Annotated in this window: 59 protein-coding genes and 2 pseudogenes (2 of these 61 only partly in view); 29 read left to right on the top strand and 32 right to left on the bottom strand. The window is 69.4% G+C overall.

All coding sequences use genetic code 11. The features are described 5' to 3' along the window. On the top strand, positions 1 to 736 hold the 3' end of the coding sequence (locus ACP2AD_RS04980; protein ID WP_425228983.1) for a beta-glucosidase family protein. The gene continues 1,280 nt to the left of window position 1, outside the view; the window shows 736 of its 2,016 coding nt (coding positions 1,281-2,016); its start codon lies off the left edge, out of view; it ends in the stop codon at positions 734 to 736. A gap of 24 nt (positions 737 to 760) precedes the next feature. Here ACP2AD_RS04980 and ACP2AD_RS04985 read toward each other — a convergent pair whose 3' ends face one another. After that, positions 761 to 1,732 carry a Gfo/Idh/MocA family protein gene (locus ACP2AD_RS04985; protein ID WP_425228984.1) on the bottom strand — a complete coding sequence of 324 codons (972 nt, stop codon included), beginning with the start codon at positions 1,730 to 1,732 and terminating at the stop codon, positions 761 to 763. Positions 1,733 to 1,864: 132 nt separating this feature from the next. Here ACP2AD_RS04985 and ACP2AD_RS04990 point away from each other — a divergent pair, with 132 nt between their 5' ends. From ACP2AD_RS04990 to ACP2AD_RS05015, 6 genes are all read left to right on the top strand, one after another. Further along, a complete protein-coding gene (locus ACP2AD_RS04990; RefSeq protein WP_425228985.1) occupies positions 1,865 to 2,902 on the top strand; it encodes an ester cyclase in 1,038 nt (345 codons plus the stop codon). 1 nt (position 2,903) lies between these two features. Beyond that, entirely contained in the window at positions 2,904 to 3,599 is a 696-nt protein-coding gene (locus ACP2AD_RS04995) for an alpha/beta fold hydrolase (RefSeq protein ID WP_425228986.1), read from the top strand. Continuing rightward, the gene (locus ACP2AD_RS05000) at positions 3,596 to 4,729 is read left to right on the top strand and encodes a cobalamin-independent methionine synthase II family protein (RefSeq protein WP_425228987.1); all 1,134 of its coding nucleotides are present in this window, start codon (positions 3,596 to 3,598) and stop codon (positions 4,727 to 4,729) included. The genes ACP2AD_RS04995 and ACP2AD_RS05000 overlap by 4 nt, the downstream gene beginning before the upstream one ends. Further along, positions 4,729 to 5,475: an HpcH/HpaI aldolase family protein gene (locus ACP2AD_RS05005; protein WP_425229216.1), complete on the top strand. Its 747-nt coding sequence runs from the start codon at positions 4,729 to 4,731 to the stop codon at positions 5,473 to 5,475. Before ACP2AD_RS05000 ends, ACP2AD_RS05005 begins: the two co-directional genes overlap by 1 nt. After that, complete coding sequence (locus ACP2AD_RS05010) at positions 5,472 to 6,224, top strand: SDR family NAD(P)-dependent oxidoreductase (RefSeq protein ID WP_425228988.1); 753 nt, start codon at positions 5,472 to 5,474, stop codon at positions 6,222 to 6,224. Before ACP2AD_RS05005 ends, ACP2AD_RS05010 begins: the two co-directional genes overlap by 4 nt. 91 nt (positions 6,225 to 6,315) lie before the next feature. Then, complete coding sequence (locus ACP2AD_RS05015) at positions 6,316 to 8,760, top strand: protein kinase domain-containing protein (RefSeq protein WP_425228989.1); 2,445 nt, start codon at positions 6,316 to 6,318, stop codon at positions 8,758 to 8,760. A 5-nt stretch (positions 8,761 to 8,765) separates the two neighbouring features. On the opposite strand, the gene ACP2AD_RS05020 is transcribed toward ACP2AD_RS05015, so the two are convergent. From ACP2AD_RS05020 to dnaN, 5 genes are all read right to left on the bottom strand, one after another. Then, entirely contained in the window at positions 8,766 to 9,314 is a 549-nt protein-coding gene (locus ACP2AD_RS05020; protein WP_425228990.1) for an ECF-type sigma factor, read from the bottom strand. Between the two features lie 104 nt (positions 9,315 to 9,418). After that, positions 9,419 to 9,796, bottom strand: a complete 378-nt coding sequence (locus tag ACP2AD_RS05025; protein ID WP_425228991.1) for an NrsF family protein — start codon at positions 9,794 to 9,796, stop codon at positions 9,419 to 9,421. Between the two features lie 219 nt (positions 9,797 to 10,015). Beyond that, complete coding sequence (locus ACP2AD_RS05030) at positions 10,016 to 10,330, bottom strand: sigma factor (RefSeq protein ID WP_425228992.1); 315 nt, start codon at positions 10,328 to 10,330, stop codon at positions 10,016 to 10,018. A gap of 216 nt (positions 10,331 to 10,546) precedes the next feature. Beyond that, positions 10,547 to 11,002 (bottom strand): hypothetical protein, encoded by a 456-nt coding sequence (locus ACP2AD_RS05035; protein ID WP_425228993.1) that lies wholly within the window; start codon positions 11,000 to 11,002, stop codon positions 10,547 to 10,549. A 118-nt stretch (positions 11,003 to 11,120) separates the two neighbouring features. After that, the gene (gene dnaN, locus ACP2AD_RS05040) at positions 11,121 to 12,236 is read right to left on the bottom strand and encodes a DNA polymerase III subunit beta (RefSeq protein ID WP_425229217.1); all 1,116 of its coding nucleotides are present in this window, start codon (positions 12,234 to 12,236) and stop codon (positions 11,121 to 11,123) included. Positions 12,237 to 12,364: 128 nt separating this feature from the next. On the opposite strand from dnaN, the gene ACP2AD_RS05045 reads away from it, so the two are divergent. Genes ACP2AD_RS05045 through rlmN form a run of 4 tightly spaced genes read left to right on the top strand, consistent with a single transcriptional unit; the run spans position 12,365 to position 15,290 of the window. Next, positions 12,365 to 12,991, top strand: a complete 627-nt coding sequence (locus ACP2AD_RS05045; protein ID WP_425228994.1) for a histidine phosphatase family protein — start codon at positions 12,365 to 12,367, stop codon at positions 12,989 to 12,991. A gap of 32 nt (positions 12,992 to 13,023) precedes the next feature. Continuing rightward, a complete protein-coding gene (locus tag ACP2AD_RS05050; protein ID WP_425229218.1) occupies positions 13,024 to 13,461 on the top strand; it encodes a hypothetical protein in 438 nt (145 codons plus the stop codon). A gap of 3 nt (positions 13,462 to 13,464) precedes the next feature. Further along, positions 13,465 to 14,037, top strand: a complete 573-nt coding sequence (locus ACP2AD_RS05055) for a septation protein IspZ (protein ID WP_425228995.1) — start codon at positions 13,465 to 13,467, stop codon at positions 14,035 to 14,037. Between the two features lie 44 nt (positions 14,038 to 14,081). Beyond that, positions 14,082 to 15,290 (top strand): 23S rRNA (adenine(2503)-C(2))-methyltransferase RlmN, encoded by a 1,209-nt coding sequence (rlmN, locus tag ACP2AD_RS05060; protein WP_425228996.1) that lies wholly within the window; start codon positions 14,082 to 14,084, stop codon positions 15,288 to 15,290. Here rlmN and ACP2AD_RS05065 read toward each other — a convergent pair. The 3 genes from ACP2AD_RS05065 to ACP2AD_RS05075 form a co-directional block, all read right to left on the bottom strand. Then, on the bottom strand, positions 15,214 to 15,528 hold the full coding sequence (locus ACP2AD_RS05065; protein WP_425228997.1) for a hypothetical protein: 315 nt from the start codon (positions 15,526 to 15,528) through the stop codon (positions 15,214 to 15,216). The two genes, rlmN and ACP2AD_RS05065, sit on opposite strands and share 77 nt — an antisense overlap. Before the next feature lie 68 nt (positions 15,529 to 15,596). After that, complete coding sequence (locus ACP2AD_RS05070) at positions 15,597 to 15,860, bottom strand: hypothetical protein (RefSeq protein ID WP_425228998.1); 264 nt, start codon at positions 15,858 to 15,860, stop codon at positions 15,597 to 15,599. A 99-nt stretch (positions 15,861 to 15,959) separates the two neighbouring features. Further along, entirely contained in the window at positions 15,960 to 16,109 is a 150-nt protein-coding gene (locus ACP2AD_RS05075; RefSeq protein ID WP_425228999.1) for a hypothetical protein, read from the bottom strand. Between the two features lie 139 nt (positions 16,110 to 16,248). On the opposite strand from ACP2AD_RS05075, the gene ACP2AD_RS05080 reads away from it, so the two are divergent. The 4 genes and pseudogenes from ACP2AD_RS05080 (at position 16,249) to gyrB (ending at position 21,996) form a co-directional block, all read left to right on the top strand. Continuing rightward, entirely contained in the window at positions 16,249 to 17,055 is an 807-nt protein-coding gene (locus ACP2AD_RS05080; protein ID WP_425229000.1) for a Coq4 family protein, read from the top strand. Positions 17,056 to 17,161: 106 nt separating this feature from the next. After that, positions 17,162 to 18,207: pseudogene (recF, locus tag ACP2AD_RS05085) on the top strand (DNA replication/repair protein RecF). A gap of 11 nt (positions 18,208 to 18,218) precedes the next feature. Beyond that, positions 18,219 to 19,484, top strand: a complete 1,266-nt coding sequence (locus ACP2AD_RS05090) for an MFS transporter (protein WP_425229001.1) — start codon at positions 18,219 to 18,221, stop codon at positions 19,482 to 19,484. Continuing rightward, entirely contained in the window at positions 19,468 to 21,996 is a 2,529-nt protein-coding gene (gyrB, locus tag ACP2AD_RS05095; RefSeq protein WP_425229002.1) for a DNA topoisomerase (ATP-hydrolyzing) subunit B, read from the top strand. The genes ACP2AD_RS05090 and gyrB overlap by 17 nt, the downstream gene beginning before the upstream one ends. 7 nt (positions 21,997 to 22,003) lie before the next feature. On the opposite strand, the gene ACP2AD_RS05100 is transcribed toward gyrB, so the two are convergent. The 9 genes from ACP2AD_RS05100 to ACP2AD_RS05140 all read right to left on the bottom strand — a co-directional run bounded on the left by ACP2AD_RS05100 (position 22,004) and on the right by ACP2AD_RS05140 (position 29,474). Beyond that, complete coding sequence (locus ACP2AD_RS05100) at positions 22,004 to 22,219, bottom strand: hypothetical protein (RefSeq protein WP_425229003.1); 216 nt, start codon at positions 22,217 to 22,219, stop codon at positions 22,004 to 22,006. Positions 22,220 to 22,609: 390 nt separating this feature from the next. Next, positions 22,610 to 23,638 carry a sensor histidine kinase gene (locus tag ACP2AD_RS05105; protein ID WP_425229004.1) on the bottom strand — a complete coding sequence of 343 codons (1,029 nt, stop codon included), beginning with the start codon at positions 23,636 to 23,638 and terminating at the stop codon, positions 22,610 to 22,612. 1 nt (position 23,639) lies between these two features. Beyond that, complete coding sequence (locus tag ACP2AD_RS05110; protein WP_425229005.1) at positions 23,640 to 24,083, bottom strand: response regulator; 444 nt, start codon at positions 24,081 to 24,083, stop codon at positions 23,640 to 23,642. Beyond that, positions 24,080 to 25,603 carry a sensor histidine kinase gene (locus ACP2AD_RS05115; protein ID WP_425229006.1) on the bottom strand — a complete coding sequence of 508 codons (1,524 nt, stop codon included), beginning with the start codon at positions 25,601 to 25,603 and terminating at the stop codon, positions 24,080 to 24,082. The genes ACP2AD_RS05110 and ACP2AD_RS05115 overlap by 4 nt, the downstream gene beginning before the upstream one ends. 72 nt (positions 25,604 to 25,675) lie before the next feature. Next, a complete protein-coding gene (locus tag ACP2AD_RS05120) occupies positions 25,676 to 26,437 on the bottom strand; it encodes a 3'-5' exonuclease (RefSeq protein WP_425229007.1) in 762 nt (253 codons plus the stop codon). Positions 26,438 to 26,467: 30 nt separating this feature from the next. Next, a complete protein-coding gene (locus tag ACP2AD_RS05125; RefSeq protein ID WP_425229008.1) occupies positions 26,468 to 26,977 on the bottom strand; it encodes a PH domain-containing protein in 510 nt (169 codons plus the stop codon). Positions 26,978 to 27,007: 30 nt separating this feature from the next. Continuing rightward, the gene (pgmG, locus tag ACP2AD_RS05130) at positions 27,008 to 28,399 is read right to left on the bottom strand and encodes a phosphoglucomutase/phosphomannomutase PgmG (protein WP_425229009.1); all 1,392 of its coding nucleotides are present in this window, start codon (positions 28,397 to 28,399) and stop codon (positions 27,008 to 27,010) included. After that, positions 28,396 to 28,653 (bottom strand): J domain-containing protein, encoded by a 258-nt coding sequence (locus ACP2AD_RS05135; protein WP_425229010.1) that lies wholly within the window; start codon positions 28,651 to 28,653, stop codon positions 28,396 to 28,398. The genes pgmG and ACP2AD_RS05135 overlap by 4 nt, the downstream gene beginning before the upstream one ends. Continuing rightward, on the bottom strand, positions 28,650 to 29,474 hold the full coding sequence (locus tag ACP2AD_RS05140) for a division plane positioning ATPase MipZ (RefSeq protein ID WP_425229011.1): 825 nt from the start codon (positions 29,472 to 29,474) through the stop codon (positions 28,650 to 28,652). Before ACP2AD_RS05140 ends, ACP2AD_RS05135 begins: the two co-directional genes overlap by 4 nt. Positions 29,475 to 29,561: 87 nt before the next feature. Here ACP2AD_RS05140 and panC point away from each other — a divergent pair, with 87 nt between their 5' ends. Both panC and ACP2AD_RS05150 read left to right on the top strand, forming a co-directional pair. Continuing rightward, complete coding sequence (panC, locus tag ACP2AD_RS05145) at positions 29,562 to 30,404, top strand: pantoate--beta-alanine ligase (protein ID WP_425229219.1); 843 nt, start codon at positions 29,562 to 29,564, stop codon at positions 30,402 to 30,404. 68 nt (positions 30,405 to 30,472) lie between these two features. Continuing rightward, complete coding sequence (locus tag ACP2AD_RS05150) at positions 30,473 to 30,769, top strand: hypothetical protein (RefSeq protein WP_425229012.1); 297 nt, start codon at positions 30,473 to 30,475, stop codon at positions 30,767 to 30,769. A gap of 12 nt (positions 30,770 to 30,781) precedes the next feature. On the opposite strand, the pseudogene ACP2AD_RS05155 reads toward ACP2AD_RS05150, so the two are convergent. The 3 genes and pseudogenes from ACP2AD_RS05155 to topA all read right to left on the bottom strand — a co-directional run bounded on the left by ACP2AD_RS05155 (position 30,782) and on the right by topA (position 34,309). Beyond that, a pseudogene (locus tag ACP2AD_RS05155) lies at positions 30,782 to 31,404 on the bottom strand (restriction endonuclease). Next, the gene (locus ACP2AD_RS05160; RefSeq protein WP_425229013.1) at positions 31,401 to 31,694 is read right to left on the bottom strand and encodes a winged helix-turn-helix domain-containing protein; all 294 of its coding nucleotides are present in this window, start codon (positions 31,692 to 31,694) and stop codon (positions 31,401 to 31,403) included. Before ACP2AD_RS05160 ends, ACP2AD_RS05155 begins: the two are co-directional and overlap by 4 nt. Before the next feature lie 20 nt (positions 31,695 to 31,714). Beyond that, a complete protein-coding gene (gene topA, locus ACP2AD_RS05165) occupies positions 31,715 to 34,309 on the bottom strand; it encodes a type I DNA topoisomerase (RefSeq protein ID WP_425229014.1) in 2,595 nt (864 codons plus the stop codon). A gap of 161 nt (positions 34,310 to 34,470) precedes the next feature. Between topA and ACP2AD_RS05170 the strand changes: the two genes are divergently transcribed. Both ACP2AD_RS05170 and ACP2AD_RS05175 read left to right on the top strand, forming a co-directional pair. Further along, positions 34,471 to 34,863, top strand: a complete 393-nt coding sequence (locus ACP2AD_RS05170; RefSeq protein WP_425229015.1) for a hypothetical protein — start codon at positions 34,471 to 34,473, stop codon at positions 34,861 to 34,863. Continuing rightward, a complete protein-coding gene (locus tag ACP2AD_RS05175; RefSeq protein WP_425229016.1) occupies positions 34,860 to 35,345 on the top strand; it encodes a hypothetical protein in 486 nt (161 codons plus the stop codon). Before ACP2AD_RS05170 ends, ACP2AD_RS05175 begins: the two co-directional genes overlap by 4 nt. Positions 35,346 to 35,531: 186 nt before the next feature. On the opposite strand, the gene ACP2AD_RS05180 is transcribed toward ACP2AD_RS05175, so the two are convergent. From ACP2AD_RS05180 to plsY, 3 genes are all read right to left on the bottom strand, one after another. Next, positions 35,532 to 37,055: a vWA domain-containing protein gene (locus tag ACP2AD_RS05180; RefSeq protein ID WP_425229017.1), complete on the bottom strand. Its 1,524-nt coding sequence runs from the start codon at positions 37,053 to 37,055 to the stop codon at positions 35,532 to 35,534. A 68-nt stretch (positions 37,056 to 37,123) separates the two neighbouring features. After that, positions 37,124 to 38,200, bottom strand: a complete 1,077-nt coding sequence (dprA, locus tag ACP2AD_RS05185) for a DNA-processing protein DprA (RefSeq protein WP_425229018.1) — start codon at positions 38,198 to 38,200, stop codon at positions 37,124 to 37,126. Between the two features lie 3 nt (positions 38,201 to 38,203). Beyond that, the gene (gene plsY, locus ACP2AD_RS05190; protein WP_425229019.1) at positions 38,204 to 38,803 is read right to left on the bottom strand and encodes a glycerol-3-phosphate 1-O-acyltransferase PlsY; all 600 of its coding nucleotides are present in this window, start codon (positions 38,801 to 38,803) and stop codon (positions 38,204 to 38,206) included. A gap of 196 nt (positions 38,804 to 38,999) precedes the next feature. Here plsY and ACP2AD_RS05195 point away from each other — a divergent pair, with 196 nt between their 5' ends. The 3 genes from ACP2AD_RS05195 to hemA are packed head-to-tail and all read left to right on the top strand — an operon-like array spanning position 39,000 to position 42,008. Then, positions 39,000 to 39,848: a sigma factor-like helix-turn-helix DNA-binding protein gene (locus ACP2AD_RS05195; RefSeq protein ID WP_425229020.1), complete on the top strand. Its 849-nt coding sequence runs from the start codon at positions 39,000 to 39,002 to the stop codon at positions 39,846 to 39,848. A gap of 47 nt (positions 39,849 to 39,895) precedes the next feature. Further along, positions 39,896 to 40,690, top strand: a complete 795-nt coding sequence (gene murI, locus ACP2AD_RS05200; RefSeq protein ID WP_425229021.1) for a glutamate racemase — start codon at positions 39,896 to 39,898, stop codon at positions 40,688 to 40,690. A 46-nt stretch (positions 40,691 to 40,736) separates the two neighbouring features. Further along, entirely contained in the window at positions 40,737 to 42,008 is a 1,272-nt protein-coding gene (gene hemA, locus ACP2AD_RS05205; RefSeq protein WP_425229022.1) for a 5-aminolevulinate synthase, read from the top strand. Here the strand turns inward: hemA and ACP2AD_RS05210 are convergent. Genes ACP2AD_RS05210 through ACP2AD_RS05220 form a run of 3 tightly spaced genes read right to left on the bottom strand, consistent with a single transcriptional unit; the run spans position 42,005 to position 43,043 of the window. Next, entirely contained in the window at positions 42,005 to 42,496 is a 492-nt protein-coding gene (locus ACP2AD_RS05210; RefSeq protein WP_425229023.1) for a DUF3429 domain-containing protein, read from the bottom strand. The two genes, hemA and ACP2AD_RS05210, sit on opposite strands and share 4 nt — an antisense overlap. Continuing rightward, positions 42,493 to 42,792 (bottom strand): Uma2 family endonuclease, encoded by a 300-nt coding sequence (locus ACP2AD_RS05215; RefSeq protein WP_425229024.1) that lies wholly within the window; start codon positions 42,790 to 42,792, stop codon positions 42,493 to 42,495. Before ACP2AD_RS05215 ends, ACP2AD_RS05210 begins: the two co-directional genes overlap by 4 nt. Beyond that, positions 42,774 to 43,043 (bottom strand): Uma2 family endonuclease, encoded by a 270-nt coding sequence (locus ACP2AD_RS05220; protein ID WP_425229025.1) that lies wholly within the window; start codon positions 43,041 to 43,043, stop codon positions 42,774 to 42,776. Before ACP2AD_RS05220 ends, ACP2AD_RS05215 begins: the two co-directional genes overlap by 19 nt. A 117-nt stretch (positions 43,044 to 43,160) precedes the next feature. Here ACP2AD_RS05220 and glyA point away from each other — a divergent pair, with 117 nt between their 5' ends. From glyA to ACP2AD_RS05235, 3 genes are read left to right on the top strand one after another with little or no spacing between them, the layout of a single operon-like run. Then, positions 43,161 to 44,471, top strand: coding sequence for a serine hydroxymethyltransferase (gene glyA, locus ACP2AD_RS05225; RefSeq protein WP_425229026.1), 1,311 nt, complete (start codon positions 43,161 to 43,163; stop codon positions 44,469 to 44,471). Positions 44,472 to 44,474: 3 nt separating this feature from the next. After that, on the top strand, positions 44,475 to 44,951 hold the full coding sequence (gene nrdR / locus ACP2AD_RS05230) for a transcriptional regulator NrdR (protein WP_425229027.1): 477 nt from the start codon (positions 44,475 to 44,477) through the stop codon (positions 44,949 to 44,951). A 20-nt stretch (positions 44,952 to 44,971) separates the two neighbouring features. Next, positions 44,972 to 45,676 carry an RNA methyltransferase gene (locus tag ACP2AD_RS05235; protein ID WP_425229220.1) on the top strand — a complete coding sequence of 235 codons (705 nt, stop codon included), beginning with the start codon at positions 44,972 to 44,974 and terminating at the stop codon, positions 45,674 to 45,676. Here ACP2AD_RS05235 and ACP2AD_RS05240 read toward each other — a convergent pair. From ACP2AD_RS05240 to ACP2AD_RS05260, 5 genes are all read right to left on the bottom strand, one after another. Continuing rightward, positions 45,673 to 46,683, bottom strand: a complete 1,011-nt coding sequence (locus ACP2AD_RS05240; RefSeq protein ID WP_425229028.1) for a histone deacetylase family protein — start codon at positions 46,681 to 46,683, stop codon at positions 45,673 to 45,675. The genes ACP2AD_RS05235 and ACP2AD_RS05240 overlap by 4 nt on opposite strands. Next, the gene (gene ribA / locus ACP2AD_RS05245; protein ID WP_425229029.1) at positions 46,683 to 47,726 is read right to left on the bottom strand and encodes a GTP cyclohydrolase II; all 1,044 of its coding nucleotides are present in this window, start codon (positions 47,724 to 47,726) and stop codon (positions 46,683 to 46,685) included. The genes ACP2AD_RS05240 and ribA overlap by 1 nt, the downstream gene beginning before the upstream one ends. Then, complete coding sequence (locus ACP2AD_RS05250; RefSeq protein ID WP_425229030.1) at positions 47,720 to 48,502, bottom strand: exodeoxyribonuclease III; 783 nt, start codon at positions 48,500 to 48,502, stop codon at positions 47,720 to 47,722. Before ACP2AD_RS05250 ends, ribA begins: the two co-directional genes overlap by 7 nt. A gap of 384 nt (positions 48,503 to 48,886) precedes the next feature. Then, on the bottom strand, positions 48,887 to 49,489 hold the full coding sequence (locus ACP2AD_RS05255; protein ID WP_425229031.1) for a LolA family protein: 603 nt from the start codon (positions 49,487 to 49,489) through the stop codon (positions 48,887 to 48,889). 219 nt (positions 49,490 to 49,708) lie between these two features. Beyond that, the gene (locus tag ACP2AD_RS05260) at positions 49,709 to 50,392 is read right to left on the bottom strand and encodes a hypothetical protein (RefSeq protein WP_425229032.1); all 684 of its coding nucleotides are present in this window, start codon (positions 50,390 to 50,392) and stop codon (positions 49,709 to 49,711) included. A gap of 212 nt (positions 50,393 to 50,604) precedes the next feature. Here ACP2AD_RS05260 and ACP2AD_RS05265 point away from each other — a divergent pair, with 212 nt between their 5' ends. The 4 genes in view from ACP2AD_RS05265 to holA are tightly spaced (at most 7 nt apart) and all read left to right on the top strand, a layout consistent with a single transcriptional unit that may run on beyond the window. Further along, a complete protein-coding gene (locus ACP2AD_RS05265) occupies positions 50,605 to 51,042 on the top strand; it encodes a DUF3576 domain-containing protein (protein WP_425229033.1) in 438 nt (145 codons plus the stop codon). A gap of 7 nt (positions 51,043 to 51,049) precedes the next feature. Further along, positions 51,050 to 53,617 carry a leucine--tRNA ligase gene (gene leuS / locus ACP2AD_RS05270; protein ID WP_425229034.1) on the top strand — a complete coding sequence of 856 codons (2,568 nt, stop codon included), beginning with the start codon at positions 51,050 to 51,052 and terminating at the stop codon, positions 53,615 to 53,617. Next, a complete protein-coding gene (gene lptE / locus ACP2AD_RS05275; protein ID WP_425229035.1) occupies positions 53,614 to 54,117 on the top strand; it encodes an LPS assembly lipoprotein LptE in 504 nt (167 codons plus the stop codon). Before leuS ends, lptE begins: the two co-directional genes overlap by 4 nt. Beyond that, positions 54,114 to 54,345, top strand: partial view of a DNA polymerase III subunit delta gene (gene holA, locus ACP2AD_RS05280; protein WP_425229036.1) — the 5' end (the start) only. It continues 770 nt past the right edge of the window; only the first 232 of its 1,002 coding nucleotides appear in the window; the start codon lies at positions 54,114 to 54,116; its stop codon lies off the right edge, out of view. Before lptE ends, holA begins: the two co-directional genes overlap by 4 nt.

Raw genomic sequence — 54,345 nt, forward strand, 5'->3', positions numbered from 1 at the left:
GGCCGTCTCGATCGGTGGCGACCGCCGCGATCTGGGCCTCCCCGCCGATCAGCGCGCGCTGATCGGCGCCGCCGCCGCGTCCGGCAAGCCCGTCGTCGTCGTGCTGATCGCGGGGTCGGCGGTGCTGGTCGAAGACTGGCGCGCGTCCGCCGGGGCCATTCTCCAGACCTTCTACAGCGGTATGGCCGGCGGCGCAGCGCTCGCCCGGTTGCTGTTCGGGGCGGTGGCGCCATCGGGCAAGCTGCCCTTCACCGTCGCGCGTCGAGCCGAGGACTACCCCTTTTTCGACATCGACGCCGCACGGATCGATTACGGCTATTGGCATGGCTACGCCAAGTTCGAGGCGGAGGGTCTCACGCCGCGCTACCCGTTCGGGCACGGCCTGTCCTATGCCCGCTTCGCCTATCGTGCCCTCACCGTCCGGCGGGAGGGCGAGCGGCTGGCGGTAAGCGTCGCCGTCCGCAACGATGGGACGATGGCGGCGGACGAAGTGGTGCAGGCCTATGTCCGCTACCCCGGCACGGTCGAACCCCGCGCCGCGAAGAACCTTCACGCCTTCGCGCGCATCACCCTCGCGCCCGGCGAGACGAAGCTTGTCCACCTCGCCGTCGATGTTGCCGACCTGCGCCATCGCGATCCGGCGACCCACGGCTGGCGCCTCGAAGCCGGTGCGTACCGCATCCTGGTCGGTCCGTCCTCGGCGGGGCCGTTCCTCGAAGCCGGCATTAGCCTCTAGCCGCAGCCCCGTGCACGCAGACACTCAGCCGCCCATCGCCGTCCGCACCGCGTCGATCGCCGCCATCGAACGGACGAAATCATCATGGGGTCGCGGCCACCGCGCCCTGTCCGCGAGCGCGTCGCGCACCGCCGCCATCTGCGCCGCGTAGGAAGAGGGGCCGTCGACCTGATCCGATCGGCTGCCCGCCGCCGTCTCCACCGTCACCCGGTTGCCGCGCTGCGGCGCCAGCGGATTGTCGACCAACAGGCGGCCACGCGCGCCGGTGACCAGCAGCGAGGCGCTGTGCCGCGGCGCGTCCATCGACGCCGTCACCCTGGCCGCAACCTCGCCCATGCGCAGCTCGGCCGAAAAGGCGGCGTCGACCCCGTCCCGCCGCCTCGCATCGGCGGTAATAACGGTCAGCCCTTCGCCGAGCAGGAACCGGCACCAGGCGAGCGGGTAGACGCCCAGATCCATCAGCGCCCCGCCACCCAGCCCGGCCCGCCACCGGAACTCGCCCGGCGCGGTGCCGACCGCCGCGTCGAACCGCGCCTCGACCGTCATGATCGCACCAAGCTCGGGCAGCAGCTGCTTCAACCGGGCGAACAGCGGATGGTGAAGCGAATGCATCGCCTCGAACACCTGCACGCCCGCCGCGTCCGCCGCCGCCAGCACAGCGCGCGCCTCGCCCGCGTTCATCGCGAACGGCTTCTCGACCAGCAGATGCTTGCCCGCGCCGACCGCGAGGAGCGCCTGCGCTCGATGCACCGATGGCGGGGTCCCGATATAGACCAGGTCGATGTCGGGCGAGGCGAGCAGCGCGGCATAGTCGTCATGCCACCGCGCAATCCCGTGCGTCGCGGCATAGGAACGCGCCCGTGCCGCCTCGCGCGCCGCCACCGCGACCACCTCCACGCCCCCAGCCGCCCGTGCCGCGTCGATCGCGGCATAGGTCGCCACCCGGCTTGCGCCGATCAGGCCGATGCGCAGCGGCGCCAGGGTGCGTTCGTCCATGTCGGCAGTCTCGCCCCCGTTCCGGCCGATCGCAAGCCATACCGGCGTTGCAAACGCAGTCAAAGCGACGGTATGACCGCGGGCGACAGGGGAGAGACGTGTGAGCCGAACCAGCAGCCGAGCGGCGGCCGCATGACCGCCCCCTTCCCGCTGCCGCCGCGTGCGCCCGTCACCCCGGTCGCGGGCCGCACCGCCGCCGCGATCCGGGCGCCCGACGGCCAGTCGACCCAGACGCTGCCCGGGTTCGAGCCGCAGTGGCGCGACATCGTCCACTACATTGTCGGCATCACCGAAGAGATCTGGACCGACATGGCGGTCGACCGCATCCGCGCGACCTATGCCGAGGACTGCGTGATCCATACCAGCATGGGCACGGTGCGCGGGGTGGCCGGAGTGATAAGCGGCACCGTCCAGTCGCTCTGGGCGTTCACCGGCTTCAGCACCGAGCATGTCAGCGTCACCTGGAACGAGCAGGCCGACGGCTTCTACACCAGCCACCTCGGTTTCGGCCGCTCGGTCAACACCGGCGCGACCGCCTATGGCCCTGCCACGAATGCGCCGCTCGCGCGCCATTTCTGCGCCGACTGCGTTACCGCGGACAACAAGATCCATACTGAATGGCTGTCGCGTGACACCGCAACCGGCATCATCCAGATGGGGTTGACCACGCAAGGTGTCGCGAAGACGCTGGCCGCGCACCCCGTTTCCGAGCCGCTGGCGCCTTACCCCGGAGACGCGCCTGCCCCGGTCGCAGGCGACCCGGCGACGATGGCCGGGTTTTTCGTGACGCTGTTCGCCCACTGGAACATGCGCGCCTTCGCCGCAGCAGGACGGGTCTATGCCGACGGCGCTGTCGCGCACTGGCCGGGTCTGCGCGAGGGCGCCGGACCGCGCGCGATCGCCCTCCTCTATATCGGCCTGTTCGCTTCGATTCCCGATGGCGTGTTCCGAATCGAGCACATCAGCTGGTCGGACGAAGGCCCGACCGTCGCCGTGCGCTGGCGGCTGGACGGCGCGTCGTCGCCGCTTGGCGCGATCGGCGAGATGCCGGGCGGCAAGCCGGTGGCATTGATCGGCTTTTCGCATTTCCGTTTCGGCGCAGGCGGCATCGTTGAGGAATGGACGGTGTTCGACGAGGTCGCCGTGATCGTCCAGGCGCTGCGCGGCTGACGTGACGCCCGTCCTTCTTCCCGGCAACATGTGCGATGCGCGGCTATGGACCAGCACGATCCGCGCCGCGCTGCCCGGCGCGGTCGACGCCGACACGACGCGGGACGATACGATCGAGGGCATGGCCGCCCGGGCGCTCGCCGCCGCCGACGGCCCGCTGCTCCCGGTCGGCTTTTCGATGGGCGCGATCGTCGCGCTGGCGATGGCGCGCCGCGCACCCGACCGGATCGCCGGGGCGGTGCTGATCGGCCTCAACGCCGGCGCCGACCTGCCCGAACGCAGCGCTCACCGCCCGGCCCAGCAGGCGGAGGTCCGCGCTGGCGAGCTGGAGCGCGTGCTGGTCGAGGAGCTGAAGCCCAATTATCTCTCCGCCGCCAATCGCGGCAACGCCGCGCTGCTGGCGCTGCTGCGCGATATGGGGCTGGCGCTCGGTCCAGGGGTCTTCGTCCGGCAGAGCGAGGCGCTGCGGACCCGCCCCGACCTGACGCCGGCGCTGGCTGCGCTCGACGTGCCGGTCGCGCTGCTGTGCGGCGCGGAAGACGCGCTGTGCCCGCCGGCTTGGCACGAACGCTGGCGACGCCTCACCGGCCGCGCGACGCTCACCGTCGTCCCCGGCTGCGGACACATGCTCCCGCTCGAAGCGCCCGCCGCGGTCGTCGCCGCCATCCAGTCGCTCCCGTTGAAGGTTTCTGCATGATCCGAACCACCCATGTCGGCTCGCTGCCGCGCTCGGCGGCCGTCACCGACCTCGTCTTCGCGGCCGAGCGCGGCGAGCCCGTCGACGCCGCGCAGTTTGACCGGGTAATCGGCGCGGCAGTTGACGAAGCCGTGCGCCGTCAGGTCGCCGCCGGGATCGACATCGTCTCCGACGGCGAGATGGCGAAGATCAGCTACGCGACCTATATCAAGGATCGCATCACCGGCTTCGACGGCGACAGCCCGCGCCGCGCGCCCGCCGACCTGGAAGCATTTCCCTCTTTCCTGGAGCGCCAGGCGAAGGGCGGCGGCACGCCCTCCTATCGCCGCCCGCGCTGCGTCGGCGAGGTCGCGCCGCTGACGCTCGAGCCGCTCCATGACGACCTCCGCCGCTTCGACGCCGCGCTGGCCCGGCACAGCCATCCGGCGGGATTCATGAACGCTGCCTCGCCCGGCGTCATCGCGCTGTTCCAGCCTAACGACTTCTACCCCGATGACGACGCCTATCTCGACGCGCTCGCGGAGGCGATGCGGCCCGAATACGAGGCGATCGCCGCCGCCGGGCTGATCCTCCAGCTCGACAGCCCCGATCTCGGGCTCGGCCGCCACATGATGTACAAGGACCGGCCCGAGAGCGAATATCTGGAGCGTATCGAGCGCCACGTCGCCGTCCTCAACCACGCGCTGCGCAACGTTCCCGTGGACCGCATCCGCATGCATGTCTGCTGGGGCAATTACGAGGGTCCGCACCATTGCGACGTCGAGATGGCGACGATCCTGCCCGTGCTGATGAAGGCCAAGCCCGCCGGCCTCTTGTTCGAAACGAGCAACCCGCGCCACCAGCATGACTGGGAGGCGTTCGCAGCAGCGGCGGCGGCCATCCCGGCGGACACGGTGCTCATCCCCGGCGTGATCGACTCGACCACCAACTTCATCGAACATCCACGCGTCGTTGCCAACCGCATCCGCCAGTTCACCAACATCGTCGGCGCCGAGCGGGTGATCGCGGGGACCGACTGCGGCTTCTCGACCTTTGCGGGGTTCGGCGCGGTCGACCCCGAGATCGTCTATGCGAAGCTCGCAACGCTGGCTGACGGCGCAGCGATCGCCTCGCAGCGGTTGGCGGCGTGATGCTCAAGGACCGCCTCGCCGCCGGCGATCATCTGCTCGGCACCTTTCTCAAGACCCCGGCGCCGATGCTGGTCGAGGTGCTCGCGACGTGCGGCCTCGATCTGCTCTGCCTCGATGCGGAGCACGCGCCGTTCGACCGCGCCGCGATCGACGCCTGCGTGTTCGCCGCGCGCGCCTGCGACTTGCCCGTCATCGTCCGCACCCCCACCGCCGCGCACGAGCACATCCTCAACGCGCTTGACTGCGGCGCGGACGGGGTGCTGCTGCCGCACATCCGCTCGGCGGCAGAGGCGGCGGCGGCGGTGGCGGCGGCGACCTATCGCCCCGGCGGGCGCGGCTATGCCGGCTCGTCGCGCTCTGCCCGCTACGGCCTCGCCACCATGTTCGATCACCGCGCCGCCAGCGCCATGCGCACCACGGTGATCGCGCAGATCGAGGATGTGGACGCGCTAAGTGAGCTCGACGCCATCGCCGCGACGCCGGGGCTCGATGCGCTGTTCGTCGGCCGCATCGACCTGACGGTTGCGCTTGACGCCGCCTCACCCGACGCGCCGGAGGTGATCGCCGCGGTCGACCGCGTCATCGCTGCGGGTCAGGCGGCGGGCGTGCCGGTCGGCATGTTCGTGCCGCGCAACGAGGATGTCGCGGGCTGGCGCGCCAAGGGGGCGACGTTGTTCCTGCAGGGGTCCGACCACGGCTTCCTGCGCGCCGGCGCGGCCGCACTGCGTCAGGCGGTCGCAGGATGACGCTCCCCGTCACGCCATCCTTTCGCCTCGACGGACGCCGGGCGCTCGTCACCGGCGCGGGGCGCGGGATCGGCCTGGCTGCCGCCGCAGCGCTGGCGGACGCGGGCGCGGCGGTGACGCTGGTCGCGCGGACGGCAGCGGAGATCGAGGCGGCGGCGGTTGAGATGCCGGGGGCCGACTGGGCCACGCTCGACGTACTCGACACCGCCGCGGTCGCAGCCTTCTTCGCGGGCCGCGCCGCCTATCAGGTGCTCGTCAACAACGCCGGCACCAACCGCCCCAAGCCACTTTGGGAAGTGACACCCGACGATTACGACGCGGTGCTCGACCTCAACCTCCGCGCCGCCTTTTTCGTCGCCCAAGCCGCGGCGAAGGCGATGCTGCGTGACGGGACACCGGGCAGCCTGATTCATATCGGCTCGCAGATGGGGCATGTCGGCGGCCCAGGCCGCTCGCTCTACTGCGCCTCAAAATGGGGACTGGAGGGGATGAGCAAGGCGTTCGCGCTCGATCTCGCCGCACATGGCGTCCGCTCCAACACGATCGCACCGACCTTCATTGAGACGCCGCTGACCCGCCCGTTCTTAGACGACGCCGCGTTCAAGGCGAGCGTGCTGGCCAAGATCAAGCTCGGGCGGCTCGGCACGGTCGAGGACCTGATGGGCGCGGTCGTGTTCCTCGCCGCCGATGCATCGGCGCTGATGACCGGGACCAGCCTCGTGGTCGATGGCGGCTGGACCGCCGACTGACGCTCACCGCTGACCGTTCCTGCCGGCATTCGCCGTTAAGCTCGTCGGGCGCGGCATGCTATGCCGCGACGGCGGACGGGGGGATCGGCGGGTGAGTGGGCCGGACACGGGCGAATGGGAGCTGATCTGGCGACAGTTCGACCGGCTGGTCGACCGCGCCCGGGCCGACCAGGCCAAACTGCTCCGCCACAGCGCGCTGCCGCCAGCACTCCAGCGGAAGGTCGAGCGGCTGCTCGCGGCGCATGGCCATGACGGCGTCCTCGATCGCCCGCTCACCGCGGATGCGAAAGCCGCGCACGCCGCCGAGCCCGCCGAACTCACGCCGGGCGCGACCCTCGGTCACTTTCAGGTCGAGCAGCTGATCGGCCGCGGCGGCGCGGGCGAGGTCTATCGTGCACACCGCGTCGCCGGGGGCTTCGGACAGACCGTCGCGCTCAAGCTCATGCGTGCGGAGGCCGCCCCCCATCTCGCCGCGTTCGAGGCCGAACGCGCGCTGCAAGCGAGTTTCGAGCACCCCGGCATCGCCCGGCTGATCGACGGCGGCGCGGGGCCGCACGACCGGCCGTGGATGGCGCTGGAGCTGGTCGAGGGCGTGCCGATCACGCGCTGGTGCGCCGATCATGCCGCGCCGTTGGCGACGCGGCTCGACCTGTTCCTGCAGGTCTGCGACGCCGTTGCCTATGCCCATGCGCGTCTCGTTGTCCATTGCGACCTGAAGCCCGGCAACATCCTCGTCACCCCCGACGCACGGGTAAAGCTGCTGGATTTCGGCATTGCCCAGGTGATCAGCCAGCGCGAACGCGCGGGCGACGCCGCACCTATGCGGCTGACCCCCGATTATGCCGCCCCCGAACAGCTGGCCGCCGAGCCGCTGACGGTTGCTACCGATGTCTGGGGGCTGGGCTGCATCCTTGCGGAACTTCTGACCGGCACGCCGCCGTGGCAGCCCCGGCCGGGCAGCCTGCCCGTCGTCATCCGCCGCCTGCAAGGCGGCGCGCCGCGGCTGCCGAGCGACCTCGCCCGCGCGCTCGCCAACCCGCCGATCGCGCCGGCGCGATTGACCGGCGACCTTGACGCGATCGTCGCGCGCGCGACACAGCCGCGCGCAGAGGACCGCTATCCCGGCGTGCTCGCGCTCGCCGAAGATGTTCGCCGTCATTGCGATCGGCGGCCGGTCGCCGCCCGGTCCGCCTCCCTGCTCTACCGCGCGCGGCTGTTCACGCGGCGTCACTATATGGGCGTCACCGCCGCGGCGCTGGCCATCGTGGCGACGATCGGCGGCGTGATCGGCACCGTCTGGCAGGCGCATGAGGCGACGCTGCAGCGCGATGTCGCGCGCGACCGCGTCGCGCAGTTGCAGGCGACCAATCAGGTGCTCTTGCTGATGTTCCGCGACATCGGCGACAGCGATCAGATGCGCGGCGTGACTGTCCGCGACATGCTGGGCAGCACGTCGGCAAGGCTATTGCGTGCGCTGCCGCCCGACTCACCCGACGCCGCGCCGGCCGTCGCGGCGCTGGCCGATATCTACCTCATCACGGAAAGCAACCGCGACGCACGCGCGCTGCTCACCCAGGCGCTCGCTCGCGGCGTCGGCGGCACCGACCCGGCGGCGCGCGCACAGCTTCAGCTCAAGCTCGGCACGGTGCTGACGCTCGACGGCGATTTCGCGCCCGCCACCCGGCTGATCGCCGCAGCGGATGCCGTCTTCGCCGCCGCCCCCAATCGCTACCGCGCCGAGCGCGTAGAGGCTACGGGCGCCCACGCCCTGCTGCTGCGCGGGCAGGGGCATGCCGACCAGGCGATCGCGCTGCTGCAGCGCACCATGCCCGAGGCGGAGGTCGCATGGCGCGATGCCGATCGCGATCTGGCGACCCGGTACGCCAGCCTGGCGACGATGCTGGCCGATCGCGGCGATTATCGGGATGCCGATCGGCTGCTCGATCGCGCGGCCGTTCACCTTGGCGGCGGCGCTGCGCCACCCGGTAATGCGCTGCTCAACCTGCAGCGGCTGGCGGGCGATCTGGCGGCGCGATCGGGCGACGCCGCGCGGGGCGGTGACCTTTTGAGCCGCACGGTGGCGGCGCGACGGCGCTGGTACGGGTCCTCGCTGGCGCTGTCGGTCGACCTGCTCCACCGCGGCCGGCTGGAGGCGCAACAGGGCCGGTTCGCGGCGGCGCTGCGCGATCTGGACGAGGCGGGGCCGATGATGGCGGACCATTTCGGCGCCGCCAGCGCGCCGATGACCCAGATCAAGGTCGCGCAGGCCTATGCACTGGCCATGTCCGGCGATGCGCCCCGCGCCGCGGCGTTGCTGCCGGCGGCCAACCCCGCCCCGCCGGTCGACGGCCGCCCGCCGCTGCCCGCGGTGCGGCTGCTCTACACGCGGGCCGCGGTGGCGCTGGCGCGGGGCAGGGCCGCCGACGCGCGGGTGCTGTTCGATGCGGCGGAAACCGCGGCAGCGCAGATCGGGACGGCGGCGACGGGGGTGCAGGCAGAGGCGGCGGTGCTACGCGCGCGGTTCGGCCGGCGCTGAGGGCGTCAGTCCGCCGCCATCTCCGCATGGATCCAGGCCCGCGCGCGTGTCCATTTGCGCCGCACGGTGCGGTCGGAGATGCCTAGGATCGCCGCCGTCTCTTCGTCGTCGTAACCGGCAAAGAAGCGACAATCGACGATCCGCGCCAGCTCGGGATCAACGTCGGTCAGCTGCTTCAGCGCATCGTTGAGCTTGACGATCTGCAGGTCCGACGCCGGCCCCGCGACCGCCGTTGCGGCCCAGTCGTCGGGCTGCGTCCGCTTGCCGCGCAGCCGCGCCCGCGCCGCATCGACCAGCACGTGCCGCATCGCCGTCGCGGCGCAGGCGAGGAAGTGCGTCCGGTCATGCCACGCGTCGCGGCGCCGCAGCTTCAGATACGCTTCGCCGATCAGCGCTGTGGTCTGCAGCGTCATCGGCGATCCGGCGCGGTAATGTTCACGCCGCGCGATGCCGCGAAGTTCACTGTACAGTTCGGCGACCAGCACATCGGTGCCACCCGGTGGTCCGTCCGGCCAGTCACCCGGCTCGGCCGCCGCCGGATCGTCGCTCGCCATCCGCCCGCGGTCTCCTCACGCGCGCCCCTATCGGGGCGGCGGACCCGAAACAAGCCGCAGCGGCCAGCGTAAGTGCCGCTAATGCGTCATGAAAACGCGTGTGATCACCAGCGGAGCAGGAGCTGTCCGAGCATCGCGCCGACGCCGGTCACCAGCGCGCTGGCCGGCGAGTACCAGATCAGGACAAACGCCGGTGCGTTCTCGGTACAGGCCAACGCGTAGACAGCCGCCGCGGCCGCTCCGGACGCGAGCCCCAGAGTGGCCCCGGCGCGGCGCAGGTTGGTCGGCGCCTCCCGGCGGATTGCCCGAAACAGCGCTGCGAGAATCGGCGCGGACACCGCCGCGATCCGGATAGGGCAGCGGTCCCGGCTGCCGCCGAGCAGCCTCTGCGCGGCCGTCCCGTGCGCACCGCCATCAGCCAGATCGCCGTCGCCGCCGCCAGCCCCGCCAGTCCCGCCAGCGGCCAAGCGAACACGCGCCACCCGCCGAATGCGCCCCCGGGCCGCGCCAGCCGTTGGGCGGCGGCCGGCGCGAGCGCGCCAAGCGCCGAGCGCGCCGACCTATAGACAGCTTTCATCGCGAACGGCGCCATCCGCGCCGGCGTCAGCGCCCCGGCTGAACGCCATAGATGACCATCCGGATCACCGTCGCCTGCGCGGGCCTGAGCCCCTGCAGCAGGCGGTGGAGCACCGATGCGCTGGTCACCGCCGCTTCGTGATTGCCGGCCGCGACCTCCGCCTCGCCCAGTTCGCCGGTAGCGTACGCTTCATCGCACGCAGCCGGTCGATCCACTTGTACCGCGCAATCGCCGCCAGCCAGGGCCGAAACGGCCGCCCCCACGCATTGGTGTGCCGTTTGGCGTGGATCGCAGTCAGCGCATCCTGCGCCGCGTCCTCCACCATCGCGGGCTGCAGCCGGCGCGCATAGAAGCGCCGCAGCCACGGATCGATCTGCTGCGGCAACCGGCGGTAGGCGCCCCCATTGCCGCCCTGCGCCGTGACCATCAGGTCGCCCAATAAATCCGACGCTCGACAAGCTGTGGCCGGGCCCGCCGGAGCGCCGCAGGCGGCTGGTGGCTGGCGCCGGTGACTTTCTCGGCGCGGGCCCCGGGAGAGCGGGAGCCGGTGGACAAGCAAACCGGGACGGACGCGCGGAACCTAGGCCGCGGCCGACCCCTGGCGGGGTAGGCGTGCCGGAAGGGCGTCGGGCAGGCCGCCGTGCCGTCGTCTCGATTAGGGCCGCTGCCGGGCCTCGAACCGGTCCCCGACCAGGTCGAGGCGAATGAGGCGGGTCGTGATCGCGGCCTCGCTGCGTCCGATCTGCGCTGCGAGCAGCGCGAGGCCTTCGCCGCCATACCAGCCGCGGATCAGCGCCTCATCCTCCGACTCCATCCATGCTCTTCGGCCCCGGGCGGCAACCTCCGCGTCATTGCCGTTGGACCGCCGAGGCGGCGGGGGCGGATGAAGCGTGGCGAGAGCAGAAGCGACCCCCTGCCATTCGTGCAGGTGGAGCGAAAGACGGCCGTCGCTGCAATCGAGGATCAGCTGCTCGCCCGCCCGGGTCAGCCGAAATTGACGTCCTTTGACTCCCCACAGGAGTGAACGGCTGGTCGGCATGCCGTGAAAGAACATGGCGTCGTTGTCGTGCGAGTCGAGACCAGGGTCAAGCGCGAGTGCGACAGGCTGCATCTGATTGTTTCAGAGGGGACGTGCCGCGGATCGCGCGCGCGACATCGAGCAAGCCAGCCGAATCCGGCAGGCCGGCATTCCGCGCACACGCACTGACGCTTTGTTGCGTGGTGCCCGGCTAAACGCGCATCGGCATAAGCACGTAAAGCGCCGCCGCCTTGTCATTCTCGCGAATCAAGGTCGGCGCGGCGGCGTCGGCGAGATGGACCTCAACCAGGTCGCCGTCGATCTGGCCGAGAATGTCGAGCAGGTAACGCGAGTTGAAGCCGATCTCGAACCCCTGCGCGGCGTATTCGCCGGGCACTTCCTCCGCCGCCGTACCGTTCTCGGGACTGGTCACCGACAGCGTCACCTTGTCGCGATCGAGCGCCATCTTGACCGCGCGGGTTTTCTCGGTTGCGATCGTAGCGACGCGATCGACCCCTTCCTTGAAGCTCGCCGGGTCAATCTTGAGGATTTTGTCGTTTCCGGTCGGGATGACCCGGCTGTAGTCGGGAAAGGTGCCGTCGATCAGCTTCGAGGTCAGGATCGCCTGACCGAGGTCGAAGCGGATCTTCGACCCCGACAGCGATACGCCGACCGAACCATCGATCTCGTCGAGCAGCTTGCGCAGTTCGCCGACGCATTTGCGCGGCACGATAACGTCGGGCATCCCGCTCGCACCATCGGGCAGCGGCACGGTGACCCGCGCCAGCCGGTGGCCGTCGGTCGCCGCCGCCTTCAAGACCGGGCCGCTGCCGTCCTCACTCGAATGCAGGAAAATGCCGTTGAGATAGTAGCGCGTCTCCTCCGTTGAGATGGCGAAGCGCGTCTTATCGATGATCTGCTTCAGCGTTTCGGCGGGCAGCTCGAACTTGGTCGGCAGCTCGCCTTCGGCGATCACCGGGAAATCGTCGCGCGGCAACGTCGCCAGGCTGAAACGCGCGCGTCCCGCGACGATCGTCATGCGGCCCTCCGCGGCGGCAAGCGAGACCTGCGACCCTTCGGGCAGTTTGCGGGCGATGTCGAACAGCGTGTGGGCGGAGACGGTGATCGCGCCCGGCTGATCTACCGCGGCGGCGACCTGTTCGTTGATCTGGAGATCGAGGTCGGTCGCCATCAGCCGCAGCGCGCCTTCGCCGGTCGCCTCCAGCAGCACGTTGGAGAGGATCGGGATGGTGTTGCGCCGCTCCACCACCGACTGCACGTGGCTCAGCCCCTTCAGCAGCGTCGCGCGTTCGATCGTCGCCTTCATCACCTTGTCCCCCGCCCCGCCCTGCGGGGTCACCTTCGCTGCAACCTAGCGGAGGGGCAGGGCGACGGGCAAGCGGGGGTTCGCGCCAAAAGCGTGGACAAGATGAACGGCCGGGCTAAGCGCGGATCATGCGTAAGGGTCGGGACTTCATCGCGCGGCACGGCGAGACAGTATTCAACGCCGCGGGGCGGCTGCAGGGCGACTTCCCGCACACACCGTTGACCCGCGCCGGGTTCGCCCAGGCGGACGAGATGGGTCGTGCGCTGCGCGACCTGCTGGGTGCAAAACCAGCGCTTACGCTGTGGTCGTCGCCCTCGGGACGCGCGCTGCAGACGCTGGCAGTCATAGCCGAGCATCTCGCGCTGGACTGGCACGGCGCGCGGATCGACGAGCGGCTGGTCGAAATCGGCATGGGCGGCTGGGGCGGGCGCTATTATGCCGATGTGGTCGGAGAGGTTGGGCCGGTGATCACCGCGGAGGGGCTGCTGCGCCCGGCGCCCGACGGTGAACGCTACGACGCGATCGCGAGGCGGACCGGCAGCTGGCTGGCGGACACCGATGACGACGTGGGCGATCGGCTGGTGATCATGCACGGCATCTCCAGCCGCGTGCTGCGCGGGCTGATGACCGGGGTGAATGCCCATGCCGAGTTCGCCGCGCCGATCGCGCCGGGGCTGCCGCAGGGATCGGTGGTGCTCATCGCGCAGGGTCGCGAGAGCGTGCCGCATCTGGGCGCCGGACGCGCGCCCGCGTGAATGCCGTGCTGGCCCTGTTGCTGGCGGGCACGATGCCGGCCGGACGCGAAGCGCTGGGGGTCTGGCACGGGTGGGGCGCGTTCCGCGATCGCACGCCCGTCAGGTGCTTCGCGATCGCCCGGCCGGCCGGAGCGGCGCGACGAAGCGCGGGGTTCATCAGTGTCGGCGACTGGCCGGGGCAGGGGCTGCGCAGCTCGCTTCACCTCCGCCTCAGCCGGGCGCGGGATCGGTCCGCGCCGGTCACCCTGACGATCGGAGAGCGCCGCTTCGCGCTCGCCGCCAACACCGCCGACGCCTGGGCAGGCGACGCGCCGAGCGACCGCGCCATCGTGGCGGCCATGCGCGGCGCCCGCTCGCTTAGCATCGAAGGCGTCGGCGAGGGGGGGCAGCCCTTTGCCGACACCTATGCGCTGGCGGGTGCGGCAACCGCCATCGACGCCGCGGCGCTGGGATGCGCCCGCGGCGGCTGAAACATGCGTTACCTGCTCCAGACGATTCGCCCGGTGGTCGAGGATCTGGCGGGCACGGCGACCTTCTACCTCCTGTTCCTTGCGACCGGCTCGGCCCCGCTGGCGGCGGCGGTCGGGCTCGGCATCGGGCTGATGCAGATCGCGGTTCACCTGCGCCGGAGGACGCCGGTGCCGGCGCTGCTCGCGGTCGGCGTCGTGCTGACGGTGGCGCTCGGCGCGGTGACGCTGGTCACTGCCGATCCGCGCTTCCTGCTGGTCAAGCCTAGCATCGTCTATGCCGCAGTCGGGCTGACCATGCTGCCGCGCGGCTGGGTGCGGCGCTATGTGCCGCCGATCGCGCTACCGCTGCTGCCCGCGCGCACCTTTGACCTGGTCGGCTGGGGCTGGGCGGCGCTCATCCTCGGTACGGCACTGCTGAACCTGGTGCTGGTAGCCATGCTGCCGCCGGTCCGCGCTGCGGCGGCGTTCGTGCTATGGGGCGTCGCCTCCAAACTGGCGCTGTTCGGCGGCCAATACGCGCTGCTCTACCCCCGCGCCCGGCGGGCCGCGATCGACCAGCATGGGCGCCGGCGCTAGCGTCCGCGCTGGCGAAATGACGCCATCCGCGCTATATTGCCCTCATGCTGACAGACGTAGCGCCCCCTATGCCCATCCCCGGGCACATTGACCCCGTGCCCGTCGCGCGGACGCTTGCGCCGCGGCCGGACGGGCGCGTCGACCTGATCGGCCTGTCAAAGGATCAGCTGCGGGCAGCGCTCGCCGACACGGGCATGGACCCGCGACAGGCGAAACTGCGCGGCAAGCAAATCTGGCACTGGCTCTATAATCGCGGCGCGACCGAGTTCGCGCAGATGACCGACATCGCCAAGGCGCAGCATCCCTGGTTGACCGATCGCTTTGTGGTCGGCCGTCCGGAGGTGGTCGAGACGCAGGTCTCGACCGACGGCACGCGCAAATGGCTGCTGCGGAGCCCGGACGCGCAGGATTACGAGATGGTCTTCATCCCCGACGCCGACCGGGGCACGCTGTGCGTGTCGAGCCAGGTCGGCTGTACGCTCAACTGCCGTTTTTGCCACACCGGCACGATGCGGCTGGTGCGTAACCTGACCGCGGGCGAGATCGTCGGCCAGGTGATGCTCGCGCGCGACGCGCTGGGTGAGTGGCCGTCGTCGCCCGAGGGGCGGATGCTGACCAACATCGTGATGATGGGGATGGGCGAGCCGCTGTATAATTTCGATGCGGTGCGCGACGCGCTGCGGCTGGTGATGGACGGCGACGGGCTGGCGCTGTCGAAGCGGCGGATCACGCTCAGCACCTCGGGCGTGGTGCCGATGATGGCGCGCGCCGGCGAGGAGATCGGTGTCAATCTGGCGGTGTCGTTGCACGCGGTGACCAAGGAGGTGCGCGACGAGATCGTGCCGCTCAACCGCAAATATGGGATCGACGAGCTGCTCGCCGCCTGCGCCGCCTATCCCGGCGCCAACAACGCGCGACGGATCACGTTCGAATACGTCATGCTGCGCAACAAGAACGACAGCGACGCGGATGCGCGCGAGCTGGTGCGGCTGGTCAAGGCGTACAAGCTGCCGGCCAAGGTCAATCTGATCCCGTTCAACCCCTGGCCCGGCGCGCCTTACGAATGCTCGACCCCGGAACGTATCCGCGCCTTTTCGAACATCGTCTTCGAGGCGGGCATCAGCGCCCCGACCCGTACGCCGCGCGGCCGCGACATCGACGCGGCCTGTGGCCAGCTCAAGACTGCGGCGGAGAAGAAGAGCCGCGCGGAGCTTGATCGTCAGGCAGAGGCGAAGCTGGCGGCGCTGGGGTGAGGCGACCGCGTTCCAGCGCCAGAATATCACTTTCGCTGTATGCGCCGACGGTCCAGATGAAGCTCTGGACGTCCGTGCTATCCCGCGGCTTCAGCTCCGCGAGCGCCCGTTTCGTGTCCGCCACCAGCATCAGCAACGAGCGGTATACGTCGGCGGCAGGGTCGGGCGAATAGTCGAATTGAAATCGATGGCCGATGCGTTGGGCGTAATCGCGGGTGACCTCCGGCTTCAGGAACATGTGCCGGTCCGGCGCCCATAAGCTCGGCAAGTATGTCAGCAAGGGCCAGGATGCCCGGCCATGCGGCGCTAATGCAGCCGACATGCCCGCCAGCCCAGCCTCGAGTTCGTCACGCGCGAAACGGGCCGCTGCTCTGACAAATCCTGTCCGTTCGGGCCGCCGAGCATTTCATGGGCGCGGGCGAACTCGGTGGAATCGAGCACGTTCGTCTTGGAAAAGGCGCGGCGCACCTGCAATGCCTGCAGCGCCGTAGCCTCGGAGGCAGCATCCAGCGGGAGAATGGCCTCTAGTCGCTCCTGTGCCTCGACCTTGTATGTGCGCTCGTCACGCATGTAGTCGGCATCGGCGAACGTCTCGGGGAAGGCGCGCCGGAAGCGTGAGATCGCGCCTGCGATGCCGACATAATTGGGATGCAGCCTGGCTGCCTGTTCTCACAGCAGATGCCGCAGCGCCGCCAAATCGGTGCTCTCAAGAATAGGCTCGGCCTTGCCCTTTCTGATCAGCCTGTCACGGTATGTGCCCGCATCGGTGCCGATCCGGATCGTGTGCTCACCAATCTTTTCCTCGGGCAGCATCAGCATCTGCACCAGCCTGATAGGGTTCAGGCGGCGATCATAGCTAAATGCGTGCAACCTTTGGGCCTGGCGCGCGACGGCTGAATCCTCTTGCCACCGGGATCGTAACCGCTTATTGACACTCATGTCAGTAAGGAGCGCTGTCATGGCCAAGATGCCCCCCTTTCCCGGCACTACCGGACGTCGCGACTGGAGGACGGCGTTTGCCGCGATCCGCAAGCTGCTCGCCAATGGCGACGACACGACGCAGGTGTTCCTCATCATGCGCGCGCTGAACGTCGGCGCGGGGCCGACGGGTTATGCGAAGATGATCGCGACGCCTGACGGCGGGCGGATGGCGTGCGAGCAGGTCGAGCTGGCGAGCCGGCTGACCGACCGCGCCTGGATCGACGGCTTCGCACCGGGTACCGTCGGCGCGGCGTATCGCAGCTTTCTAGACAAGACCGGCTATTCGGCGGACGGGCTGGTCGAGGTCAGCCGCGTCAACCCCATGGAAGAAACCGTCCACCCCTATGCCTGGTATGGCCGCCGCACCCGCGACGTCCACGACCTGTGGCACGTGCTGACCGGCTATCAGGCCGACGAGAGCCTGGGTGAGGCGGCGCTGGTCGCGTTCTCCTATGCGCAGCTGGGCGGGCTCGGTTGGGCGTTCATCGCCTCGGCAGCCTCGCTGAAGAGCGTCAAGATCACTCGGGGCGGCCTGTTCGCGCGCGCCGTCTGGGAGGGCTATCGCCACGGCCGAAAGGCGAAGTGGCTGGTCGGCGAGGATTATGAGAAGCTGATGCACGAGCCGATCGACGCGGCGCGGGCGCGGCTGGGGATCGCCGATCCGGTGCTCTACAAACGCGCGCAACGCGAGCTGGGACCTGAGCTGGCGAGTTATCTGAGCAACCGGCGCGAGGCGAACGATACCGTCGAGGCGAAGCCGAAGCCGGTCAAGCTGGCGGCATAGTGCGTTGCCCCGGCCCCAGTGCCGGGGTCCATTTCTGCTGGCGCGCGTTCCCGGCGGTATCGCCGGATGCCGGGACAAGCTGGGGATGACGCGGTAGACGGGCACGATGCTGTCGCGCCTGGTGCTCACCGACTATCGCAACCATGCTGCGGTCACGTTGACGCCGGGGCCGGGGCCTGGTCGTGCTGACCGGCGAGAATGGCGCGGGCAAGACCAACGTACTGGAAGCCGTGTCGCTGCTCGCACCCGGGCGCGGGCTGCGGGCGCGCGCGGCTTGGCGAGATCGCGCGCAACGGCGGGCCGGGCGGGTTCGGGGTCGCGGCCGCGCTTGGCGACCGTGCGGACATCGCGACCGGCGCCCGAGCTGACGCGCCCGAGCGCCGGCTGCTCCGCGTCAACGGCGCCGCCGCCGCCGCGGCCGCGCTCGCGGAGTGGCTGACCGTGCTGTGGCTGACGCCCGCGATGGACCGGCTGTTCGCGGAGGCGGCGGGCGGACGGCGGCGCTTCCTCGATCGGCTGGCGCTGGCGCTGGCCCCCGGCCATGCCCATCACGCGCAGCGCTATGAAGCCGCGATGCGCGCCCGCAGCCGGCTGCTCGCCGAGCCCGGCGCGGACCCGGCTTGGTTCGCCGCACTGGAGGCGCAGCTGGCGGAGCATGGCGCGGCGATCGACGCCAACCGGCGCGAGGCGGTGGCGCTGCTCGACCAGCGGCTGGCGGCGCAACCACCCGGGCCCTTCGCGCGCGGACGGCTGGCGCTGGAAGGCTGGACGGGCGACGCCGGGCAGCTTGCCGGTGAGCTCCGCGCCGGGCGGTCGCGCGACATTGCGGCTGGCCGCACGCTGGCGGGGCCGCATCGGACCGACCTCGCCGTCACCCATCTCGACAAAGACCAGCCCGCCGCGCTGGCCTCGACCGGCGAACAGAAGGCGCTGCTACTCGGTATCGTCCTAGCGCATGCCGACCTGGTCACCGAACGTACTGGTGCGCGCCCGATCCTGCTGCTCGACGAGGTCGCGGCGCATCTCGACCCGGCCCGGCGTGCGGCGCTGTTCGCGCGCCTATCGGGCGGCGGTCAGGTATGGATGACCGGAACCGAGGCGGCGCTGTTCGCGGACGCAGGGGACGCCACACGGATCAGGCTGGGCAGTTGAGGGACGGGCACATGGCGCAACTCTCCCGCGGTGAATGGCGTGACGGCTGGCCGGTCGTCGCGGCCGCGGCGATCGGCATCGGCAGCGGACCGGGGTTGTTCCAGAACCTTTCGAGCCTGTTCACGCCTGGCATCATGGCCGAGTTCGGCTGGTCGCGCGGCGCGATCGGCACGGCCGCCGGTCTCGGCCTGCTCGGCGCCCTAGCGGCGCCGGTCCTGGGACGAGCGGCCGACCGGGCGGGGGTGCGGGCGATGATCGCGGGCGCCATGCTACTGCTCGCCGCCGCCTATGCCGGGTTCGCCGCGATGACCGGGCGGCTGTGGCAGTATCAGGCGCTGATCGTGTGCCTCGCGCTGACGGTGCCCGGCACCGGCGCACTGGTGTACGGCAAACTTATCGCCGCGCGCTTCGGCCGTCATCGCGGGCTGGCGCTAGCGGCCGGTACGTCGGGCCTGTCGCTGACCACGCTGGCATTGCCGCCGCTGCTGGCGATCGTGATCGCACGCGGGGGTTGGCGCAGCGGCTTCCTTGCCCTGGCACTTGCCGTCGCCGCGATTGCGCTGCCGGCGGTACTGCTCTTGCTGCGCCGGGCGCCGACAGTGCTGGTCCGGCCGGGCATCGCCGTTACGCTCCCCGGCATGACGGGGCGGACGGCGCGACGGACGCCGCGCTTCTGGGCGCTCGGCGGCGCGGCGGCGCTGGTCAATCTGGCGACCGTTGGGCTGGTGACGCAGATGGTCCCGTTCGGGCTTGATCGCGGGCTGACCCCGGGCGGCGCGGCGCTGCTGTTGACCAGCTATGGCGCGGCGCAGATCGTCGGCCGCTTCACGATCGGCTGGCTCGTCGACCGGTTCCCGGCTCCGCGCATGGCGGCGGCCACCGCGATCGTGTCGGCGGCGGGCTTTGCGGGGCTTCAGCTGCATGCGCCGGGGCTCGGCCTGGCGCTGCTGCTGGTATTTGCGGCCGGGCTGATGAACGGCGCGGACAGCGATGTCCTGCCCTTCCTCGCCAGCCGCCTGTTCGGCCTCAAGGCCTATGGCGAGGTGTACGGCTCGCTCCTGATCCTGGCGCTGTTCGGGACGGCGGCGGGGGTGGTCGGCTTCGGACGGCTGCACGACGCGACCGGCGGCGACGGCGCAGCGCTCGCTATCGCGGCCGCGGGCATGGTCGTCGCGGCGCTGCTGTTCCTGACGCTCGGCCGGGCCGCGGCGGCGGCGGGAGGGGGTCATTTCGCTTCCGATCCGGCGGCCTCGTCCCTATATGCTGATCATGAGTGACCAACCCCCGAGTTCCACCCCGGACTCCGCCGAAAACCCCAACGCCAACGACTATGGCGCCTCCTCGATCAAGGTGCTCAAGGGCCTTGACGCAGTGCGCAAGCGGCCCGGCATGTATATCGGCGATACCGACGACGGCTCGGGCCTCCACCACATGGTATTCGAGGTCAGCGACAACGCGATCGACGAGGCGCTGGCGGGGCATTGCGACCGGATCGACATCACGCTCAATCCCGATGGTTCGGTCAGCGTCACCGACAACGGCCGCGGCATTCCGACCGGCATCCACCCGGAGGAGGGCGTCAGCGCCGCCGAGGTTATCATGACCCAGCTCCACGCCGGGGGTAAGTTCGAGAACACGTCGGACGACAACGCGTACAAGGTGTCGGGCGGGCTCCACGGCGTCGGCGTGTCGGTGGTCAACGCGCTCAGCGAGTGGCTCGACCTGACGATCTGGCGCGACGGCGAGGAGCACCAGATGCGCTTCGCGTTCGGCGACGCGGTGGCGTCGCTCAGGCTGGTCGGCCCCGCGCCGGGCAGGAAGGGCACGCGCGTCACCTTTCTGCCCAGCCCGCAGACCTTCAAGATCGTCGAGTTCGACTTCGACAAGCTCGAACACCGCTATCGCGAGCTGGCGTTCCTCAATTCCGGCGTGCGATTGTTCCTGACCGACGCGCGGCATGAGGAGCCGAAGACCGTCGAGCTTTATTATGAGGGCGGGATCGCTGCGTTCGTGAAGTGGCTCGATCGCTCCAAGGCGCCGCTGTTCCCGGAGCCGATCGCGATCACCGGTCAGCGCGACGATATCGGCATCGACGTGGCGCTGGAGTGGAACGACAGCTATTACGAGAATACGCTCGCCTTCACTAACAACATCCCGCAGCGCGACGGCGGCACGCATATCGCGGCGTTCCGCGCCGCGCTGACGCGCACGCTCAACAACTATGCGGAGCGATCGGGGCTGCTCAAGAAGGAGAAGGTGCAGCTGACGGGCGACGACATGCGCGAGGGGCTGACCGCAATCGTTTCGGTAAAGCTGCCCGACCCCAAGTTCAGCTCGCAGACCAAGGACAAGCTGGTCAGCTCCGAGGTGCGCCAGCCACTCGAGTCGCTGCTTGCCGACAAGCTCGCCGAGTGGCTGGAGGAGCATCCCGCCAACGCCAAGGCGATCGTGCAGAAGGTGATCGACGCCGCCGCCGCGCGCGAGGCGGCGAAGAAGGCGCGCGAGCTGACCAGGCGCAAGGGCGCGATGGACATCGCTTCGCTGCCCGGCAAGCTTGCCGACTGCCAGGAACGCGATCCGGCCAAATGCGAACTGTATCTGGTCGAGGGCGACTCGGCCGGCGGCTCGGCCAAGCAGGGCCGCGACCGGCATTTCCAGGCAATCCTGCCGTTACGCGGCAAGATCCTGAACACCGAGCGCGCGCGATTCGACCGCATGATCGGGTCGAAGGAGATCGGCACGCTGATCCAGGCGATGGGCACCGGCATCGGCCGCGACGACTTCAACGCCGACAGGCTGCGCTACCACAAGATCGTCATCATGACCGATGCCGATGTCGATGGCGCGCATATCCGCACGCTGCTGCTGACCTTCTTCTACCGTCAGATGCCCGAGCTGATCGCGCGTGGGCACCTCTTCATCGCCCAGCCGCCGCTCTACAAGGCCGCCAAGGGCCGGTCGGAAGTGTATCTGAAGGACGACGCGGCGCTGGACGAATATCTGGTCGATGCGGGAGTTGGATCGACGGTGCTGGAAGGGGCCGGTGGCGCGCGATCGGGCGCGGACCTGCGCGATCTGGTCGAGCATGCACGCCGGATGCGGACGCTGATGCGCTATGCACCGCGGCGCTACGATCCGGTCATCGTCGAAGGGCTGGCGCTGGGTGGCGCACTCGATCCCGAGCTCGACCGTGCCGGACGCGACGCCCGCGTCACCGCGGTGGCGCAGCGGCTGGAGGCGGTCGACGACAATGGCCGCTGGAGCGTGCGGCTGACCGAGGACGGTGGGCTGCATTTCGAGCGGCTGTGGCGCGGCGTCACCGATCACCACATCATCGACGCGAGTTTTCTCGGCTCGGCCGAAGCGCGAAAGCTCCATACGCTGGCGGGTGAACAGGCCGACAGCTATGCCCAGGGCGCGCGGCTGGTGCCGCTCAAGGCCGCCGTCAAGACGGAGCCCGAACCTGCGGCCGATGACGACGACCGGGCACCGGCTGTTGGCGTTCGCGGCGAGGCGGCAGTGGCGCGGCCCTCGCAATTGCTTGACGCGATCCTTGCTTCCGGGCGCAAGGGCCTGTCGATCCAGCGCTACAAGGGATTGGGCGAGATGAACGCCGAGCAGCTGTGGGAAACGACGCTCGATCCCGCCAACCGCTCGATGCTGCGCGTCACCAGCGACGATGTCGCGGCCGCCGACGAAACCTTCTCGCGGCTGATGGGCGAGGTCGTCGAGCCGCGCCGCGAGTTCATCCAGGACAACGCGCTGAACGTCGCCAATCTGGACGTCTAGCCGTCGATTAGTCGGCGTCGCGATCAGCCGTGGCCATCGTCGCCAGGAAGCCGTCATACCAGTCCGCCGCCTCCTGCAGCGGCGCGATCGCCAGCCCGAAGCCAGCATAGGACGCGGACTGGAACAACCGCGCGGGTAGGTGTCGCGAAACGGGGCTCAGGATGGGCAACGCCTGCAGGCCAGCCGCGCCGCCCGCCCAGGGGTGGATCAAATGCGGTCCCACCCGGACGTCCTTCGCCGCATCGTACAGGGCAGGACAAGTCGGACAAGGGTCCCGCCAAGGTCCAGGCCGCCGACTCCGCGAGCGGGCTCGCCACCGGGCGCCAGGTGCCGACGCTCCGGACGACAGGGCGGCGGGAACCTTGTACATGACGTAACGGGGGTGACGCTGGGGCTCGGCTATGCGGCGGCGGCACCGGAAACGATCGTGACAAAGGGGCTGGCGTACCGTTCGGGCTCGGCGTGGCGCTGATGCGACGACCTGCTGGCGTCCGCCTTGGGTTGGGGTGAGCGGCCGCAGGATACCCCCGCGGAGACGCATGCCCATGGTCTGAGCACGCAAGCGGTGTTGGGCGCGGTGCTGGAAAACGGTCGCCGGGCGGTGCTGGCGGCGCTAGGCTAACGCCGCGCGCAGCGTTGCGCGTACGCCGGCATGATCCTGATCATAGGCGAAGCTCGCCTGCAGGCTCTGCGCCATGGCGCGGATCAGTTTCTGGCCGAGCCCGGTGCCGCGCGGGGCCGCGTCGGCCGCCATGCCGCAACCGTCGTCCTCGACGACCAGCTCGAAATGGCCGCCCGCCTCCGCCAGCCGGACGCGCACTTCGCCGCCGCCGGTCGGATAGGCGTATTTGCAGGAATTGGTGACGAGTTCGGTGACAATCACCCCCAGCGATACCGCTCGGTCGGTCGGCAGCCGGATCGGCTCGGCAACAAGGCGCAGGCGGCGTGGGGCGACATCGCTCGACAGCGTCTCGCCCAGCTCGTCGATCAGCGCGCGCAAATATTCGTGCATGTCGACGCTTTCGACGTCGCCGGTCGAGTAGAGGCGGCGGTGGACCTGCGCGATCGCTTCGATCCGGCGGCCGGTGTCCTCCAGAGCGCCGCGCGCCTGCGGGTCGGCGAGCGCGCTGACCTGCAGCCGCACCATGGCGGAGACGACCTGGAGCGAGTTGGCGACGCGGTGATTGACCTCGCCCAGCAGCGCCTCCAGCCGCGCGTTGCTGGCGCGCAGGCCTGCTTCGGCGGCCGCCTTGCCGGCCTCCAGCGCGGCGCGTTCGAGCACGGTCGCGAAGCTGGCCGCGAGCAGGTCGAAGAAGTCGGCGCCGACCGTCTTCACAACATAATCCGCCGCCCCCGCCTTTAGCGCCGCGACGGCGATCCGGCCCTCGTCCGACCCGGTCACATAGACCACCGGCGTAGCATCGCCGCGCGCACGCAGCGCCGTGAGCGTCGCAAGCCCGTCCATGCCCGGCATGTAATGGTCTATCGCGATCAGGTCGAAGCGCTCGGCCCCTGCACGCTCCAGCCCCTCCGCACCGCTTCCTGCGCCCGTCATGTCATAACCCAGCCGCGTCAGCGCACGCGATGCCAGCCGGCGGATACCGTCGTCGTCATCGACATAGAGGATGCGGATCGCGGCCACCTCAGCCTGCCAGGTCGGGAACCTGGATCACCGACAGGAACAGTCCGAGCTGGCGGATCGCCTGCGCGAAGCTTTCGTAATTGACCGGCTTCGTGATGTAGACGTTGCAGCCGAGGTCGTAACAGCGCTGGATTTCGACCTTATCATCGGTGGTGGTCAGCACCACGACGGGCGTGCGCTTGAGCGGGCTGCCCTCCGCCTTGATCTTGGCGAGGATATCCGTCCCGCTCATGTCGGGCAGGTTGAGGTCGAGCAGCACCAGCGCCGGTCCATTCAGGGCCGGACCGTCCGAATGATTGAACATGAAATCCAGCGCGGTGGTGCCGTCGGTGAAATGCCGGATCTCGTTCATGATGCCGGCGCGGCGGATGTTCTTCTCGATCAGCCGGGCGTGCCCCTCATCATCCTCGATCATGACGATGCTGACGGTCTGGGGCGTGTTCATCGGGCAGCGCTTTCGGGCTGGAAGGTCGCGGGCAGGACAAGACGGAAGGTCGAGCCTTCGCCGAGTGTCGATTGCACGTCAATCGTGCCGCCCAGCCGATAGGCGAGCGCGCGGACATGCGCGAGGCCGATGCCTTCGCCGGGCTGATCCTGCGCGCCCGAGCGGCGGAACAGGTCGAAGATGCGCTGGTGATCGCCCGGCGCGATACCGCGGCCGTTGTCGACGACCTCGACCAGCACGCGGCCCTTGTCGCGCGCCGCCGCTACGGTGATCCGCCCCGGACGGCCGGGCTGGAGGTATTTGATCGCGTTTTCCAGCAGGTTGGAGACGATCTGCTCCACCGCTAGCCGATCGCTGACGACGCCCGGCATCGGCCGCCGCACCTCGATCGTGGCGTCTCGCTCTTCGGCGAGGTGCTGCAGCGCGTCACCGGCCGCTGTCGAAATCTCCGCCAGATCGAGCGGCTCGGGCGTTAGGACGCGACGGCCTTCGCGCGACAGGCGCAGGATCGCGTTGATCAGCCGGTCCATCTTGGCAGTCGAGGTGCGGATGAAGCCGATCGCCTCCGGCAGATCCTCCTTCGCGGCGGCGCGCGTAGCTGCGTCCAGCAGCTGCGGCGCCTCTTCCGCCGCACGATCGACCAGGTTGCCGAGCGCCCGTCCCGCCGTTTCAAGCTCGGCGGTGAACCCCATCACGTTGACGAGCGGCGAACGCAGGTCGTGGCTGACAATATAGGCGAACCGCTGGATCTCGTCGTTGGCGAGGCGCAGATCGGCGGTGCGGTTCGCGACCTCATCCTCCAGCACCTCGTTGAACGCGCTCAGCCGATCACGCGATGCGGCGAGGTCGCGGGTGAAACGCAGCACGGTGAGCACCGTCAGCCCGATCAGCAGCGCCAGCGCCGCACCTGCCAGCGCGATGACGACGTAAAAGACGCGCGTCGACCGTTGCAGATCGGCGTCACGGATACCGAGCAGTCGGTGCTCCTCCACCAGCAATCGCGCCGCGCTGTCGCGCACCGCGCGGGGGCGTTTGTACCGCGCTTCGTCGACGAAATAGCGCACCGCCGCGTCGGGCTGCCCCGTCCGGATCAGCGCCATCGAGTGCAGGCGCGCCGTCGCGAGCGCCGTGGCCGCCGCCCGATAGGTGACCAGCTCGCGCTGCTGCCGCGGGTTGTCGCTGGTCAGCGTGGCGATGCGATCGATCGCAGGTCCGATCTGACGATCGAAACCCTGAAACGCAGTCAGATAGACGTCCTGTTGCGCCAGCAGATAGCCGCGCCGCGTCGCCTCCGCCTGCTCGACCAGCAGCTGCGCATGCTCGATCGCATTTTCGACCTGATAGGTATGCGACACCCAATAGGTGTGCCGGACGTTCGCGCGCGCCACCCACAGCAGCGCGACGCCTGCCGCCAGGAGCAGCAGGAAACCCAGCGCCAGGGCGCCGATCAGGAATCGACCGATGGACTGGTGGCTAGCCCCCATCCGCCGGGCGAGCGCGCCGAACATGATCGTCGCCATAGCGTAACGATTTCAGAATGCTAGGCAGCAACTCCGATCACCCGCGACTGCCCATGCGCATGCACCGGTGGTTCAGAGCAACAGTTCCTGCGCGGTCGGGCGGCCGACATGGCCGCCGCCGCGACGGCGCGCGACCTCCGTCTCGGCGGTGAAGCGCACATCCGCATCGCGATCGCTGAGAAAGCCGTGCAGACTGTCCTCGCCGATCTCGCGCCAGTCCTTGCCGCGATCGGGCCCGTAGCGGACGCGCGGCAACAGCCCCGGCAACTTCGACCAGTCGATCAGCTGCGCCACGCTCGCCTCATTCAGCATGTCGCGCAGGTGGTGCGCGGTGACATAGGCGTCGGGGAAGGCGCGGTGCGCCGGCAGGCCGCGCTCATGCTCCAGCCCGTGCGGCTTGCGCCAGTAGCGCAGCACTTGATTGGAGAACGAAGGACTGTCGGGCCACAGCCTGAGTGCGCATTTCCAGGTGCAGATCCAGTCGGCGCCGCGCGTCAGTGCGGGGGTGCAGAACTGCTCCTCGAAGTCGGCGCGGTGCGCAGCGAGCGCGAGGCGGCGGGGCCAGGGATCGAGCACCGGCCGCGCCACATCGTGCCAGAAGGGCGCCTCGGCGACCTGTTCGTCGAGGATGTGGTGCACGGCCTGTGTGATCGGCGGGATCGGACGGCCGGGGTTGACCATGCGGGCGCCGCCCTCCCCCTGCAGCGCCCAGCGGCCGTCGGCACCCAGCGCTACATCTTGCCAGCCGATCTCCAGTACCCCATGCGCGGGCGGCGCGCTGCCGGTGGTTTCCAGGTCGATGACGCGCAGGATCTGCGGGGCGGGGGCGGGCATGGCAGTCGCAGATGGGCGCGAACGCAGACTTTATCCAGTCTGCGCAAGCCCTTCATGATCGACGTCGATCTCGCGGACGCCGCGCCGCTGCCGCGCGCGCTCGACCAGCCCGCGCAGGCCCTCGCGCCGCTCGCGCGCATGCGGCACGTCGGCGAGCACGAACTGCGTGTCGCCGGTGGTGCGGTCGGTCGAGGTCAGCGTGATCGTGCCAATCCCGGCCATCTGCCCCAGGATCGAGAAGTCGAGCCGCATGTCCTTGATCCGGTACAGCTCGATCTCGTCGACCGTCTTCATCAACAGGCCGTTGCAGACGATCAGCCGCTGATCGGTGACCTGGTACAAAGCCGATCGCGCGCGCAGCCAGCGATAGCCGATCGCGAGCAGCGCCGTCGCGCTTAGAGCCAGCGGCCATGCGGACCCGAGCACGACCGCGCCGACCGGCCCGGCGAGCAGTAGCGCGGTCAGCCCCCAACCCGCGAGACTGCCGTACAGCCAGCGCGCGGTGCTGGTTCGGAATTCGTCGACATGCTGTTCGGGCATCGGCGGAGCCTACTCGCGCGGCGCCGCTGGTCAACCTGCCCCGCCGCCCGCGCCGAACGGGTCAGCGATGCCCGACCGCGCCAGCTGATCGCCGATCGCTGCGACCAGCCGGGCCAGCCCCGCCTCGTCGCGCGCCTCCGCCCGCGCAGTCAGCGCCGCTTCGGTATTGGACGCGCGCAGCAGCCACCAGCCGTCGGCGGTCGTCACCCGCGCGCCGTCGATCGCGTTCACCTCGGCGGCGTCGGCATGGAGCCGCGCCAGCACCTCGTCGACCACCGCCCACTTGCGCGCCTCATCGACGGGGATGCGCAGCTCCGGCGTGGTGCACAGCGCCGGCATTGCTCCGCGCAGCTCGGTCAGCGTGCGGCCCGACGCGCTCACCGCCTCGATCAGCCGCACCGCCGCATACTGCGCATCGTCGAACCCGTGCCAGTCGTCGGCGAAGAAGATGTGCCCCGACAGCTCGCCCGCGAGCGGTGCGCCATGCTCGCTCAGCGCCGCCTTGAGGACGCTGTGCCCGGACCGCGTCATCACCGGCCGCCCGCCCAGATCGCGGATGCGGTCGAACAGCGCGTCGCTGGACTTGACGTCGGCGATGATCGGTGACCCGGGGTGGCGGCGCAGCACGGGTTCGGCGAGCAGCATCATCAGCTGGTCGCCCCAGACCATCCGCCCCTCGCCATCGATCGCGCCCAGCCGGTCGCCATCGCCATCGAAGCCGAGCCCGAAGTCGAGCCGACGCTCGGCGACCAACCGTTTAAGCTGGTCGAGATTGGCCTCGACGGTTGGATCGGGATGATGGTTGGGAAAGGTGCCATCGACGTCCGCATTGATGACGTGATGCTCGCCCGGCAGGAGCTGCACCAGCCGCTCGATCACCGGCCCGGCGGCGCCGTTGGCGGGGTCCCAGCCGATGCGGTAGCCGTTCCCGGCGAAGCCACGGGCGAGGCGCTGGACATAATTCTCGCGCACGTCGGCCGTGGTCACCGTGCCTGCCCCCGCCTCCCAGTCGCCTGCCGCGGCCAGGCGCGCCAGGTCCTGGATGTCGCCGCCGTAAAATGCGCGGTGGCCCAGCACCATCTTGAAGCCGTTATAGGCGGCCGGGTTGTGGCTGCCCGTCACCTGCACGCCCGCGTCGACGGCAAGCGTCGCCTCCGCAAAATAAAGCTGCGGCGTCGGACCAAGCCCGATGCGGACGACATCGACGCCGCTCGCGATCAGCCCCTCGATCAGCGCCGTTTCGAGCACGGGCGACGAAATGCGCCCATCAAAGCCGACCGCCACGCGGGCGCCGCCCGCCCGCCGCACCCGTGTCGCGAAGCTCCGGCCCAGCGCGTCGGCGTCCGCGGGCCCGAGCGTCGCGCCGACCACCCCCCGCACGTCGTAATCGCGCAGCACCGTGGCATCGAAGCGATGGCTCACGGGGCGCGGCGGAGCAGCAGGTCGCGCGCCGCATTGATCTGCCGCGTCAGCTCGGCCGAACCGCCGCGATCGGGATGGACGCCGCCCAGCAGCCGCCGGTGCGCGGCGCGGATCGCGTCAGCGTCGGCGCGAGCATCGACGCCCAGCACCGCGCGGGCGTCGATCAGGTCGCTGTCGCGCACCGCCGGCTTCGACCTGGTCTTGAACCAGAACCACGCCGCCGCCACCAGCAGCAGGAGCCAGAACAGCTTCACGCCGCCACGATGCCCGCAGCGGCATGGTCCGCAAACATCGGCAGCTGGGGTTCGGGCAGGCTCAAGGCCGCCATCATCTCGCGCAGCTCCTGGCGCGCGGCGACATGACCCAGCCCCATCTCGCCGAAGAAGCGCGAGTCGAGCAGCGTCAGCCCGGCCGGGAACAGCTCGCGATAGACGACCCGCTCGCCCAGCCCAGGAATGAGGCGGAAGCCGACCCGCTTGGCGAGCTGCATCAGCGCCTCCTGCACCCGGCGCATGTTGCGCGCCTCGATATGCTGGAGCCGGTTGCGCAGCACCACCCAGTCGATCGTCGCCCCGTCCGCCCGTGCCCGCGCCTTGCGCGCGTCCCAGATCAGCTCGGCATAGAAGGAGGGGTGCGTGACCTTGAAGGTCTCCGGATCAACCTGGCCGATCAGATCGAAGTCGACGAAGCTGTCGTTCATCGGCGTCACCAGCGTGTCCGCCCGCTGCGCAGCGAGGCGCGCGAACGGATCATCGCGCCCCGGCGTGTCGATCACGAAATAGTCGGCACCGTCGATCAGCTGGTTCCACAGCTCCTCGAACCGCTCGGGGGTGTGGCCGTCATGGGTGGCATAGACCGGCATCGGCAGCGCCGCGCCCTTGCGCTTGATCGTCTGCGCGCGGTTGTCGAGGTAACGGCCCACGGTTCGCTGGCGATGGTCGAGGTCGAGACAGGCGACGCGCGCGCCCTTCGCCGCCAGCGCGATCGCGACATGGACCGCGGTGGTCGACTTGCCGGTCCCGCCCTTTTCGTTGGCGAAGACGATGACATGGGTATTGTCCGGCCCGCTGGGCAAAGCGTGTTCCTCATCGTGTCGGCCGGGTTGATCGCCGCCGCCTGCCTCCATAGAAGCCGCCGCTCCGCATTTCGAGGGGGTTGGGCGGTGGAAACGGTGCGGGAGCCGGCGGCGCTGCGGGCGGCGATGGCGGCATGGCGGACGGATGGTGAGCGGGTCGCGTTGGTACCCACGATGGGCGCGCTCCACGCCGGCCACCTGGCGCTGATCGACGCGGCGCGCGCCGCGAAGATGCGCGTCGTCGCGTCGATCTTCGTCAATCCGAAGCAGTTCGGTGCAGGCGAGGACCTGGGCCGCTATCCCCGGCGCGAGACGGCGGACTCCAGGTTACTTCTTGATGCGGGCTGCGACCTGCTGTGGTTGCCGCCGGTCGACGTGATGTACCCCGACGGCTTCGCCACCAACATTACAGTGTCCGGCGTCAGCGAGCGGTGGGACGGCGCGGTGCGGCCGGGACATTTCGACGGGGTGGCGACGGTAATCGCCAAGCTGTTCAACCAGGTGACGCCCGACGCAGCCTTTTTCGGCGAGAAGGACTGGCAGCAGCTTCAGGTCATCCGGCGGCTGGTCGCCGATCTCGACCTGACGGTGGAGATCGTCGGCGTCCCGACCCAGCGCGACGACGACGGTTTGGCGCTGTCGTCGCGCAACATCTACCTCTCGCCCGACGAGCGAGCGGCGGCGACAGCGCTTCCACGAGCGCTAGGCGAGGCGGCGCGGGCGATCGGCCGTGGCGACGACGCGGACGCGGTGCTGGCGCAGGCGCATGCCGCGCTGGATGCGGCGGGCTTTGCGATCGACTATCTCGCGCTTACGGATGCCGAGACACTGACGCCCGGCCCCGCCGCCGGACGCCCCCGCCGCCTGCTCGCGGCGGCGCGCATCGGCACAACGCGGCTGATCGACAACATCGCTATCGAACAGGGTTAACCGCGTTAACCATTTCGTCACGCGAATCAGCCCAGTGTCCTATTGAGGGTAAACAGGGGACCGAGAACATGGGCAACAGCATCAAGAGCGCGCAATTCCTGCTCGACAGCCGCATGGCCGACGCGGCGCGCGGCGACGGCGAGGCGCTGTATGATCTGGGCCTGTGCTATTCGACGGGGACCGAGGGCGTCGAGATCGACCTGATCGAGGCGCACAAATGGTTCAACCTGGCCGCGATCGCTGGGCTGGAGACCGCCAAGGCGTGCCGGACCGATATCGCCGAAGACATGACCGCACGCGATATCGCGACCGCCCAGGCCGCGGCGCGGGCATGGCTCCAGCAGACGCAGCGCCGCGCGGCCTAGCGCCCTTCTTTGTCAGTTCTCGTCAGCAAAATAGCTGAAGTCCAGCTGCTTAAGCATCATGGGCCGGTCGTCTCGCACGCCCACGCCATAGTCGATCAGCAAATCGCATAGCCGATCACCATCGATCAGCACCACGCGCTCACGCAAACTGCTTGCATACGCTTCAGCCTCTTTGCTGAAGCTGGTCATTGTCACAAACACGCCCTTGGGGCACCGTGCCCGATCAGACTGCCGACAAACCCCTGAACCGCTGGCCGGCCTACCTTTACATCTGAATACAGCTTGGCTTGCAGGTAGATACGGTCAAGTCCAAACTTGTCTTGACTGATGACGCCATCCACCCCGCCGTCACTGCCGCCCGTCCGTGGTTTACCGGCATCAAGATCTTCCCCATATTCCATGGCTACGAGCAGATCGCGAATCAGGCGCTCGAAGCGCTGGAACCCAGCCGTTGCTATTTGCTCCCGAAGGCCGTCCTTTAATTGCTCACGCAGAAGGTTTACGGCGGCAGTAATCTGATCGTTCGGTGTCGCGGCAACGGCGACATTCAGTTCGGCGCCCTGCTCGTGCGACACAATGGTGTCCCGCTGCAGCATATCGGCATAAATTTTAGAGCGTTGACGCAGGGCTTTCATGTCAATGCGGTCGGGTAAGCCGTGGAGCAGCGTCCGGCCGTCGGCGGTGGCGACAAACGCCCCCGAGAGGGAGATTCCAGCATCCCCGCCTTCGTCAGGTGAAACTTGGCCCAAGCGAGCCGATTGTAGAACAGTCGCTGCCGCCCGCTGGGAATCAGCTCTTCCCGTTCATCAGCATCCAGCTTGAACATGTCCGCCAGAGTCGATGCCACGTCCGGCATGCGGACCGGCGCCGTTGCGGCGGCGGCTAAAACGGGACGCATCAGTGTCTGGAAATCGGGGATCGCCATTGGCGTGCTCCTGCCCGCGCTTACGTGCGTTTGCTGGTCGTCGACACGGAAGCCACCTTCCTTGCAGCTGATTTCTTGGCTGCAGGTTTTTTTGCCGCCTTGCGTACCGGCTTCTTCCCCTTTGCCGGTGCCGCCGCGGCGCGCGCGTCGAGCAGCTGCGCGGCTTCCTCCAGCGTCAGCTGCTCGGGGGCAAGCGTCTTGGGCAGGGTCGCGTTGGTGGTGCCGTCGGTGACATAGGGGCCGTAGCGCCCCTCCATCAGCTTGACCGCCGCGCCGGTGCGGGGATGCTCGCCAAACTCCTTCAAGGGCGCACGCGCCGCACCCCGCTGCGGCCGCCCACCGCCCGCCGCCGCTTCGGCGAGCTTGACGACGGCGGCGTTCATGCCGGTCTCGAACACCTCGGCGGTCGACTGCAGCCGCGCATATTTGCCGGCGTGAGCGAGGTAGGGGCCATAGCGGCCGATCGAGGCGGTGATCGGCTCGCCCGTCTCGGGGTGCGCGCCGACGGTGCGCGGCAGGCTCAGCAGCTTGAGCGCGAGTTCCAGCGTCAGCTCGCCCGCATCCTTGGGGATTGACGCCCGCTTGGCGTCCTTGCCCTCGCCGAGCTGGATGTACGGCCCGAACCGTCCCGACTTGCGCTCGACGGGCAGCCCCGTCTCGGGGTCGTGGCCGAGCTGCTCGGGCGTCGCAGTCGCACCATCCGCATCGTCGCCGCCCTGACCGAAGCGGCGGGTGAACTTGCACTCCGGATAGTTGGAGCAGGCGACGAAGGCCCCGAACTTGCCGCCGCGCAGCGCCAGCTTGCCCGCGCCACAATTCGGGCACAGCCGCGGGTCCGCCCCGTCGGCGCGCTCGGGGAAGAGGTAGGGTGCCAGGAACAGGTCGAGCTCGGCGGTGATCGCCGATGGCTGCTGCTCCATCACCTCCGCGGTCTTGGGCTTGAAGTCGCGCCAGAACGCGTCGAGCACCGCCTGCCACCCCGCACGGCCCCCCGACACGTCGTCCAGCTCCTCCTCCAGCTCGGCGGTATAGTCGTAGCCGACATAGCGCGGGAAGAAGCGCTCGAGGAACGCCGTCACCAGCCGGCCGCTCTCCTCCGCCTTGAAGCGGTTCTTCTCGACCTGGACGTAAGCACGGTCCTTCAGCGTCTTGATGATCGACGCGTAGGTGGACGGGCGGCCGATCCCCAGCTCCTCCATCCGCTTGACCAGCGACGCCTCGGAAAAGCGCGGTGGCGGCTGCGTGAAGTGCTGCTCGGCGGCGACGCCTTTCTTTGCGGGCGCGTCGCCCTCCTTCAGCCGCGGCAGGCGGCGCGCGTCCTCCGCCTCATCCGCGTCGGCCTGTTGGCCGGAGCGGACGCCAAGATCATCCGACGACTCTTCGTAGAGCGCGAGATAGCCCGGGAAGAGCACCACCTGCCCCGTCGCGCGGATGACGTGCCGCCCGGTCCCCTCGGCGAGATCGACGGTGGTCCGTTCCAGCCGCGCCGACGCCATCTGGCTGGCGAGCGCGCGCTTCCACACCAGTTCGTAAAGCCGGGCATGGTCGCCCGACCCCGCCCGGTCGCGCCCGAAGTCGGTCGGGCGGATCGCCTCATGCGCTTCCTGCGCGTTCTTCGCCTTGGCGGTATAGTGACGGGGTTTATCCGGGACGTAGTGACCGTCATAGCGCTCGGCCACCGCCTTGCGCGCCGCCGAGATCGCACTGCCGTCCATCTGGACGCCGTCGGTGCGCATATAGGTGATCGCGCCGTCCTCGTAGAGCTGCTGCGCGATCCGCATCGTATGGTCGGCGGAGAAGCCGAGCTTGCGCGCCGCTTCCTGCTGGATGGTGGAGGTGGTGAAAGGCGGCGGCGGGTTGCGGGTGAGCGGGCGCGTCTCGACCGACTGGACGGTGAAATGCCCAGCTTCGACATCGGCCTTGGCGCGCAGGGCGTCGCCCTCCTTGCCGATCGCCAATCGGTCGAGCTTGCGGCCCTCCCACTGCACCAGCCGCGCGGCGAAGGCGGTGCCGTCCTGCTCAAGACTGGCGGTGACCGACCAATATTCCTGCGCGCGGAAGGCTTCGATCTCGCGCTCGCGCTCGACGATCAGGCGCAGCGCCACCGACTGGACGCGGCCCGCCGACTTGGCGCCCGGCAGCTTGCGCCACAGCACCGGCGACAGCGTGAATCCGACCAGGTAATCGAGCGCCCGCCGCGCACGATAGGCGTCGATCAGGTCGGTATCGAGTTGACGCGGCGCCTTCATCGCCTCGGTCACCGCCTGTTTGGTGATCGCGTTGAACGTGACGCGTTCGACCTTTTTGGGCAACGCCTTGCGCCCGCGCAGCACCTCCTGGACGTGCCAGCTGATCGCCTCGCCCTCGCGGTCCGGATCGGTCGCGAGGATCAGCCGCGACGCCTGCTTGGCCTCGTCGGTGATCGCGCGCAGCTGCTTGGCCTTGTCGGCATAATTCTCCCACTCCATCGTGAAGCCGTTGTCGGGATCGACCGACCCATCCTTCGGCGGCAGGTCGCGGACATGGCCATAGGAAGCGAGGACCCGATAATCCGCGCCGAGATATTTCTCGATGGTCTTGGCCTTGGCGGGCGATTCGACGATGACGAGCTGCATGGGGTGGTGACGCGTCCTTACGTGTACGCGCGAGGGTGACGGGGGTGCGGCGGCGGCGTCAAGGCTCGGCGCTGCGGCCACGCCGCTTTTTGGCTGAAATCGCCAAGCCGGTCATCCCGCCCTCCACTAACATCGCCGCCGCTAAGGGGGACGACAGCGCGATGAGCAATCTCGACATGACCGGCTATCTGACGGGTAACGGCGGTCATCTGCCGAGCAAGGCCGATCGCGCCGACCTCGATCGCTACATCGTCCAGATGAAGAAGCAGGTGTCGGAGCTGGCGGGGCTGGACCGTGCCGCCGAGGCACGCGGTCGGGCCGAGGCGCATGCCGCCGCCGCAGCCATCAGAGCGCGCTACACCAACCCGCGCGTCCGCCATGCGGCGCTCGCTTTGGCGCTGGCAGAGGCACAGGCAGAGGCGATCAAGGCGGAATGCGAACTGCGCATGATGCAGGTCCATATGGGCGTCGACCTGATCAGCATCGTCGATCCGTCGCTGATCTCGACCGGCGTCAGCGTCTGGATGATCTACCAGGAAGGGCAGATGCAATGATCCCGGCGACCTATCTCGCCCGTTGGGGCCATTTGGCGAGCGACGGCAAGGACCTGGCCGTCCCGGCGCATCTCGCGGAACTGGCGCTGAAGCGCGTGGGCAGCGGCGCTAAGGCCGCCGCCCTGAAACCAGAGGTCGACGCCGCCGCGCGGGAGATGCTGGCGCACAACGCCGGCCGCCTGGCCCAGCTCCACGGCGAGCGGCAGGCCGCGCAGTCGCTTGCAGCGGGCGCGCAGACGGTGGAGCAGGCGAAGCTGGTCTGGAGCGAGGTCTTGTCCAAGGCGAGTAGGGTCGAGATGATGCTTCGGCTGTCCAAAGCGCGCGAGGGGAACGCCAGGCTGGGTCAGTTGGAAGCCGCGCTCCACCACATCATGGTCAGCTGGCCGCGCGCCACCTCGGCCGCGGAGGTCGAGAAGTTCGCCGACCAGATGAGCGGCATCCTGGGCGAGATCAGGACGATCAGCGCCGCGTTCGACGTCTGACGCGCCCGCTCAGCCAACGGCGGAACAGATCGGTGCGGCTGTCGGCTGGAGAGCCAGCACCGTGCCGACGAAGCCGTAGCGCCATTCGGGCCCGAGCGGCGGCTTCGAGCGCGAATCAGAGCGGCGGCAGGACGATGACGCCATACAGCGCGTCGTCGCTAAACCTTCAGCCGATCCACGGCGGCGTCACTGCCAGCGGTCCCACCCGGACGGGAGGACGCAGCGACCGGCGTCATAGGTGCCGACGGTGCGGATGATCTCGTCGCGATCGGGCTCGACGCGGCGGCCCGACAGCTGGCCGTCGAGCACGCGGCGCATCGCATCCGCGAGCCTGGTGACCTGGTAACAGTCGATCGCGGGCGGGGCGTGCGGATTGCCGATGCCGCTGTCATCGGTCAGGAACAGGTAGCGCGACTGAGTCGCCGCCGCCATTGCGCGCATGATGTATTCCGCGCCTCGCGCGACGCCCGACGCGGCAACGGGCACAATCTGGACGCGGCTCGCGCGCAGGCGCTCCGCCGCCGCCCAGGTCGCGGCGACATCGTCGGCATGCGGCGGCGCGTCGGCGACGAGGAACAGCGAGTGCACCGCTCCGGCCCGCCAGGCGAGCCCGGCGGCGCGCGCCATCGCGACCTCCATCGACTCGGGTTCATCGCCGCCGCCGTCGGCGCGCTGGCGGCCGAGGCCGGCCTGGATCGCGCCGACGTCGCCGGTGAGCGGGAAGGTGCGGGTGACATAGTCGTCGCCCCGGTCGCGATAGGCGATCAACGCGACATGCAGGTCGAGATCGGGGTGGCGCGCCCGCAGTTCGGTCAGGATCGCGCGCAGCTCCGATTGGAGGTAGCTCAGCTCGTCGCCCATGCTGCCGGTGCAATCGACGACCAGCGCCAGGTCGAGCGCGCGCACCGGCGCGGGCGGCCGCGCGACGACGATGCGCTCGGTCACTCCGCCAGCGCCCCCGGCTAGCGTCGCGCGCCGCGGTCCGTCCGCACCGGGCACCCCGATCGTCACTTCGCGGCCCAGGCGGTCGAGATCGGGGAAGAAGGCGACGTTGCCGTCAGCCAGCGTCGCCAGCGTCAACCTATTGCCGTCGGCGCAGGTCAGCGTCACCGGCGCGAAGGGCAGCGGCCGCCCGGCCCCGTCGCGCACCGACACCGTGAGCACGCGCGCGGTGTCGACGCGCGGCACGCCCGCGAGCGGCTCGCCCTTCACGAACGCATCGACATAGCTGGCGTAGAGCTCGGGGTTGAGGAGGTCGTCATGCTCGCCCGCGGTAAGCAGCCCGGCGGGCGGCCTCGCCGGGTCGGTTCGGCGCGGCGTAAAGGCGCTGCCCGGCGCAGCGGACGGCCCGCGGGGGAGCGATCCCGTGACGGCGATGCCGTCGCGGGTCCGGGCGGCCGGCGCCGGCGCGACGATGGGCGGCGGCGCAGCGATGGCCGGCGGCGCGGGCGGCGCGGCTTCCGGAACCGGCGGCGGTGGCGGCGCGATACCATCCGCCGCCGTGGCGCTTTCATATCTGGGCGTCGGCCGCCCATATCCACCCTGGGCCTGACCACGCTCGGCCTCAGCCGCGAGCGGCGGCAGCGGCGGAGCGCGGCGGCACAGTCCCGTGGCGGCGGACCGGCCGGGATTGCCGGCCGGTGCGGCGTGCGACGCCAGTCCTATCCCCAGCGCCGCGGTTCCCGTCAGCAACAGCACGATCAGGCGCATGACGCGTTCCTCCGTTTAGGTTATAATGTCACATCATCACCCCGCCCGCAAGCACGGCCGCGCGCGGCTCAGCGCAGGCTGACCCGTCCCCCCGCATGCCGTTCCAGCCGCCCCGCCAGCTCCAGCTCCAGCAGCACGGTCTGGACGATCGCGGGCGACAGCGTCGATTGCCGTAGCAGCTCGTCGACCGGCGTCGGCACGGGGCCGAGCAGATCGACGATCCGACGACGCTCCACGTCGCTGGCATCCTCGACCGACCCGGCGTCGAACGGCAGCGCGGGTGACCTGACCGCGCGAGGATCGATCGGGCGAATCTGCTCCAGCACGTCGGCCGCGGTCTGGATCAGCGTCGCGCCGTCGCGGATCAGCAGGTTGCAGCCCTGCGCGCGCGGATCGAGCGGGGAGCCCGGCACTGCCATCACCTCGCGCCCCGCCTCCGCCGCCAGCCGCGCGGTGATGAGTGAGCCCGACCGCGGCGCCGCCTCGACGACAACGGTGCCCGCCGCCAGCCCGGCGATGATGCGGTTGCGATAGGGAAAGTGCCGCGCCCGCGGCTCGGTCCCGGGCGGCATCTCGGCGATCAGCAGACCCTCGGCCGCGATCCGCTCCTGCAGCGCCGCATTCTCGGGCGGGAAGGCGACATCGATCCCGCCGGCGATCACCGCGATCGTGCCGCCCGACAGACTACCGACATGCGCGGCGGTGTCGATCCCCCGCGCAAGGCCCGACACCACCGCAACCTCGCCCGCCAGGTCGTGCCCGAGCTGACGCGCGAAGCGGCACGCCGCCGCCGACGCATTGCGCGCGCCGACCACCGCCACCGCCGCTCGCCGGGCGAGTGCGATGTCGCCGCGCACGATCAGAGCGGCCGGCGCGTTGTCGAGTTCGGCGAGCAACGGCGGGTAGCCGGGTTCGTCCCCGAACAGATGACGCGCGCCGAGCCGCTCCACCGCCGCCACCTCGCGTTCCGCCTCGGCGCGATCGACGATCCGGGGCGGAGCGCCGCCGCCGCGCTGAGCGAGCTGGGGCAGCGCCTCGATCGCCGCGTCGGCGCTGCCGAACCGTGCGAGCAGCTGCCGCCACGTTACCGGCCCGACGCCCCGCGTGCGCAGCAGCCGCAGCCGGTCGATCAGAGCGGCAGTCACGCGCTAGCCGTCGCCGGTGTGCGCGCCGACCCGCGGCTCGGTTCCGGCAAGCAGCCGGTCGATATTGGCGCCGTGCTTCCAAACCAGGATCAGCGCCAGCGCGAGGAACATCAGTACGAGATCGAAGCGGTTGAAGAGCGCCGCCGATACGGGCGCCGACAGCGCCGCGACCATCCCCGCCAGCGATGAGATGCGCAGCATGCCGAGGAGCAGCAGCCAAACCGCGGCATAGACCAGCCCGACCGGCCAGTGCAGCGCCAGGGCGATGCCGAGCATCGTCGCCACGCCCTTGCCGCCGTTGAAGCGTAACCAGACGGGATAGCAATGCCCGATGAACGCCCCCGCCGCCGCCAGCGGCGCATCGAGCGGCGAGACATGCGCGACGATCAGCACCGCCGCCGCACCCTTCAGCGCATCGAGGATTAGCGTCGCCGCCGCCAGCTCCTTGCGGCCGGTGCGCAGCACGTTGGTGGCGCCGATATTGCCCGAGCCGATCCGGCGCAGGTCGCCCGCCCCGCCCCAGCGCGTTAGCAGCACGCCGAACGGGATCGAGCCCAGCAGATAGCCGAACAGCAGCGCGCCCGCCGGCGCGACCCAGAGCATCTCCGTTGTCAACCCGCCCCCTTCTTGCCGACCCAGTCTAACGCGGTTGCACGGCCGCGACAAACAACCTCGCTCAGGTCGAGCAACGCGCGCCCAGCGGCGATTTCCGGGGGAGGCATGCCGAAAGTACTAACCGCCCGTACCTGTGCAACCGCGCCGGTGGGCCGTAACAACTGCGCGCAGCATGGCGGAAGGCATGGACAACCAGGAGGGGGCGCTCGGCCGGCTGACCGGCAATGAAAAGGAGTGCCTGCGCCGGCGGCTGCTCCATCAGACCGCCAAGGAGATGGCGCTGGAGCTCGGGATCAGCCCGCACGCCGTAGAAAAGCGGCTGAAGATGGCGAGGCTCAAGCTGGGCGTGGGGTCATCGCTGGCGGCAGCGCGGTTGTTGGCGGAGGCCGAGGGGTATGGCCGGACGCTACCCCAGCCGCCGGACCTGCCGGGTGAGGCGCCGCTGGAGCAGGGCGGACCGGCGCCGATCGCCCGTCGCGGACGGCGCGTGTCATCCGCCCTCGTCTCCGGAGCCATGCCCATGATCCTCGCCGCGCTGCTGATCACTCTATCTCGATCGGCGTCGACGCCGCAGCCGTCGCCGTCGCCGGCTCCATCGGCGCCGGCCTCAACTGCCGTTCCCGCCAGCCGCGACATGATCGTCGACCTGCCCGTCAGCGCGCCTGGACCCCATCTGCCGGGCGTTCCTGCGCCGGTGAGCGTCGACACCGTCCGCATGCGCGCCGCCGGACCGGAGGAAGTCACAGCGTTCGTCCGCTCGTCTTTCCACACGATGGACAAGGACGGGTCGGGCTTCATCGACCAGCGCGAAGCGCCCGCCATGGGGATCGGCGTCGGCGAACCGCATGCCCGCGGTGCGGCGCCACACCCGAGCGACCGTGTGCGGTGGTTCACCGGCCCCCAAGGGCAGGCGATGTGGATCGCCAATATGGACATCGACCGCGACGGCCGCGTCAGCGAAACCGAATACGTCGTGTGGGACAGCAAGTTCTGGCGCGACCATGTGCCTGCGAATTGGGCATGGCGGCGGTGACGGGGATTGCTTGACGCGGCCCGCGTCGGCGAGTCACTCGACGGCCGGTGAGCGACGCGCCGATCCTGTTCTTCGATTCCGGCGTCGGCGGGTTGTCGGTGGTCGCGCCGGTCCGGGCGCTGCTGCCGCACGCGCCGGTCGTCTATGCGGCCGACTCGGCGGGGTTTCCCTATGGCACACGCAGCGAAGCGGAGATCGCGGCGCGCGTGCCCGCGCTGCTGGGACGGCTGGTCGAACGTTATCGCCCGCGGCTGGCGGTGATCGCGTGCAACACCGCGTCGACCATCGCGCTCATGCACGTCCGCCAGGCGCTGGATGTGCCGGTGGTCGGCACCGTGCCCGCCATCAAACCTGCCGCGCTGCTCAGCCGGACCCGGGTGATCGGCGTGCTGGGAACCGAGGCCACGGTGCGCCAGCCCTATGTCGACGATCTTGCCGCGCGATTTGCGAGCGACTGCCTGGTGCTCCGTCACGGTTCGGCGGCGCTGGTCGCGCTGGCGGAGGATGCGCTGGCGGGCGCGCCGCCATCGCGCGCCGCGGTGGCGGTGGAGTTGGACGGCTTGCTCCGCCAGCCCGGCGGCGACAGGATCGACGTGATCGTCAACGCCTGCACGCACTTCCCGCTGCTGGCGGGCGAACTGGCCGCCGCTGCGCCGCCGCGCGTCCGCTTCGTCGACGGCGGCGCGGGCATCGCGCGCCGGGTCTCGCAACTGACGCAGGGGCAGGACTGGCGTGGCGAACCGGGTCCGGCGCGGTTGGTCGTCACCCGGCTCGACGACCGTACGCGGGCGATCGCCGCCGCGCTCGGCCCTCGTGGTTTCGCAGCCCCCGAACTGCTGTGACCATACTGGCGAAGGCCGCGGAAAAGCGTTAGACGCGCGCGCAGCCATGATAACCGACGCCTCCGCCCTGCCCCAGCGCACACCAGCGCGCCCCGAACCGAGGTTCGATTACGGCCGGGTCTTCGCCTCCGCGATCGACCGGCTCCACGCCGAGGGCCGCTACCGCGTCTTCATCGACATCCTGCGCAACAAGGGCGCGTTTCCCAACGCGCGCTGCTTCGCCGGGCATAACGGGCCCAAGCCGATCACGGTCTGGTGCTCCAACGATTACCTCGCGATGGGCCAGCACCCAAAGGTGATCGCGGCGATGGAGGAGGCGCTGCACGGCGTCGGCGCGGGCTCGGGCGGCACCCGCAACATCGGCGGCAACACCCACTATCATGTCGATCTGGAAAGCGAACTCGCCGACCTGCACGGCAAGGAAGCGGCGCTGCTGTTCACCAGCGGCTATGTCTCCAACGAGGCGACGCTGTCGACGCTGGCCAAGCTGTTCCCCGGCATCGTCATCTTCTCGGACGAACTCAACCACGCATCGATGATCGCCGGCATCCGCAATGCCGGATGCGAGAAGCGCATCTTCCGCCACAACGATCTCGCGCATCTGGAGGAACTGCTCGCCGCCGAGGACGCGTCGGCGCCCAAGCTTATCGCGTTCGAGAGCGTCTATTCGATGGAGGGCGATGTTGCGCCGATCGCCGCGATCTGCGACCTGGCGGACCGGTACAACGCGCTGACCTATTGCGACGAGGTCCATGCGGTCGGCATGTACGGCCCGCGCGGCGGCGGCATCACCGAGCGCGACGGCGTCGCCGATCGCGTCACCGTGATCGAGGGCACGCTGGGCAAGGCGTTCGGGGTGATGGGCGGCTACATCACCGCCGACCGGACGATCGTCGACGTGATCCGCAGCTACGCGCCCGGGTTCATCTTCACGACCTCGCTGTCGCCGGTGCTGGTCGCGGGCGTGTTGGCGTCGGTCCGGCACCTCAAGTCGTCGACGGCGGAGCGCGCAGCGCAGCAGGCGTCGGCGGCGACGCTGAAAGCGATGCTGCGCGACGCCGGTCTGCCGGTGATGCTGGGTGAGACCCACATCGTCCCGGTCATGGTGGGCGATCCGGTCAAGGCGAAGCGGATCAGCGACATCCTGCTCGCCGAATACGGCGTCTATGTGCAGCCGATCAATTATCCGACGGTGCCCCGTGGCGCGGAGCGGCTACGCTTCACGCCGGGGCCTGCGCACACGCCAGCGATGATGCGCGAGCTGACGGACGCGCTGAGCGAAATCTGGAGCCGGCTGGAGATGCGCCAGGCTGCCTAGGCGCTACCCGGCAACAATGCTGCCGCCGCGATCGTCAGCAGGCCTAGTCCGAGCGACAGCGGCACGCGCAGGCTCATCCAGTTGGCGGGCGCTTCGCGGGTGGCGACGAGGTGGCGGTCGACCGGCAGCGTCAGCATGATCGCGGACCCGAGCACCACCGCCGGCCATGGGCCGCCATCCTGGAACTGCAGCCCCGCCCAGCCGACGCATATGCCTGCGACCAGCGACGGCACGACCGAAATTGCCGCCAGCCGTCCCTGCCCGGCTTCGCGCCGCATCGCAAAGCCCCACCAGACGCCGCCGAGGAAACTCAGGATCGCCGCGCCATAAACCATTGCCAGCCCGTAACCGATCAGCAGTGGTATCCAGGCCAGATCGGTTGGATCTCGCCGCCCCATGACGATAAGCGCAACCGCCGCGAGCTGCGGCAGCAGCCCAGCGAAGCCGAACAGAAACGCGGTGCGCCCGACCGTCGCGGACGGGATCACGACAGCGTGATCGTCGCGTCCGTGCCGGGGACGGCCAGCGGCTCGCCAAAGCGGATGGTATGGACATCGGTGTACACGCCGTCCCGCGGTTCACCGTGGACGTGGATGATACCTCGCGACTCGTCGATCACCCAATAAGTCTCGATTCCGGCTTCGGCATATTTGCATCGCTTCATATCGAGATCGCGGCGCTGCGTCGTTTCGGACACTTCGACGACGAGCAGAAGTTGATCAGGCTTCAGGGGCTGACGGCCGGTGACGGGTGCTCTAACCAGGCCTACGTCGAACCCCAGCACGGTGTTGTCGCCGAGATCGACGCCGTGTCGCCGCGCACGAGCGCTTCATCCATAACGCCCAGCAGGCGCGCCAAAACCAAAATCTGAATGCGCGAGTGGTCGTTTCCCGGCGGCGGCATTCTGATCAGCTCTCCGTCGACCAACTCGATCTTGCCGTCTTCGAAAACGTCGGCTTCGCACATCCGCAGAAATTCGGCGGTCGTGATCGGCGCTTTCCATGCCTCGACCGGTGCCGCGACGATGCGGGTCATCTCATTCATAGCGCCATTTATATCACCGCCCCGTCATAGGCGCGAGTCGCCAGTGGCGCGCTTGTGCCCCAGCCGCTATGGCCGCGGCGACCCCGTTTCCAGCCGATAGGAGCGCGCATGAGCACGCAGCCCGCCACCATCCACGAGCCGACGCATGACGGCTTCTTCACCCGTACCCTCGCCGACGCCGATCCGGCTGTTGCCGCCGGCGTAACGCACGAACTTACCCGCGAGCAGACTCAGATCGAGCTGATCGCGTCCGAGAACATCGTGTCGAAGGCGGTGCTGGAGGCGCAGGGCAGCGTCTTCACCAACAAGTACGCCGAAGGGTATCCGGGTAAGCGCTATTACCAGGGCTGCGCGCCGTCGGACGAGGTCGAGCGACTGGCGATCGACCGCGCGCGCGAACTGTTCGGCTGCGGCTTCGCGAACGTCCAGCCGCATTCCGGCGCACAGGCGAACGGCGCGGTGATGCTGGCGCTCACCAAGCCCGGCGACACGATCCTGGGCATGAGCCTGGACGCCGGCGGGCACCTGACGCACGGCGCGAAGGCGGCGATGTCGGGCAAATGGTTCAACGCGATCCAGTATGGCGTTCGCCGCGACACGCACCTGATCGACTATGAGCAGGTGGAAGAGCTGGCGAAGGAGCATCGTCCCAAGCTCATCATCGCCGGCGGCAGCGCCTATCCGCGCCACATCGACTTCGCGCGCTTTCGCGCCATCGCCGATGCGGTCGGGGCGTATTTCATGGTCGACATGGCGCATTTCGCGGGCATCGTCGCGGCGGGGCTGCATCCGACGCCGTTCGGCCACGCCCATGTCGTCACCACCACCACGCACAAGACGCTGCGTGGCCCGCGCGGCGGCATGGTGTTGAGCGACGACGAGACCATCGCGAAGAAGATCAACTCGGCTGTCTTCCCCGGCCTCCAGGGCGGCCCGCTGATGCACGTCATCGCCGCCAAGGCGGTGGCGTTCGGCGAGGCGCTGCGGCCGGACTACAAGGGTTACATCGCCGCCGTCGTCGAGAACGCGAAGGTGCTCGCCGCGACGCTGAAGGAGCGCGGCGCCGACGTGGTGTCGGGGGGCACCGACACGCACCTGGCGCTGATCGACCTCACGCCACTCGGCGTCACCGGCAGGGACGCCGACGAGGCGCTGGAGCGCGCAGGCATCACCTGCAACAAGAACGGCGTGCCCTTTGATCCGCTCCCCCCGGTCAAGACCAGCGGCATCCGCGTCGGCTCGCCCGCCGGCACCACGCGCGGTTTCGGCCCGGCCGAGTTCCGCGCGATCGGTCATATGGTCGCCGACGTGCTCGACGGCCTCGCCAAGCACAGCGAACATGGCGACGCGCAGGTCGAAGATGCGGTGCGCGAGCGGGTCCGCGCGCTGTGCACTCGCTTCCCGATCTACGCGGACTAACCGATGCGTTGTCCCTTTTGCGGGCACGACGACAGCCAGGTGAAGGACAGCCGCCCCACTGACGATGGGGCGGCGATCCGGCGGCGGCGGCAGTGCGAAGGGTGTGCCGCGCGGTTCACGACCTTCGAACGCATCCAGCTGCGCGAGCTGACCGTGCTCAAGAGCGCCGACGCGCGGGGCGATGCGAGGCGCGAGACGTTCGATCGCGACAAGCTCCTGCGCTCGCTCAGCATCGCCGCCCGCAAGCGGCCGATCGAACCGGCCCGGCTGGAGAAGCTGGTGTCGGGTATCCAGCGCCGGCTGGAGACGCTGGGCGAGAACGAGGTCACCTCCAAGCGCATCGGCGAGCTGGTGATGGACGGGCTCAAGGCGCTCGACCCGGTCGCGTACATCCGCTTCGCTAGCGTCTATCGCGATTTCAGCGAAGCACGCGACTTCGAGGCGTTTGCCGGCACGGTGAGCGAAATGGGCGGCAAGTGAGCACGGCGCCTGCTCCGGTGATGGTGTTGGTTCGCCCGCAGCTGGCGGAGAATATCGGCAAGGCGGCGCGCGCGATGCTCAATTTCGGGCTGGCCGAGCTGCGGCTAGTGAGCCCGCGCGACGGCTGGCCCAACCCCGCCGCGGGGCCGGCGGCGAGCGGGGCGGACACGGTGCTCGCCGGGGCGCGGGTGTTCGCCAGCGTCGGCGAGGCGGTCGCCGACTGTGCACACGTCTTCGCGACGACAGTGCGCAAGCGCGGCGTGACCAAGGCCGTCGTCACACCCGAACGGGCGGCGACGCTGATCCGCGGCGAGCCCGGGCAGTCGGCGATCCTGTTCGGACCGGAGCGATCGGGGCTGGAAACCGACGACGTCGCACTCGCGCGCACGATCCTGACCGTGCCGATCAATCCGGCATTCGGCTCGCTCAACCTGGCGCAGGCGGTGATCCTGGTCGCCTATGAATGGTCCAAGGGGGAGGCGCTGGCACAGCCTCCCGCCGTCGATCTCGACCCGCCCGCGCCGCAGGAGGAGCTGGACGGGATGATCGCGCAGCTCGACGCGATGCTGGTGACGGGCGGATTCTACCATCCCCCCGATCGGATATCGACGACGCGGCGGACGCTCCGGACGCTACTGACCAAGCCCGGCTGGTCGAGCCAGGAGGTGCGCACGATGCGCGGCGTGCTCGCGGCGCTCGACGGCGCCAAACGGTCGCGGGCCTAGAACTCGCTGAGAAAGCTCGCCACATTGTCGCCGAGCGCATCGACCGCATAGCCGCCTTCCATCACGATCGCCGTCGGCCAGCCGCAGGCGGCGATGTCACGGGCGAGGACGGCATAGTCGGGCGTCTCCAGCGCGAAATGGCTGATCGGGTCGCCGCGCCATGTATCGGCGCCGAAACTCACGACCAGCAGCCCGGGATCGAACCGCGCAATCGCGTCGAGCGCGGCCGCTTGCGCGCGACGGAAAGGGTCGAGCGTCGTCCCATGCGGCAGGAGCAGATTGAGCGTCGCGCCTTCGCCCGCCCCGCCGCCATGTTCGTCGGGATGGCCCCAGAAGAAGGGGTAATCGGTCGCCGGATCGGCATGAACGCTGGCGTAGAAGACGTCCGGCCGCGACCAGAAGATATCCTGGGTGCCGTTGCCGTGATGATAGTCGATGTCGAGGATCGCGACCCGCTCGACCCCGGCGTCGCGCGCCGCCTGCGCGGCGATGGCCGCGACGTTGAGATGGCAATAGCCGCCGCAATAGTCGGCCCCGGCATGGTGCCCCGGCGGCCGGCTCAGCGCGAAGGCGGCACGCTCGCCGTCGAGCACGGCGTACGTGGCGGCAAGCGCAGTCTGTGCACTCCAATAGGCAGCGTCCCAGGTCGCGGACGCGATCGGCGTCGTCGCGTCCATGCTGAACCGGCCGAGTAGCGCGTCGACCCGGTCGAGACGGAGCGGACGGCGGGCGACGATCGGAAAGGCGTAGGGGATCGCCTGCCCCGGCCTGCCCGCTTCACGCCACAGCACGGGCGCATCCTGCAGAAAATGAAGATAGTCGGCCGCGTGCACCGTGGCGATCGGGGCCGTGCCGCGATCGAGCGGCTCTTCCGCTCCGCCGATCGCGCGCAGGATGGCCGCGGCGCGCGACGGCGTCTCGGCATAGGCGGTGAAGCCGCCATTGTGCAGCTCCTGACCCGGCGCATGTGCGAGCTGGCGGGGCGAGAAAAACCGTCTCGCGATCATTAAAGCTGGTGTCCAGTACGATCACGCTTGGTCGCAAGGTAGCGCGCATTGTGCGGATTGGGCGGCAACGCATGCGGCACCCGTTCGGCCACCGGCACCCCCGCCGCCTCCAGCGCCGCGACCTTGGCCAGATTGTTGGTCAGCAGCCGCACCCGATCCTGCGCCAACAGCCGCAGCATCTGTGCCGCCACCCCGAAATCCCGCGCATCGACCGCGAACCCCAGCCGGGTGTTGGCATCGACCGTGTCGAAACCCTGATCCTGCAGCTGATAGGCGCGCAATTTGTTGATCAGCCCGATGCCGCGGCCTTCCTGCCGCAGATATAGGAGCATGCCCCAGCCCGACGCCGTGATCGCCGCGATCGCGGCATGGAGCTGCGGCCCGCAATCGCATTTCAGGCTACCGAGCACGTCGCCGGTCAGGCACTCGCTATGCAGCCGCACCAGCGGCGGCCGGCCGTCGGGACGGCCGATCAGCAGCGCGACATGCTCGTCGGTCGAGTCGGGCGCGCGAAAGGCGACGATCTCCGCCGTCTCCGCACCGGCGACCGGCAAGCGTGCACGGGCGGCGAGCGTCAGCCGCGCCGGATCGGCATATGCATCGAGATCGGCCGCCGTCACCGGCACGGCCGCATGTTCGCCTCCGACGAAGAACGCCGGCAGCAGCCCGGCGACCCGCGCCAGCCTGATCGCGCTGCCGGCGCCAGGCGGCGCGGGGAGCGTACGGTACGGCCCCTTTAGCGGCGTCCTGAGGTCGAGCGCCGGATCGGCCAGCGCCGTCGCGCCGGCCAGATCGAGCCAGGGCGCGCGCTCGACCAGGACCGGCTGCTCGGGATCGGCGGCGGCGAGCTGGTTGACCAGCTTCAGCGTCGCGGCCCGCCCGGCGGAAATGAGCACGCCAGCACCGCCCGCCGCATCGAACGCCGCCAGCGTCGTCGCGTCCGCGGTCTCCACCGCCAGCATCGGCACACGCTCGACGGCGACCGCCCAGCCGCGGCGCAGCGCGTCGATGGCGCGGGCGGCAGCGCGCGGATCGCCTACCATGCGAACTCGGTCATGATCGGCACGTGATCGGACGGCTTCAGCCAGCCGCGGCAATCCTCGAACACGGTGTGGGCGACGGCCTGCGCCGCCACCTCCGCGGTCGCCCATTGATGGTCGAGGCGCCGCCCGCGGTCCGACAGCGACCATTCGCGCGCGCGATAGCTCCACCAAGTATGGAGCCGTGCCGGCGCGGGATGGAAATGGCGGCCGAGATCGACCCAGCTGTTCGAAGCCTGCAACCGGTTGAGCGCGTCCACTTCGATCGGCGTATGGCTGACGACGCCGAGCAGCTGCTTGTGGCTCCAGACGTCCTCGGGCAGCGGCGCGATGTTGAAGTCGCCCATCAGCAGCGTCGGGCAGCCGAGCGCCGCGCTCCATCGTGTCATCCGCTCGACGAAATCGAGCTTCTGCCCGAACTTCGGGTTGACCTCACGGTCAGGCACATCACCGCCCGCCGGCACATAGACATTCTCCAGCCGCACGCCGTTCGGAAGGCGCACACCGATGTGCCGGGCCTCGCGATTGGCCTGCCAGTCGAGCCGATCGTCCTCGATCAGCGGCACGCGGCTGATGATCGCGACGCCGTGATGCATGCGCTGGCCGTGGAGCAGGACGTGCGGATAGCCGAGTTCGCGGAATGCGCCGATTGGAAAGTCGCCGTCGATCACCTTGGTCTCCTGCAGGCACAGGATGTCGGGCGCGGCCTCGCGCAAGAAATGACCGACGATGTCGAGGCGGAAACGGACCGAGTTGATGTTCCAGGAGACGATCTTCACGGGCGGGATGTAGGGGTGCGGGCGGCGTTCGTCACCCTTGGCCGCGCAGCCCGTCATTACGGCCGTGCGGCCGGATCCCGGTCATTTCTCTCAATGATGGATGCAGCGCCTCGGCGGAGCCGCGTCGTCGGACGGACGCTTCGCCCGGTCGGCCGCGCCTTTCTGCGAGTCCTGCAGCACCACGCCCCAGGGCCGCAAAAGCGAAAGGCCCCCGCTCCGGGGGCATGGAGCGAGGGCCGACCTGGCGTTCGTCACGCAGGCGGGAGACAGTTGGCCGACGAGCAACAGGGGGAAATCCCGCCGACGCCGTCTCCACGGTGCCGCCCTAGCGATGCAACCTGTCGCCTACATTAACAATCTGGAAAGTCGTGCTGAATCTATTGTTTACCGCCCACGAACCGGGGTGCGTGGATCGTTCCAGCGGAACGCGTCGGCCGCGACCGCGCCGCCGAACCGCTGATTCGACAACCTTACAGTGGTGCGATTGCCCTGGCTGTCGAGCGCCACCCACCCTTGCAACGTCAGTCCGGCGGGCGCCGATTCGTTGCGCGCAAAGACCAGCGTGATGCGGCCATATTCGGGGTGCGCCGGGTCGCTGGCGTCGACGGAGACGACATGGTCGTTGCCCGTCGGCACCGCGTGCGCATAGCGGCCGATATCGCGCCGGGGGTCGAGCAGCACACCAAGCGGCGAGTTCCTGACCGGCCAGCGCTGCACCTGTCTTACCTGATAATCGACAAAGGTAAGCGCGCCGCCGTCTGCGACGATCAGGATCGGGACGCCCGGCTGATACTGGAACCGGATGCGCCCCGGCTGCTTCAGCGTCAGCGTGCCCCTCAGCACGTGCCCGTTGCGGTCGGTCTGCGCAAAGGCGGCGGTCATCGTGGTCAGCGACTGAAGGTGACGCTGCACCTGGGCGAGCTCGGGTGATGGTTGCGGCGCGGCGGCGGCAATAATCGCGAGCGGAAGGAGCTGGACAAGCTTCATGCTGAAGCGTCTAGCGGAGCGGATTGAACCGGTCGTGAATGTGCTCGGCGCGAGCTGTGCATAGGACCCGGCATGCTGAACTCGTCTCAGCATCCACGCGCGAACGACGCCGTAAAGCAGCGTCTTGCGCAGCCGCCGCGGCAAAGCCGCGCCGTCGGACGGAAGCGTCGCCCCGCCGGCCGGGCTTTTCACCTGAGATCAGCTTAGCGCAGCGCCGAGCTAAAAGCGGAAAGCCGTCCCCACATACACCGCCTGACTGTTCCGCTGACTCTCGTCCAGCCGCACCAGCTGATCGCGCTCGGTGCGATAGCGAAGGCCCGCAGTCACATCCAGATTGCGGGTCAGGCGATACGAACCCCCGACATCGAGCGAATAGCTGCGGTCAGTGTCGATCCGCGGCGCAACCTCGGCGAACGGCCGGTCCGCCGCCGCCTTGACCCGGCCTGTCACGCGATCGCCGGCATAGGTTACCGTCAGGTCCGCCGCCTCGCGCCCGCCGGGCTGCCCCGCCATGTCGAGCCGCCGAACGTCGCCAGTCAGCCCAAACCGCCGCCAGCCGACGGCAAGCCCGAGATTGTACGCGACCGGCGCCAGCCCGATTGCCGGATCTGCAACCGCCGCGACGCGGGTCGCGTCCGCGCGGTTCGTCCGCGCCCGCACCGCCACAGTCACCGCGCGATGCTCGTGCCGGGTGTCGGCCGGGGTAAAGTGGAACCCGCTGGTATCGAGACCGCCGCGCGCGAACACCGCCGCCAGCCGGGGGTCCGCCGCCGCCGGAGTAAAGGCCAGCGTCGCCCGGAGCGCGGCATGCCGCACCTGCCGCGCCCGCTCGACCGAAGCGCCCGACGCAGGCGCAACCGACAAACCGGTGGTGACGAGCACCCCGGCCGCGATCGCAAGCATGACGCCCCGTGTAAGCACCCCAACCCCTTCGACGGACTCGGTCCGATCCTCAACGATGCATATAACCTTTAGTCCCCGGGTCGCCAGCATTGCGCGAACTTTGTGACTGCGGTGTGATAATTTCCGCACAGCCGCCGCCGGTCGCGCACGCTTGCGGGGGCTAGGCCGCGCCTGTAGAGCCGAAGGTGCTTCTTTCTGCAGGAATCCACCCGATGTTCCGCCCGTTGCGTACTGCGACCCTGATCGCCGCCACCCTCCTGCCGCTTGCGGCATGCAGCCACGGCGGCGCCCGCCCGCGCGCCGATCTTGCCGCCTCGCGCGTCACCACGATCGGCGTCAATTCCTATCTGTGGCGGGCGACACTCGATACGCTGTCGTTCATGCCGCTGCTGCAGACTGACTCGAACGGCGGCGTCATCGTCACCGACTGGTATGCGAACCCGCAGCAGCCGAACGAGCGGATGAAGGTCACGGTGTCGATCCTTGATCAGGATCTGCGCGCCGACGCCGTCCGTGTCGCCGCGCTGCGACAGGTCAACCAGGGCGGCCAATGGGTCGCCGCGCCCGTACAGGCCGCGACCGTGCAGAAGCTGGAGGACATCATCCTCACCCGCGCCCGCGACCTGCGCCGCGCCGCCGTGGCGGGATAAGGGCCGCATGACCGCGCCCGCGCGCTTCGACGCGCAAAAGGCGGACGCGCACTGGCAGGGCGTGTGGGACTCGCAGCGGACCTTCGCCGCCGACGACGCCTCGCCGAAGCCCCGCGCCTACGTCCTCGAGATGTTCCCCTATCCTTCGGGACGCATCCATATGGGGCACGTCCGGAACTACACGATGGGCGACGTGCTGGCGCGTTACCGGCGGATGACCGGGCATGAGGTGCTCCACCCGATGGGGTGGGACGCGTTCGGCATGCCGGCCGAGAACGCCGCGATGGAGAAGGGTGTCCATCCCCGCGGCTGGACGCTCGACAACATCGCGGCGATGAAGGCGCAGCTGAAACGGCTGGGCTTCGCGCTCGACTGGAGCCGCGAACTCGCCACCTGCGAGCCCGATTATTACGGTCACGAACAGGCGCTGTTCCTCGACTTCTTCGCCGCCGGGCTGGTCTATCGCAAGGAGAGTGCGGTCAATTGGGACCCCGTCGACATGACTGTGCTCGCCAACGAGCAGGTGATCGACGGCCGCGGCTGGCGCTCGGGCGCGATCGTCGAAAAGCGCAAGCTCAGCCAGTGGTTCCTGAAGATCACCGCCTTTGCTGACGAGCTGCTCGACGGGCTGGGCGAGCTGAAGGACTGGCCCCACAAGGTCCGGCTGATGCAGGAGAACTGGATCGGCCGCAGCCAGGGGCTGCGCTTTCGCTTCGTCCTGTCTGGCGGGGCTTCCTCGGACGGGGGGCAGGTCGAGGTGTTCACGACGCGGCCGGATACGATCTTCGGATCGAGCTTCGTCGCCGTCGCCGCCGATCATCCGATTGCGCAAGCCGCCGCCGCACGCTCGCCCGACGCGGCGGCGTTCGTCGCGCGCTGCAAGCAGGGCGGCACCACCGCAGCCGAGCTAGATATGGCGGAAAAGCTGGGGTTCGACACCGGCCTGACGGCGCAGCATCCGTTCGACGCGCGCTGGCGTCTGCCGGTCTACATCGCCAATTTCGTGCTGATGGAGTTTGGCACCGGCGCGGTATTCGGCGTCCCCGCACACGACCAACGCGACCTAGACTTCGCGCGCAAATACGATCTGCCGGTCAAGCGCGTCGTATCGGAAGGTGACAGGACCGCACCTGTCTTCGCCGGCGACGAGGCGTGGACGGGCGCCGGCATGCTGGTCAATTCGCACTTCCTCGACGGCATGGACGTGGTCGACGGCAAGCGCGAGGTGATCGCGCGCGCGGAAGCGGGCGGCTGGGGCGAGGGCACGACGGTGTTCCGCCTGCGCGACTGGGGCGTGTCGCGCCAGCGCTATTGGGGCACGCCGATCCCGATCGTCCACTGCGCCTCCTGCGGCGCGGTGCCGGTGCCCAAGGACCAGCTGCCGGTGGTGCTGCCCGAGGATGTCGACTTTGCGACCCCGGGCAACCCGCTCGACCGGCACCCGACTTGGAAGCATGTCGCCTGCCCATGGTGTGGCGCCGACGCGGTCCGCGAGACCGACACGCTCGACACCTTCGCCGATTCGAGCTGGTATTTCATCCGCTTCGCGAGCCAGCCCAAGGATCGGCCGTTCGATCGCGCTGTTGCGGAGAATTGGCTGCCGGTCGGTCAGTATATCGGCGGCGTCGAGCATGCGATCCTGCACCTGCTCTACGCCCGCTTCTGGACGCGCGCACTCCAGCATCTCGGCAAGCTCGAGATCGCCGAGCCGTTCGCCGGGCTGTTCACGCAGGGCATGGTGACGCACGAGACGTACGCGCGCGCACCCAGCGACGATGCGCAGGCCATGATGGAATATAATGGTGTCTCGCCTTGGCTATCCCCTGACGAAATCGAGAAACGATCGGACGGAATCTTCGTCAAAACAACCGGCGCAAGAGCCACCGTTGGCCGCGTCGAGAAGATGTCGAAGTCGAAGAAGAACACGGTCGACCCGCTGCCGATCGTCGACCGCTACGGGGCGGACGCGGTGCGCTGGTTCATGCTGTCCGACAGCCCGCCTGAGCGCGACCTCGAATGGTCGATCAACGGCATCGAAGGCGCGTGGCGTTTTATTCAGCGGCTGTGGCGGCTGTTCGACGCCGGCGAGACGTCGGCCGGTGCGGACGGCGCGCTCGACCGCAAGGTTCACCAGACCATCGCCGGGGTCGCTGCGGATATCGACGCGCTCGCCTTCAACAAGGCGGTCGCCAAGCTGTACAAACTGGTCAACGCGATCGAGAAAGCACCGCCTTCCGCCTCGCGCACGGCAGCGATCCGCGCGGCGATGCTGCTGGTCGCGCCGATGGCGCCGCATCTGGCGGAGGAGGCTTGGGCGGCGGCAGGCGGCGAGGGGCTGATCGCCGATGCGCCCTGGCCCGCAGTCGATCCGGCGCTGCTCGTCGACGATCGGGTCACCATCGCGATCCAGGTCAACGGTAAGCTTCGCGATACGCTGACGCTGCCGAAGGGAGTCACGCGTGAGGAGGCGGAGGCGGCAGCGCTCGCCTCGGACAAGATCGTCAGCTTCCTCGCGGGCAAGCCGCCGAAAAAGGTCATCGTCGTGCCCGATCGTCTCGTGAACCTCGTCGCATGAAGAGCGCTGCACTTCTGCTGACGTTGCTGCCGCTCGGCGCGTGCGGACTTCACCCGCTCTATGCCGGCGGCGGGTCGGGGGCAGTGGCGATCGCGCTGACGGGGGTGGATGTCGCGCCGATCGAGGGGCGCGGCGGCTGGCTCGTCGCCAACGCTTTGCGCGATCGCCTCGGCGCGGGCTCTGGCGGCGGCAGCAGCGCGCGCTTCCGGCTCGACGTCCGCCTCGACGATCAGATCCGCGGCCTTGGCGTGCGGCGGGATGACTCGGTAGCGCGTGAGCGAAGGACGCTTCGTGCGCGCTATCAGCTAGTCGATCTCGCCACGAGCGCGGTGCTGCTCGACACCACGACCGGGTCGGACGCGGGCATTGACGTGGTCGGCTCTGAATATGCGACGATCGCTGCCGAGAATACCGCGCAGGAGCGGCTTGCCGGGATCGTCGCGGATCAGATCGTCGGCCGTCTGGCGCTGTACGCCCGCACCCATGCCGTGTCGCGGTGAAGGGGCAAAACGGTCAGCTGCCGAAACTCCGTTCCGACATTCGTCTGTATCTGTTTCACGGCGGCGATGAAGCAGGCGCAGCCGACCTGGCGCGGCGATTGGCCGCCGCGATGCCGGATGCCGAGCGCGTCGATATCGATGGTGCCGCCTTGAAGAAGGAGCCGGGACGTCTTGCCGACGAAGCCGCGTCGCTGTCGCTATTCGGCGACGCCCGCCTGATCCGCGCCG

Origin of the sequence: Sphingomonas sp. (assembly GCF_965248875.1) — a bacterium.
GTDB lineage: Bacteria > Pseudomonadota > Alphaproteobacteria > Sphingomonadales > Sphingomonadaceae > Sphingomonas.

What these genes read in the sequence shown, in the direction of transcription:
- ACP2AD_RS05240 (WP_425229028.1), bottom strand. Translation starts at nt 46,683, where the DNA reads ATGATCGCGAGACGGTTTTTCTCGCCCCGCCAGCTCGCACATGCGCCG.
- ACP2AD_RS05255 (WP_425229031.1), bottom strand. Translation starts at nt 49,489, where the DNA reads ATGAAGCTTGTCCAGCTCCTTCCGCTCGCGATTATTGCCGCCGCCGCG.
- ACP2AD_RS05005 (WP_425229216.1), top strand. Translation starts at nt 4,729, where the DNA reads ATGCTCAAGGACCGCCTCGCCGCCGGCGATCATCTGCTCGGCACCTTT.
- dnaN (WP_425229217.1), bottom strand. Translation starts at nt 12,236, where the DNA reads ATGAAGGCGACGATCGAACGCGCGACGCTGCTGAAGGGGCTGAGCCAC.
- ACP2AD_RS05035 (WP_425228993.1), bottom strand. Translation starts at nt 11,002, where the DNA reads ATGCAGCCTGTCGCACTCGCGCTTGACCCTGGTCTCGACTCGCACGAC.
- ACP2AD_RS04985 (WP_425228984.1), bottom strand. Translation starts at nt 1,732, where the DNA reads ATGGACGAACGCACCCTGGCGCCGCTGCGCATCGGCCTGATCGGCGCA.
- ACP2AD_RS05010 (WP_425228988.1), top strand. Translation starts at nt 5,472, where the DNA reads ATGACGCTCCCCGTCACGCCATCCTTTCGCCTCGACGGACGCCGGGCG.
- ACP2AD_RS05160 (WP_425229013.1), bottom strand. Translation starts at nt 31,694, where the DNA reads ATGGCGATCCCCGATTTCCAGACACTGATGCGTCCCGTTTTAGCCGCC.
- hemA (WP_425229022.1), top strand. Translation starts at nt 40,737, where the DNA reads ATGATAACCGACGCCTCCGCCCTGCCCCAGCGCACACCAGCGCGCCCC.
- gyrB (WP_425229002.1), top strand. Translation starts at nt 19,468, where the DNA reads ATGCTGATCATGAGTGACCAACCCCCGAGTTCCACCCCGGACTCCGCC.
- ACP2AD_RS05045 (WP_425228994.1), top strand. Translation starts at nt 12,365, where the DNA reads ATGCGTAAGGGTCGGGACTTCATCGCGCGGCACGGCGAGACAGTATTC.
- ACP2AD_RS05115 (WP_425229006.1), bottom strand. Translation starts at nt 25,603, where the DNA reads ATGGCGACGATCATGTTCGGCGCGCTCGCCCGGCGGATGGGGGCTAGC.
- leuS (WP_425229034.1), top strand. Translation starts at nt 51,050, where the DNA reads ATGACCGCGCCCGCGCGCTTCGACGCGCAAAAGGCGGACGCGCACTGG.
- lptE (WP_425229035.1), top strand. Translation starts at nt 53,614, where the DNA reads ATGAAGAGCGCTGCACTTCTGCTGACGTTGCTGCCGCTCGGCGCGTGC.
- glyA (WP_425229026.1), top strand. Translation starts at nt 43,161, where the DNA reads ATGAGCACGCAGCCCGCCACCATCCACGAGCCGACGCATGACGGCTTC.
- ACP2AD_RS05080 (WP_425229000.1), top strand. Translation starts at nt 16,249, where the DNA reads ATGGCCAAGATGCCCCCCTTTCCCGGCACTACCGGACGTCGCGACTGG.
- ACP2AD_RS05175 (WP_425229016.1), top strand. Translation starts at nt 34,860, where the DNA reads ATGATCCCGGCGACCTATCTCGCCCGTTGGGGCCATTTGGCGAGCGAC.
- ACP2AD_RS05195 (WP_425229020.1), top strand. Translation starts at nt 39,000, where the DNA reads ATGGACAACCAGGAGGGGGCGCTCGGCCGGCTGACCGGCAATGAAAAG.
- ACP2AD_RS05260 (WP_425229032.1), bottom strand. Translation starts at nt 50,392, where the DNA reads ATGCTTGCGATCGCGGCCGGGGTGCTCGTCACCACCGGTTTGTCGGTT.
- ACP2AD_RS05020 (WP_425228990.1), bottom strand. Translation starts at nt 9,314, where the DNA reads ATGGCGAGCGACGATCCGGCGGCGGCCGAGCCGGGTGACTGGCCGGAC.
- ACP2AD_RS05050 (WP_425229218.1), top strand. Translation starts at nt 13,024, where the DNA reads ATGCCGGCCGGACGCGAAGCGCTGGGGGTCTGGCACGGGTGGGGCGCG.
- ACP2AD_RS05065 (WP_425228997.1), bottom strand. Translation starts at nt 15,528, where the DNA reads ATGTTCCTGAAGCCGGAGGTCACCCGCGATTACGCCCAACGCATCGGC.
- rlmN (WP_425228996.1), top strand. Translation starts at nt 14,082, where the DNA reads ATGCTGACAGACGTAGCGCCCCCTATGCCCATCCCCGGGCACATTGAC.
- plsY (WP_425229019.1), bottom strand. Translation starts at nt 38,803, where the DNA reads ATGCTCTGGGTCGCGCCGGCGGGCGCGCTGCTGTTCGGCTATCTGCTG.
- ribA (WP_425229029.1), bottom strand. Translation starts at nt 47,726, where the DNA reads ATGGTAGGCGATCCGCGCGCTGCCGCCCGCGCCATCGACGCGCTGCGC.
- ACP2AD_RS05110 (WP_425229005.1), bottom strand. Translation starts at nt 24,083, where the DNA reads ATGAACACGCCCCAGACCGTCAGCATCGTCATGATCGAGGATGATGAG.
- ACP2AD_RS05235 (WP_425229220.1), top strand. Translation starts at nt 44,972, where the DNA reads ATGGTGTTGGTTCGCCCGCAGCTGGCGGAGAATATCGGCAAGGCGGCG.
- ACP2AD_RS05070 (WP_425228998.1), bottom strand. Translation starts at nt 15,860, where the DNA reads ATGCGTGACGAGCGCACATACAAGGTCGAGGCACAGGAGCGACTAGAG.
- nrdR (WP_425229027.1), top strand. Translation starts at nt 44,475, where the DNA reads ATGCGTTGTCCCTTTTGCGGGCACGACGACAGCCAGGTGAAGGACAGC.
- ACP2AD_RS05075 (WP_425228999.1), bottom strand. Translation starts at nt 16,109, where the DNA reads ATGCTGATGCTGCCCGAGGAAAAGATTGGTGAGCACACGATCCGGATC.
- ACP2AD_RS05150 (WP_425229012.1), top strand. Translation starts at nt 30,473, where the DNA reads ATGGGCAACAGCATCAAGAGCGCGCAATTCCTGCTCGACAGCCGCATG.
- ACP2AD_RS04990 (WP_425228985.1), top strand. Translation starts at nt 1,865, where the DNA reads ATGACCGCCCCCTTCCCGCTGCCGCCGCGTGCGCCCGTCACCCCGGTC.
- ACP2AD_RS05125 (WP_425229008.1), bottom strand. Translation starts at nt 26,977, where the DNA reads ATGCCCGAACAGCATGTCGACGAATTCCGAACCAGCACCGCGCGCTGG.
- ACP2AD_RS05220 (WP_425229025.1), bottom strand. Translation starts at nt 43,043, where the DNA reads ATGACCCGCATCGTCGCGGCACCGGTCGAGGCATGGAAAGCGCCGATC.
- ACP2AD_RS05055 (WP_425228995.1), top strand. Translation starts at nt 13,465, where the DNA reads ATGCGTTACCTGCTCCAGACGATTCGCCCGGTGGTCGAGGATCTGGCG.
- ACP2AD_RS05265 (WP_425229033.1), top strand. Translation starts at nt 50,605, where the DNA reads ATGTTCCGCCCGTTGCGTACTGCGACCCTGATCGCCGCCACCCTCCTG.
- ACP2AD_RS05120 (WP_425229007.1), bottom strand. Translation starts at nt 26,437, where the DNA reads ATGCCCGCCCCCGCCCCGCAGATCCTGCGCGTCATCGACCTGGAAACC.
- topA (WP_425229014.1), bottom strand. Translation starts at nt 34,309, where the DNA reads ATGCAGCTCGTCATCGTCGAATCGCCCGCCAAGGCCAAGACCATCGAG.
- ACP2AD_RS05180 (WP_425229017.1), bottom strand. Translation starts at nt 37,055, where the DNA reads ATGCGCCTGATCGTGCTGTTGCTGACGGGAACCGCGGCGCTGGGGATA.
- ACP2AD_RS05000 (WP_425228987.1), top strand. Translation starts at nt 3,596, where the DNA reads ATGATCCGAACCACCCATGTCGGCTCGCTGCCGCGCTCGGCGGCCGTC.
- ACP2AD_RS05170 (WP_425229015.1), top strand. Translation starts at nt 34,471, where the DNA reads ATGAGCAATCTCGACATGACCGGCTATCTGACGGGTAACGGCGGTCAT.
- ACP2AD_RS05090 (WP_425229001.1), top strand. Translation starts at nt 18,219, where the DNA reads ATGGCGCAACTCTCCCGCGGTGAATGGCGTGACGGCTGGCCGGTCGTC.